We start from the raw sequence: 53805 nt of genomic DNA on the forward strand, positions 1-53805 counted from the left end.
GAACAAGGGCGTACAGGCACTGCTGGATTGCGTTGTGGATTATCTGCCTTCCCCGGTAGAGGTCCCGGCCATGGTTGGTGTTGATCCTGACACCAATGAAGAGGTTCTTTGCGAGTGTTCCGATGATCTGCCGCTCAGCGCCTTGGCGTTCAAGCTCATGGCCGATCCCTTCTTTGGGCACCTGACCTTCCTGAGAGTGTATTCCGGCGTGCTTGTTACCGGTTCGACGGTTCTGAATGCCGCCTCAGGCAAAAAGGAACGTGTTGGCCGTTTGCTGAAGATGCATGCGAACAAACGCGAAGACATCAAGGAAGCCTATGCGGGCGACATCGTTGCCGCAGTCGGCCTGAAACAGACCAGCACCGGTGAAACTCTGTGCGATCTCAAGCGGGCAATCCTGCTTGAATCAATGGATTTTCCCGAGCCTGTTATCGAAGTCGCGATCGAACCCAAGACCAAGACCGACAGGGATGCCCTTGGGCAGGCCCTGCAGAAGCTGGTCAAGGAAGATCCCTCCTTCCGTGTCAAGACGAATGAAGAAACCGGACAGACGCTTATTGCCGGAATGGGTGAATTGCACCTTGAGATCATTGTTGACCGCCTCACCCGTGAGTTCAAGGTCGACGCCAACGTTGGCAAGCCTCAGGTTGCCTATCGTGAAACCATTTCCAAGCCGGCGGAAAAAGATCTCAAATACGCCAAGCAGTCTGGCGGTCGTGGTCAGTATGCGCATATCGTCATCAAGGTCACGCCTCAGGAGCCGGGTGGCGGTTATGAATTCGTGAACGGCATCGTGGGCGGTGTAATTCCCAAGGAATACATCCCCGCTGTTGACAAGGGCATCCGCGATGCTCTGCTCAACGGTGTTCTTGCCGGTTTTCCCATGGTCGATCTCAAGGTCGAATTGGTTCACGGCTCGTATCATGAAGTTGATTCTTCCGAGCAGGCTTTCTACATTGCCGGTTCCATGGCTGTGAAAGAAGCGTGTCATAAAGCGGCCGCAGTGCTACTTGAGCCGATTATGTTTGTGGAAGTACTGACTCCGGACGACTATATGGGCGATGTCATGGGCGACCTCAATGGCCGTCGTGGTCGGATCGTCAGTCTTGAAATGCGACACGGGATGCAGATCATCCGCGCAAACGTGCCGCTTAGTAGCATGTTTGGTTATGCAACGGATCTGCGTTCAAAAACTCAAGGTCGTGCGACATACACTATGTTGTTTGATCATTATGATCGCGTCCCTGCAAGTCTTGCTGAAGAATTGACCAAGAAATGAGAATGGAGATGAAGAATGGCCAAGCAAAAATTTGAAAGAAAGAAGCCGCACGTCAATATTGGTACGATTGGTCATATCGACCATGGCAAGACCACGTTGACCGCCGCGATCACCAAGATCGCGAGCCTCAAGGGCGGTGGATCCTATGTAGCGTTCGATGAGATCGACAAGGCTCCTGAAGAAAAGGAACGCGGTATCACCATTGCCACCGCGCACGTCGAGTACGAGACCTCCAAGCGTCACTACGCTCACGTGGATTGCCCCGGTCACGCCGACTACATCAAGAACATGATCACCGGCGCGGCCCAGATGGACGGCGCGATCATCGTTGTCGCCGCCACCGACGGTCCCATGCCCCAGACTCGTGAGCACATCCTGCTCGCTCGTCAGGTCGGCGTTCCCTATGTCGTGGTTTTCCTGAACAAGGTTGACCTAGTTGACGACGAAGAGCTGATCGAACTGGTCGACATGGAAGTTCGTGAACTCCTGTCCAAGTACGAGTTCCCCGGCGATGACGTTCCTGTCATCCGCGGTTCCGCACTGAAGGCTCTTGAGAGCGACAGCGCCGACACCGATGAGGCCAAGTGCATCCTCGAGCTGCTCGACGCCTGCGACGCATACATTCCCGATCCGATCCGCGAGACCGAGAAGCCCTTCCTGATGCCCATCGAAGACGTGTTCTCCATTTCCGGTCGCGGCACAGTCGTCACCGGTCGTGTTGAGCGCGGCATCGTCCGCGTTGGCGAGGAAGTCGAGATCGTCGGCATCACCGACACCCGCAAGACGACTTGCACCGGTGTTGAAATGTTCCGCAAGCTTCTTGACGAAGGCCAGGCCGGCGACAACATCGGCGCCCTGCTTCGCGGTATCAAGCGTGACGACGTCGAGCGTGGCCAGGTTCTGGCCAAGCCGGGCAGCATCACCCCGCACACGAAGTTCTCTGCCGAAGTGTACGTTCTGAGCAAGGAAGAAGGCGGCCGTCACACACCTTTCTTCTCCGGCTATCGTCCTCAGTTCTATTTCCGTACGACAGACATCACCGGTGTGGTGACTCTGGACGAAGGCGTAGAAATGATCATGCCTGGTGACAACACGACTTTCCATGTGCATCTGATCAACCCGATCGCCATGGAAAAGGGTCTTCGCTTCGCTATCCGCGAAGGTGGACGTACCGTTGGCGCTGGTGTTGTTTCCGAAATTGTGGAGTAATGAGGCAAGGTCATCATGAACAGTGACAAAATTCGCATAAAATTGAGAGCGTACGACTACCGCATTCTGGATAAGGCTGTAGCCGAGATTGTCGATTCCGCACGTAATACCGGTGCATCTATTGCCGGTCCCATTCCGTTGCCGACCCGTATTCACAAGCAGACGGTTCAGAAGTCTGTGCATGTGGACAAGAAATCTCGGGAACAGTTTGAAATGCGTGTACACAAACGCCTTTTGGACATTCTTGAACCCACCCAACAGACGGTTGATGCTCTGGGTAAGCTGAATCTTCCCGCTGGCGTTGATGTAGAAATCAAGCTGTAGGGATAACGAGAGGCTATCATGAAAAAGACTTTGGGAATCGTTGGGCGCAAAATCGGTATGACCAGAATCTATGGTGCTGACGGAAACGTCATCCCCGTAACGGTCATTCAGGCCGGTCCTTGCCCAGTTATTGAAAAAAAGGTCAGCGAAAAAGACGGTTACACCGCTTTACAGGTTGGTTTTGAAGAAGTGGCAGCACATCGACTGACCAAACCCGAGCAGGGCCATCAGCAAAAGGCAAATTGTGGCTTTTACAAAATGCTGAAGGAAATCCGTCTTGGCAGCGTTGATGAATATGAAGTCGGTCAGAAACTGACCGTTGAAATGTTCACTCCCGGCGAAAAAATTCGCGTTACCGGTACCTCCAAGGGCCGCGGATTCGCAGGCGTCATCCGTCGTTGGAATTTCGGCGGAGCTCCTGCATCACACGGACACGAACAGGTCCACAGAAAGCCCGGCTCGATCGGCCAGTGCGCATGGCCGAGCAAGGTTTTCAAGGGAAAGAAAATGCCGGGTCAGCTTGGAAACAAGACCGCCACGATGCTCAATCTTGAGATTGTGGACGTCCGCCCGGAAGACAATGTCGTGCTTGTACGCGGCCAAGTTCCAGGACCCAAGCAGGGGATCGTCGTCCTCAGCAAGATGAAGTAAAGGGGTATAGATAATGGCAAACGCGAAAGTATACGATCAAAACAGGATGGAAGTCGGCGAGATTTCCCTGGCCGATGACATCTTCCAGGTTGAAGTAAGACCCGAAGTGCTTCACCTGGCTGTGAAATCTCATTTGGCGAAGCTTCGCTCCGGAACCGTAGGTGTCAAAACCCGCGGTCTCGTCAGGGGCGGTGGCAAGAAGCCGTGGCGCCAGAAGGGCACCGGTCGGGCTCGTGCCGGATCCAGCCGTTCCCCTCTTTGGAGAAGTGGCGCTGTGATCCACGGACCTCAGGCCCGTGACTACAGTTTCAAGATCAACAAGCAGATCCGCAAGCTTGCTCTGAAGATGGCCATCTCCTCGCGGTTTACCTCCGAGAACATGCTTGTCGTCAACAAGCTCCAGTTCGATGAGATCAAAACCAAGAACTTCGTGGCCTGCAAGGATACCCTCGGGTTGAAAAAAGCCTTGATTGTTGTTGCTGAAAAAGATACCAACCTTGCTCTTTCGGCCAGGAACGTTCCTGGTATTCTCGTGTTGGATCCGCAGTCGATCAATGTTTACGAAATCCTCAAGTATCCCCAGATGGTCCTGGACCAGGGTGCTGTTTTGGCCCTGCAGGAGAGGTTGAAATAATGGAAAGCACGCAAGTATTACTCAGGCCGTTGATTTCTGAAAAATCCACGGGCCTTAAGGAACTTGGGAATCAAGTTGCTTTTTTTGTTCATTCTGCCGCGAACAAAATCGACGTGCAGCGTGCAGTTGAGAACGTATTCAACGTTAAAGTCACCGCTGTGAACATTGTCAATTACCGTCCGCGCACGAGAAAGAAGTTCGGTCGCGTGGTAGGCAAGATCAGCGGATACAAGAAAGCGTACGTATCTCTTGCCGCCGGCGAAAAGATTGATTTCTTTGAAGGGGTGTAATCATGGCAATTCGAAAGCTTAAACCCACATCTGCCGGACGCAGGTCGCAAACTGTTCTCACGTTTGATGAGATCACTTGTACAACCCCTGAGAAGTCCCTGACCAAGGGTTTGAATAAAAAAAGCGGTCGTAACAATAACGGCCGTGTAACCATGCGCCGCCGCGGCGGTGGAAACAAGTCTTTGTATCGCCTGATTGATTTTAAGCGTAACAAGATCGATGTTCCGGCCAAGGTAGCCACTATTGAGTACGACCCGAACAGAAGTGCGCGAATCGCTCTGCTGCATTACGCTGACGGCGACAAGCGTTACATAATCTGTCCGCTTGGACTTAATGTAGGCGATCAGATCCTTGCCGGCGACAAGGCCGATATCAAGCCCGGCAATGCCTTGGCGCTGGCCCGCATTCCCCTTGGCACCCTTGTGCATAACATTGAGCTGTACCCCGGACGTGGCGGCCAGTTGGCCCGCTCTGCCGGAGCATACGCCCAGGTTATCGCCAAGGAAGACAAGTACGCTCTGCTCAGATTGCCTTCCGGCGAAGTTCGTAAGGTGTTGGCCGTCAACATCGCAACTGTCGGTCAGGTTGGCAATATCGAGCATGAGAATGTCTCCATCGGCAAAGCAGGACGTAATCGTTGGCTCGGCAAGCGCCCCAAGGTTCGTGGCGTAGCGATGAACCCCGTCGATCACCCGTTGGGTGGTGGCGAGGGCAGAAGTTCTGGCGGACGTCATCCCGTTACCCCGTGGGGTAAACCCACCAAGGGATATAAGACTCGTTCACCGAAGAAGCCTTCGTCCAAGTTAATCGTAAAACGCCGTGGAAGTAAGTAGGAGTTTCTATGCCTAGGTCTCTGAAAAAAGGCCCTTTCGTGGATGGCCATCTGCTTAACAAGGTGGAAAAATCCCACACTGATAGAAGCCGTCAGGTGATCAAGACTTGGTCTCGCCGGTCTACGATTTTACCAGAGATGGTCGGACTTACCTTTGCAGTTCATAATGGAAAGAAATTTATCCCGGTGTTTGTCTCCGAGAATATGGTCGGACACAAACTTGGTGAATTTGCACCCACCAGGACTTATTTTGGCCACGCTGCTGATAAGAAGAAGAAATAGACAGGAAGTTTCAAATGGAAACAAGATCAGTTGCCAAGTTTATACGCGTTTCCCCGCAGAAAGCCAGGTTGGTCGCACGTAACGTGACCGGTAAACACGTGGAAGATGCGTTGAATGTCCTGAAATTCACCCCCAAGAAAGCTGCCCGTCTGATTGAGAAGGTTCTGACGACTGCAATTGCCAACGCTGAACACAATTCCAAGCTCAACGTCGACAACCTCTATGTGAAGGAAGTTCGCATAGATGGCGGCCCGAGCTGGAAGCGGATTCAATCGAGGGCAATGGGCCGGGCTTACAGAATTATCAAGCGCAGCAGCCACATCACTGTGGTTGTCGATGAACTCTAGGAGGGCAGTGCTTTGGGTCATAAAGTTCATCCTTACGGATTCCGTTTGGGATACAATAAAAACTGGAAGTCCCGTTGGTTCAGCGACAAGAAATATGCTGAGTATGTTTTCGAAGACAGTAAGCTTCGGAAATATGTAAAGGAAAAGCTGTTTCACGCCGGTATTTCCAAGATTGAAATCGAGAGAGCTGCCGACAAGGTTCGTCTGATACTTTTCACTGCACGCCCCGGTATTGTTATCGGACGAAAGGGCGTTGAAATTGAAAAGTTGCGGGCTGAACTCAAAAGCAAGTTCGCTCGTGAGTTTGTGATAGAGGTCAACGAAATCCGCCGCCCGGAAACAGATGCACAGCTCGTTGCGGAATCCATTGCGCAGCAGCTTGAGCGTCGGGTAGCTTTTCGTCGTGCCATCAAGAAGACACTGGGCATGGCCCAGAAGTTCGGCGCACTCGGGATCAAGGTCCAGTGTGGCGGCCGTCTTGGTGGAGCGGAAATCGCTCGTACGGAATGGGCGAGAGAGGGTCGTGTGCCTTTGCATACCTTACGTGCCGACATCGATTACGGTGTTGCACTTGCCAAGACCACTTATGGGATCATTGGCGTAAAGGTATGGGTGTTCAAGGGTGAGATCCTGAGCGAGGTAGATAGCTGATGCTGAGTCCTAAAAAGGTCAAATTTCGGAAGCAGCAGAAGGGTCGTATTCGCGGTCTTGCAGGACGCGCGACCACGGTTGCTTTTGGTGAAATCGGTTTGAAGGCTATGGAATGCGGAAAACTCACGAGTCAGCAAATTGAAGCCGCCCGTATCGCGATGATGCGACACATTAAAAGAGGCGGTAAGGTTTTCATTCGTATTTTTCCCGACAAGACGATCACGGCCAAACCCTTGGAAGTTCGTCAAGGTAAAGGTAAGGGCTCGCCAGTCGGTTGGTGCGCACCAGTTCAGAGAGGCCGCATCCTTTATGAAATCAAGGGTGTCGACTTCGAACTGGCTAAAGAAGCATTGCAGAGAGCTGCCTACAAGCTGCCTATAAAGACTACCATAGTCGAAAAGGAGTAAGACAGGATGAATGCTCAACAATTACGGGAATTGGGTCCTGAGAAGCTCCAGGTTAAACTTGGTGAATTTCGTAAGGAATTGATGAATCTTCGTTTTCAGCATGCAACCGCGCAGCTTGAAAATAGTCAGAGAATACCGCTTGTTAAGAAATCCATAGCTCGGATTTTGACGATTTTGAAAGCGAAGGACATGGAGACAGGTGATGAGTAACAGCGGAAAGACATCAAACAAGAGAACTCTTGTTGGCTTCGTAGTGAGCGATAAGAACGACAAGACCATTGTCGTGCGTGTCGAAACACTGGTCAAACATCCTGTTCTTAAAAAATATATCCGCCGCAGAAAGAAATTCATGGCTCATGACCCCAACAATGAATGTCACATTGGGGATAAAGTTCAGATCGTCGAGTCCCGTCCTTTGAGTGCGCGGAAGAATTGGCATCTGATGAAAATCATTGAAAGAGCTTTGTAGGGGATTGTAAAATGATTCAAATGCAGACGACTTTGGATGTCGCAGACAATTCCGGAGCCAAGAAGGTTGCCTGCATCAAGGTGCTAGGCGGAAGCAAGAGGCGTTACGCTCGTGTTGGGGACATCATCATGGTGTCCGTCAAAGAAGCGATTCCTCATGGAAAAGTCAAAAAGGGCGATGTTCTCCAGGCAGTAGTTGTAAGAACAACAAAAGAGATCGGCCGACCCGATGGTACTTTTATCCGTTTCGACAATAATTCAGCAGTTATGTTGAATAAGAACCTTGAGCCGATGGGCACTCGTATTTTTGGGCCTGTTGCACGTGAATTGCGGGCAAAGAACTTTATGAAGATTGTATCTTTAGCCCCAGAGGTGTTGTAATCTATGTCTACTCATGTCTGGAAAATTCACAAAGATGACAATGTGATGATTCTTGTCGGAAAAGACAAAGGTAAGATCGGCAAGGTTGTCAAAATTCTTCGCAGCAAAAAGCAGGTTATTGTCGAGAAGGCTAATATGGTGAAAAAACACACCAAGCCCAATCCTTATAACAACCAGCCTGGCGGAATCGTTGAGAAGGAAATGCCTGTTGACGTTTCTAACGTTCAGTTGGTGTGCAACGCTTGCTCAAAGCCGACAAGAGTTGGTTATAAGTTTACTGACGATAACAAGAAAGTTCGTTATTGCAAAAAATGCAATGAAACGATCAGTTAAGGTGCAGCAATGAGTAGTCTCATAAAGATCTACAAAGATAAAGTCGCTCCTGAACTCTCGAAGGAATTCAACTACACGTCGGTGATGCAGATTCCTTCGATTAAATGTGTCTCATTGAATATGGGACTGGGTGAAGGTAGCCAGAATAACAAAATCATACAGGATTCTGTACGCGATTTGTCTCTGATTGCTGGTCAGCGGGCCGTTGTAACACGGGCAAAGAAATCCATCGCTGCGTTCAAGCTGCGTGAGGGAATGCCTGTAGGCTGCCGGGTATCGCTTCGAGGAGACAGAATGTGGGCTTTTCTGGAGAAGCTTTTGACCATTGCGCTTCCCAGAGTCCGCGACTTCCGGGGAGTACCGGACAGAGGTTTTGATGGCCGCGGAAATTATACCCTTGGCATTAAGGAACATACTATCTTTCCCGAAATCGAGATTGATAGGATCGAAAAAGCAGTGGGTATGAATATTTCTGTTATAACTACTGCCCAGACTGACAAAGAAGGCAAGATGCTTTTGAAGCTTCTTGGAATGCCCTTCAAGAAGTAAGGAGGAGTGTAACTTGACTCGTACATCTTTGATGGTCAAGGCTCAGCGGAAGCCCAAATTTTCCACACGCCAGTATAACAGATGTCCCATTTGCGGTCGGCCCAGAGCCTTCATGCGCAAGTTCGGCATTTGCAGAATCTGCTTCAGGAATATGGCCCTTGCCGGTGAACTGCCTGGCGTAAGAAAATCTAGCTGGTAAATGAGGTACGCTCATGTCTGTCATAGATCCTATTGCAGATTTATTGACTCGAATTCGTAATGCATACAAAGCTATGCATTCAACTGTTTCTATTACTCCCAGCCGCACCCGCGAGGCGCTGCTCAAAATATTGAACGAAGAGGGCTATATCAATGGATATGCCCTTGAGAATGATGCCTTACTGGTTAATTTGAAATACCATGAAAATAAGGCTGTCGTTGCCGGCTTGAAGAGAATCAGCAAGCCGGGTCGTCGTATTTATGTGGGTGCAAAGAGCATTCCTTCTGTGCAAAATGGTCTTGGAATTTGCATTTTGTCCACCTCCAAGGGTGTGCTCGAGGGAAAACAGGCTGCCGAAATCGGCGTTGGCGGCGAACTTCTTTGTGAGATTTGGTAGGAGATCGCTATGTCTCGAGTAGGAAAAATGCCGATCAGCATCCCTGGTGGTGTTGATCTTAAAATCGCGGAAAGCGGGATTGAAGTGAAAGGACCCAAGGGGGTTCTTACTCTTGCCAATCATCCTGCCATCGCAGTCAGTGTCGACAATAATACGGTTTCCGTTAATCCTGTTGACGACAGCCGGATCGCCCGCCAGCAGCATGGCTTGCGGAGAACACTGCTTGCCAATGCCGTGACCGGCGTCACCAGCGGATTCGAGAAGACTCTCGAAGTCATTGGCGTTGGTTACAAGGTCAACGTTCAGGGCAATACCGTAGTGCTGAATGTCGGCTTTTCTCATCCGGTCAACTTTGCGTTGCCCGCCGGAATTCAGGCCAAGGCCGAAGGCAGCAAGCTTACCATCTCCGGATGTGACAAGCAGGCTGTCGGCGAAGTCGCGGCTCAGATTCGCCGGGTTCGTCCGCCTGAGCCATATAAGGGCAAGGGTATCAAATATACCGATGAGACTATCCGTCGCAAGGCCGGCAAATCCGGCGGCAAGAAATAGGATAAGCTATGAAATTATCAAGAGATGAAGCCCGTAAAAAACGCAAGATGCGGATTCGTAAAAAGATCAACGGTACGCCTGAAAGGCCTAGACTTGTTGTTTTTCGCTCCAGCAAGCATATTTACGCGCAGATAATTGACGACTTGGCCGGCGCAACATTGGCATCCGCTTCAACACTGAGCCTCGAAGGCGACAATATTCGTCTGACTGTCGAGAATGCCAAGCTGGTAGGAAAGAAGGTTGCCGAAGAAGCGATCAAGAAGAGCATCACTTCCGTGGTCTTTGATCGCAACGGCTTCGTATACCATGGCCGGATCAAAGCCGTTGCCGATGGAGCCCGAGAAGGCGGCTTAAATTTTTAATCGAGGACATCCATGCAACAAAACGAATTTGAACTCATTGAGAAAATTGTCTATCTCAATCGCGTCGCCAAAGTTGTCAAGGGTGGCCGTCGATTCAGCTTCAGCGCATTAGTCGTTGTCGGTGACGGAAAGGGAACGGTTGGGTTCGGCCTTGGTAAGGCCAACCAGGTTCCCGATGCCATCAAGAAGGCCACCGACAGGGCTCGCAAGGATATGCAGAAGGTTGAACTTCTCGATGGTACCATCCCTTACGAAGTACTGGGGAATTTTGGCGCAGGTCACGTAATGCTCAAACCTGCCTCGGCAGGTACCGGAATCATTGCCGGCGGGCCCGTCCGTGCCGTCATGGAAGCCGCTGGCGTTCATGACATCCTGACCAAGGCCATTGGAACGAACAATCCGCACAATGTGCTTCGCGCTACATTCGCCGGACTTCGTTCCCTGCGCAGCGCCGAACTCGTCGGACGGATGAGAGGCAAAACTCTCACCATCAAGAGAAAATAGGTGAAGTTATGATTAAGATCAAACTGACTAAGAGCCTCATCACCCAGAGCCCCGTGCAGAAAAGAACTGTAAAGGCTCTTGGTTTTACCAAGCTCAACCAGGTCCGCACTCTTCCCGACAATGAATGTGTTCGAGGGATGATCAATAAAGTCAAGCATCTTGTAGAGGTTATTCAATAATGAACCTGCATGAATTGTATCCATATCCCGAGGAACGCGCCAAGGTGAAAAGATTGGGCCGCGGCACTGCTTCGGGCCAGGGCGGAACTTCAGGCAAAGGTCACAAGGGTCAGAATGCCCGCACTGGTGGCGGTGTACGCGCAGGGTTTGAAGGCGGCCAGATGCCCCTTTATCGCAGACTGCCGAAGCGTGGCTTCAAGAACCCTTTTCGCGTCACCTACCAGACCCTCAATCTCTCGACCGTTTATTCCGCCTTTGCAGATAAGGCCGAAGTGCTGATCGAAGATTTGTATCTGTCCGGTCTTGTTGATCGCGATCAGCCGATCAAGATTCTTGGCGACGGTGAAGCTGTCAAGGCGCTCAAGATCACTGCTCACAAGTTCAGCAAGCAGGCTGTGGAAAAAATCACTGCAGCAGGTGGCGAAGCCATTTCGATCGAAGGATAGTAATGTGAGTATATCCAAAGGCGCAAACACGGGTATGTCAGAGCTGAAAAGCAAGTTTTTATGGACTTTTCTCCTGTTGGCTGTTTTCCGAGTAGGTGTTCATCTGCCGATACCAGGTGTTGACGGGAATGCTCTAGCAGATTTTTTTGCCAACGCACAAAACACCCTTTTCGGGCTGTTCGATATGTTTTCGGGCGGCGGCTTGATGAATCTGTCCATATTTGCACTTGGGATTATGCCTTACATCTCCGCTTCGATCATCCTGCAGCTTTTGACAGTGGTCAGTCCTGAACTCAAAAGGCTGAGCAAGGAAGAAGGCGCTGCGGGGAAGAAGAAAATTACCCAGTATACGCGATATGGAACGGTGTTGATATCCGTGATCCAGGGTCTTGGAATCTCCATTGGTGTTGAAACGATGACAAGCCCCACTGGGGCTTCCATTGTTTACATGCCGGGCTGGGGATTTCGGCTCATCACCGTTCTGACTCTTACCGCAGGCACTGTGTTCATCATGTGGCTGGGGGAAAAAATCACGGAGAAGGGGATCGGCAACGGTATCAGCCTGATCATCTGCGCTGGTATCATCTCCGGTCTGCCCAGCGGTATTGGGAAGTCCTACCGGCTTTTCACGGCCGGTGACGTTTCCCTTTTTACGGTACTGCTGGTTGTCGTCGTCATGGCTGGGGTTCTGGTAGGCATCACTTTCATGGAGCGTGCCCAGCGCAGGATTCCCATCCATTACGCCAAACGAATGGTCGGACGGAAAATGTATGGAGGGCAGACGAGTCATCTGCCGTTGCGGATAAATACGGCAGGAGTCATCCCGCCCATTTTCGCATCTTCGATCCTGATGTTTCCCGCGACGATAGCCAACTTTTCAAATGTTGAAATATTGAACAAGATGTCTGATTATTTCAGGCCAGATTCAATTATTTACAATATTTGTTTCGTTGCATTCATCGTATTTTTCTGCTTTTTTTATACGGCGATTGTTTTTGATCCCAAGGAAATTTCCGAAAATCTAAAGAAACAAGGGGCTTTTGTCCCTGGTATTCGCCCTGGGTTCAAGACGAACGAGTATATCGACAAGGTTTTGACCCGTTTGACTTTATGGGGAGCTTTGTATATCTCGCTCGTCTGTGTTTTGCCCATGGTCCTTATGAAGCAGTTCAATGTCCCCTTTTATTACGGTGGAACATCCCTGCTGATTGTTGTCGGTGTGGCCATGGACACCATGTCTCAGGTACAGTCGCATCTCATTTCGGGACGATATGACGGCCTGCTTGCCAAGGCAAAAATCAAGGGCAGGCAAGGTTGAAAAAACATAGGGGCATTTTCCTGAAAAATACGCAGGAAATTGCCGTCATGCGAGAAGCCAACCGGATAGCGGCCAACATTCTCAATGAAGTTGGCTGCTTGGTTGCCCCCGGAGTAACGACCTGGGAATTGGAAGAAAAAGCTATAGAGCTGTGCGCTGCTTTTGATGTTATTCCAGCATTCAAGGGCTATCTGGGATTCCCATATGCCCTTTGCTGCTCCGTCAACGAAGAGATCGTGCATGGATTTCCGTCCAAGCGAGAACTTCTTGAGGGTGACATAGTATCCATTGATTTTGGCGTTAAGTTTCAGGGTTTTTACGGAGATACCGCAAGGACCTTTCCTGTAGGAAGCATCAGTGAGGGCGCGGCCCATTTACTGGAAGTCACCTTGGATTCCCTCAAATTGGGAATCGAGCAGGCCGTTCCGGGAAATGACCTTTACGATGTTTCACGGGCTGTACAGGAACGGGTTGAGGCTCAAGGGTTTTCCGTTATAAAGCGATTTGTTGGTCATGGAATCGGCAGGATGCTTCATGAGAAGCCAGAAGTCCCCAATTTCGTGCCCAAGAATAGCTCAAGATTGCCTTTGAAGCCGGGAATGGTGATTGCCATTGAGCCAATGGTTGCAATTGGTACCGACCAAGTCGAAATCCTCTCCGACGGTTGGACCGCAGTAACCAAAGATCGAAGCCTATCTGCTCATTTTGAACATTCGGTGGCCATCACCAAGGACGGACCATTTATTCTCAGCCAAATGTAAATTGGCTTGAGTTTCAATTGAAAATCTTCGGGGGATTCAATGAAAGTTAGACCTTCAGTTCGCAAAATTTGTCCCAAATGCAAAGTTATCAAGCGCAAAGGCGTGCTTAGAGTGATTTGTGACAATACGCGGCATAAACAAAGACAGGGTTAAGGATAGGGGGATATTGTGGCAAGATTAGTTGGTGTAGATTTGCCGAGAAACAAAAGGCTAGATATTGCATTGACATATATTTATGGCATCGGCCGAGCTACAGCTCTTAAAATCCTTGATGCTACAGGTATTGATTGGACTAAAAACAGTGACGATCTCACTAGTGATGATATCAACACGCTTCGTAAAGAATTGGAAGCCAGTCATAAGGTCGAAGGCGATTTGCGCCGTGAGATCGTGGCCAATATCAAGCGTCTTATGGATATCGGTTGCTACAGAGGTTTGAGACATAGGCGCGGCTTGCCATGTCGTGGTCAGCGCACGCATACCAATGCGCGCACTCGTAAGGGCCCACGCAGAGCCATTGTTGGTAAGAAGAAAAAGTAACTGGGTGGAGACAGACAAATGGCAAGACCGCAGAGAGTAATAAAGAAAAAGGAAAAGAGAAATATCCCTACGGGTATTGCTCATGTGAACAGCACCTTCAATAATACGATTATTACCTTCACTGATCCGACGGGTAACGTAATCAGCTGGGCGAGTTCCGGCGCTTCCGGTTTCAAGGGTTCCCGTAAGAACACCCCTTTCGCTGCCCAGAAGGCCGCTGAAACTGCCGCCCGCAAGGCCATGGAGTGCGGAATGCGCTCTGTTGGCATTCTTGTGAAGGGACCTGGCTCTGGACGCGAGTCCGCAATGCGTGCAATCAATGCTGTAGGTTTGCGTGTCGCTTTCATCCGCGACGTGACTCCCATTCCGCATAACGGCTGCCGTCCGCCCAAACGTCGTAGAGTATAGGGGGAATTTACCTTGGCTAGATATACAGGCCCTAAGTGCAGAATATGCCGTAGAGAAGGCGGAAAGCTCTTTCTCAAAGGCGATAGATGTTATACTGATAAGTGTGCTTTCGAACGTCGCGCCTACGCGCCCGGCGATCATGGAAAGGCTCGCAAAAAACCCAGCGATTACGCCTTGCAGCTTCGCGAGAAGCAGAAAGTAAGGAAGATGTACGGTATTCTTGAAGGTCAGTTCCGCAGATATTTCGAGGAAGCTGAGCGCCGCAAGGGAATCACCGGTACCAATTTGCTGATGTTGCTTGAAACGCGTATTGACAACGTTGCGTACAAGCTCGGCTTCGCCAATTCGCGCAGCCAGGCTCGTCAGATGGTTCGCCATGGTCTGTTCACGCTCAATGGACGTCGCGTCAATGTGCCTTCGATTCAGATGAAGTCCGGTGATGTTCTCGAGGTGCGTGACCGTACCAAGAAGAACCTTGTCATCACCGAAGCTTTGGAAGTTGTCGCGCGTCGCGGCGTACCTGCATGGCTTGAGATTGATGCTCCTGCCTACAAGGGATCCGTAAAGGCTCTTCCCACCAGGGAAGATATCACGTTCCCCATGACAGAGCAGTTGATTGTCGAACTCTACTCCAAATAAAGGGCGGTAAACATGAGTTCTACGTATAGCGGAGACAAAAAAGTTTACGTCCGAAATTGGGCAGAGCTTGTCAGGCCGGAACAACTTGAAAAAGATCCGAAGTGCAATGATATGTACGGTCGATTCGTGTGTGAGCCTCTGGAAAGAGGTTTTGGCACTACGATCGGAAACGCATTGCGCCGGGTTCTTCTTTCTTCTCTTCAGGGCGCGGCTCCGGTGTCGGTCAATATTCAGGGCATCCAGCATGAATTCACGACCATTCCCGGCGTCAATGAAGACGTCACCGACATAGTTCTGAACTTGAAACAATTGCGTGTGGCTATGAACACTCCCGAGCCACAGCGGGTTCAGCTCATCGCCAATGCCAAAGGCGAAGTCACGGCGTCTGCAATTGTTGAAAATCAGCATATTAAGATACTCAATCCTGAGTTGCATATCGCGACTCTGTCCGAAGATATCGATCTGGTCATGAACCTCGAGTTTCGCATGGGCAAGGGATATGTCCCCGCCGAGATGCACGAGGACTTGGACAGCGAGATCGGTGTTATCACCCTTGACTCGAGCTTTTCCCCCATCCGTAAGGTTGCTTACGCAGTGGAGCAGGCTCGTGTCGGGCAGATGACCAATTATGACAAATTGATCATCGAGGTTTGGACCGACGGTTCCATCACTCCGGATGATGCCTTGGCTTTCAGCGCCAAGATTCTGAAAGAGCAGTTGACTGTTTTCATCAATTTCGATGAAGGCTCGGCTGATATCGAGAAGGCCAAATCCAAGCCCCAGGACAAGATCAACGAAAATCTCTTCAAGAACATCGAAGATCTTGAACTTCCCGTAAGAGCTAGCAACTGCCTCAAAAGCGCCGGCATCCATATTGTTGGCGAACTGGTTCAAAAGACCGAGGCTGATCTGCTGAAGACCAAGAATTTCGGTCGCAAGTCTCTTGAAGACATTCGCCGGGTTCTTGAGAGCATGGGACTGGATTTCGGAATCAGAGTCGATAATTTTGACGAATTGTACCAGGATTGGTTAAAGAGGAACGAAGAAGATGAGGCATAGAAAAGCTGGTCGAAAACTGGGTCGCACGTGGGAGCACCGCAAGGCCCTGATGAAAAATATGGCTCGCTCTTTGGTAGAACATGAGCGGATTCGTACGACTGAAGCCAAAGCCAAGGAACTGAGCATCTTTGCTGACAAGCTCATCACGATGGCACTTCAGGATACCCTGCATGCTCGCAGGCAGGCCTTTACGGTTCTGGGAAGCCATCACAGTGTAAAAAAGCTGTTCGATGAAATTGGTCCCCGCTTCAAGGAAGTTCCCGGTGGTTACACCAGAGTCGTCAAGTTCGGTATTCCTCGTGTTGGCGACAGCGCCCCCATGGCTCTTATCGAATTCACCCGTTTGAGCGACAAGTTTGCTGAAACAGCCGGTTCCGAGGCCGCAGCCCCGGAAGCTACTGAAGAAGCTTAGACAGACATAAATAAATAAGGCAGCCTGGCTGCCTTATTTTTTGCCATGATGCATTGTTTTTATCTATACTAGGAATGGGTATATATGGATATTCGCAAAATTGAGGCATTTTCAAAGGTTTACGAACACTGCAGTTTCTCCAAGGCGGGAAAGTCGCTGTACCTTTCTCAGCCGACAATCAGTGCTCATGTTGCTTCGCTGGAGCAGGAACTTGAAGTGCAGCTTTTTGACCGAATCGGCCGCAGTGTCGTTCCTACAAAAGCCGGGGAAGTGCTCTATGAGCATGCCAAAAAGATTTTTGAAGCCTCCGAATTGGCGATTTCCGAGCTTAGAAAGCTTCAGGATCGCATTACCGGCAAACTCGATCTGGGCGGAAGCACCATTCCTGCAAATTACATCATGCCGGAAATTCTTGCAAAATTTTGGCAGAAATACCCGGAAGTGATAATGGATTTGCGCATAGGCGACTCCGAGGATATCGTTACGCAAGTACGTGACAACGCACTAATGCTTGGGGTGGTCGGCGCTGTTTTTGAATCTCCCGACCTTCACTATGAAAAGATTGCGAGCGATTCCCTTGTCCTGGCCATGACTCCGGCACTCTACGCAAAACATCGCCATCTTTCGGAGGATGATCTTTTGCGAGCCCTGCCATGGGTGATGCGCGAGGAAGGCTCCGGGACGCGCGTGGCCATGGCCGAGAGCATCGCCAAGTTCGGTATCGACATTCATTCCTTGCGGACGGTCATCATGGTTCGCAACGCCGGTGCCATGTCTCGCTGTCTTTCTGCCGGCATGGGCGCTTCCATCACCTCCGCCATCACCATCCACGACGAGCTTGCGACAGGAGCCTTGGTGGCCGTTGACCTTCCCGGTTTGCAGATGGAGCGGTCCTTCCATGTCGTTTTCAACAGGAAGAGATCCCTGTTTCCTGCTGCCATCAAGCTGATAGAATTTTTAAAGAACAACGCCCAGAACATCGCTGTGAGGTCTAAACCGTGAAAAATACGCCACTGGTTCAAACGGTAAGCGCAGCAGGTTGAGCTGCCAAATTGGCTCCAGGGGACTTGGAGCAGGCATTGCTTGGACTGAATTTCGAGAGTGATGAGCGGATTCTCGCCGGAATGGGAAACAGCGAGGACGCAGCCATCGTGCGTTTTCCCGACGGCAAGGCGTTGGTTCAGACTCTGGATTTTTTTACGCCTATCGTGAACGATCCGTTCAGGTTCGGCCAAATCGCGGCGGCCAATTCGCTTTCCGACGTCTATGCCATGGGCGGTGTTCCGTATGTGGCCATGAACATCGTGTGTTTTCCCATTGCGACCATGGATGTTTCCATACTGCGCGAAATCCTGCGCGGCGGGCTGCTCAAGGTCCAGGAGGCCGGAGCCATGCTGGTTGGCGGACACAGCGTCCAGGACAAAGAGATCAAATACGGATTGTCGGTCTCAGGTTTTGTCGATCCCGACAGATATGCCACTAACGCTGGCCTGCGCCCTGGAGATGTCCTTATTTTGACCAAGCCCATCGGCACAGGCGTTTTGGCAACGGCCATCAAAGGGAATTGGGAGGGATGTGACGGATTTGAGGATGATGTGTACCGCTGGGCGTCACGTCTCAACCGTGTTCCGGGTGAAGCGGTTGCCAGATTCAGGCTCAAGGCCGCAACGGACATCACCGGTTTCGGTCTTGGGGGGCATGCTCTTGAGATGGCCACAGCCTCGGATTGTTCCATATCGATAGACGTCTCTTCCGTGCCCATCATGGATCACGCCCTTGATTTGGCCCGGGTAGGTCTTTTGCCCCTTGGCAGTCACGCCAACAAGCATTTTTGCCACAAGACGGTTGAAGCCTCGTCCGCACTTGATCCCGTGTTGCTTGATCTTATGTATGATGCGCAGACTTCAGGCGGAATGCTCCTTGGCGTGCCGCCTGAGTTGCTCGGTGACGTGCGTGCGTGGCTGCGTGATGGCGGCGAAATGGCGGCCGAGATCGGGGTCGTGGAGCCGCCGCGCGGCGATGGGAAACGGCTTTTGCTGTGTTGAAAGTTGTTATCCATCAGGCCGGAGCAATTGCGGTTGCCGCTCAGGCCAAGCCTGGGCAGTCTTTTTTGCACCTGCTTTTTGAGACCGGCATCAGCCAGGGCCGTGAGCTGTGCGCAGGTACGGGGCTTTGCGGCAAGTGCAGAATCCGCTTTCTGGACTCCCCTCCCGCGCCGTGCGCGGATGATCAGTCGAGGCTTGACGTCGAAGAACTGGAGCAAGGTTGGAGACTGGCCTGCAAGCATGTGGTGCTGGAGTCGTGCGGCATCGAGGTGCCCGACTTTGCTCCAGCGACGCTTGCCGGCTCGCGAGGTGAGTCCCTGGCCGTTGATATCGGCACGACTCGCATAAAATGGTCGCTGAGTTCCAAGGCTGGGCACAGTCCTGAGTTTGCCACGATCAATCCGCAGATGGGCGTCGGCAGCGAAGTCATGTCCCGGCTCAGATACGCGCTCTCTTCGGATTCGGCACGCGCCCATCTGCGTCAGTCGGTCATCCGGGTTCTCGGGGATTTGGTGCGTCGCAGCGGTGCCGTTTCTCTGGCCGTGTGCGGCAACAGCACCATGATCGCGACTCTTCTGGATGTTCCGCTCGGAGGGTTGGCCTACGCACCCTACAGCCTGCCCTGGCAGGGCGGCGAGACGGTCAGCATTGATGGCGACTTGCCTGCCGCCTATATCCCGCCATTGCTCAGCCCTTTTATCGGGGCCGACATCAGCGCGGGTCTGGCCCATATTTCAACTCTTGAGCCGGAATATCCGTTTCTCCTTGCCGACCTTGGCACGAACGGGGAATTCGTTCTGGCGCTTGATGTAGAGCATTTTTTTGCATGCAGCGTTCCCATGGGACCGGCCATCGAAGGCGTGGGCCTGTGCTGCGGAGCCACGGCCGGTGAACGTGTGCTCAGTCGCGTCGCCCTCGGCCCCTCGGGGCTGCAATGGGTCGGTACGCCCTTGAGCGGGATCTCCGGAACTGGCTACGCCTCGATCTTGGCTTTGCTGCGGCGTCTTGGCGTGCTCGATGAGGCCGGCCATTTTCAAGCCGCGACGATGCCTTTGGCCCGCAAGATATCAGAACGCATTCGTACGCACCGGCTCGGTCGTATCCTTGACCTTGAACCGGGGGTATTCGTGGCGGAGCGTGATATCGAAGAATTTCTCAAAGCCAAGGCGGGAGTCAACGTGGCCCTGCGCAGCCTGGTCCGGCGCGCGGGATTGCTGGAAGGTGACGTGGCGCGGATTTATCTGGCCGGGGCGCTGGGAGAACACGCAGATCCCTCTGACTTGATTACGCTTGGGTTCTTGCCGGAGGCTTGGCGCGAAAAAATCGAGGTGGCCGGGAACACGGCCCTGGCGGGAACTGTTCTGGCGCTGGAGCGGGAGGATATCCGTGCCTGGCTGGCCTGCTTGCCCGGCCGGGTGGTCGTGGAAGGTCTGGTGGAAAGGGAGGATTTCGGTTCCGCCTTCATGCAGGCCATGCGTTTTGCCTGGGTTTGAAGGGCAAGGCGGCGAAAAAGTTCAAGTCAAGCCCCCGGTGATCGGGGGCTTTCGTTTTACAATCGGGCCTGAATTGCTTCGTGAATGCGCCGCGACGCAAGCTCGTCGCCAAGATACCCGACCCGTACCGAGACTTCGGTAGTGGTGGAGCTTTGGGCAGTAAGCGATATCCAGACATCCCTGTCCCCGTCCACGACCTTGACCGAAGCCTTGCTGAGCTGCTTTTGCCTGTCTTGAACGGGCAGCCCAAGAGCTTCGCAACCGGCCAGTGTGGCCTGATACGTGGTGTCCAGATTGGCGTTGTAGGTTCGCTGCAACATCCCAGCGACATACGTATATGTTCCGACGGCTGCCGCCCCTCCGACTACCAATGCCGCACATCCTGTGCTTAACAGTACGAGAATAATCAATAAATTTTTGAGGGCTTTCATATGTTCCTCCGTGATTTTCGCTGCTGTCTACGTGTTTTTGGCGATAAAGAAAAGCGCGCTCATTCCAGAGACAGGATATCCTGCACGGCCAGTTCGATCTGTTGCAAGCCGTTGAATTTCGACAGGCGCGGTGTGTAGGCGATTTTAATCTGCCTGCCCGTGAAAGAGGCATCCTGCCAGCGTTCGCCCTGTCTCCAGGCCACGGCGCGCATGTTTGTGCCGTCACTTGAGTCGGACAGATGCAGCTCCAGATGTTTTTTCTGGCTGAAAAAACGGTGCTTGAGTATGTTCAGGGGCGGAGAAAGGAAAATAGGTCTGGGGTTGCCTTGGCCGAAGGGCTGAAGCAGTTCGAGTTCCTTGAGCAATGTGGCCGTGATCAGGGCGAAGGGCAGTTCCGCGTCCAGTTCAAGGACCGGCGGGGCCGGGTTGGATCCCAGTTGCTCTTCCACGGCCCAGGCAAAAAGGTTTTTCAGATTCGCCAGTTGGAAGGGTTCCAGCTTGAGTCCCGCTGCCTGCCGGTGTCCGCCAAATTTGTAGAGGCACTGCTTGCAGGACAAGAGGGCCTGGTACAGGTCGAAGGCGGGAGTGGAACGGCCAGAGCCTTTGAAGATTCCGTTCTCCTTGGTCAGGATCAGGCACGGGCGATGAAAGCGCTCCACGATGCGTGAGGCCACGATGCCGATGATGCCTGAGTGCCAGTGTTCGGAATGCAGCACCAGACCAGGCAGGTGAAGCTGCGACTCGGCCTGGGCGATGGCTTCTTCAAGGATGCGCTGTTCTTCGAGTTTGCGTTTGGCGTTGAGCTTGTCGAGCTTTGTGGCGAGTTGCCTTGCTTCTTCCGGATCTTTCGCCAGCAGCATGCGGACGGCAAGATCCGGATCGCCGATGCGGCCCGCGGCATTGATGCGGGGCGCAAGAGCAAAGCCTATGGAGCCCGTGCCCACATTGTCGTCCGGCGCAAGACCGCTGATTTCTTTCAGAGCCTGGATGCCGGGACGGCGTCCTTCCTTGATCAGCAGAAGGCCGTTCTTGACCAGAATTCTGTTCTGTTCATCCAGGGGGACAACGTCGGCGACTGTGCCCAGGGCGACCAGGTCAAGAAAATCGCGGATGTCCGCCGCGGCCCCGGGGAGGAGGCGGTTGACCGCGCCCATGAGCAGAAAGGCCACTCCGACTCCGGCAAGGTTCTGAGTGGGCCATCCTTCGAGCTTGGGGTTGATGATGACTTCGGCTTCGGGCAGTTCCTGGCCGGGCAGATGATGGTCGGTGACGATGACCTGCATCCCAAGCGCCCTGGCTTCGCGAATCTCCTCGTTGTTGGCGATGCCGCAATCGACGGTCAGCAGAAGTCCGATCCCTTGGGCTGCCAACTCGCGGATGCCATCCACATGCAGCCCGTAACCGAAGTCCAGTCTGTCGGGGATGTAATGACTGATTTCAACGCCCCGCCGGGCCATGAAGTCCTTGACCAGCGTTGTGGCAGTGATTCCGTCCACATCGTAGTCTCCCCAGACAGCGATCCTGCGGTTTTCCTCGACGGCCTTGCAGATCAGAGCCGCCCCGGCTTCGATGCCGGGCCATTTGTCCAGCGGATGCAGATAGCGAAGCCCGGGGCTCAGAAATTTGTCCATGTCGGATTCGTTGGCCAGACCGCGCAGGGACATCAGGTGGACCAGCAGGGGGCTCACTTCAAGGCGTTCGGCGATGTCTCGCTGTTGGGCGGGGTTTTGAGCGGCTTCGGGAGCCGGAGCTTTGAGTTTCCAGGCGGCCTGGGTATCTGACATAAGTTTCATGCTTCCGGAAAATTGGGGTGACGTGCTTTGACATCCACGGGTTACAAAGTATAATTGTTTTTTCCTCAACTGCAAGAGCTTTGATTTCTTGAGTTTTTAAATCTGATCAAAATGACCGTAATTGTTGCGTAACTTATATCGGAAGGACCCATGGAAAAATCGTTTCGCCCCATCACTCTTGACGGGCAGAAAGAATATAACCGGCGTCTGGCGCAGTGCGCCCAGAAGCCGTCGGATTACAGTTTCATCAACCTCTGGGGCTGGGGCCGGGAGTACGGCCTGGAGTGGTCTTTCAGGGATGACTACGTACTCATCAGGCAGACTTTTCCGCAGACCATGTACTGGGCTCCGGTCGGTGATTGGGAGAAGGCCGACTGGGCCGCCTTGCAGGACGATCTGCCGCAGAGCACCTGTTTCATCCGCATCCCCGAGGAATTGAAGCTCATCTGGGAGCAGCGGTTGCCTGGGGTTGAGGTGGAGGAGTGCCGGGAACACTGGGATTATCTGTATGATGTTGGTGAGTTGACCGAACTCAAGGGCCGAAAATTCCACAACAAGAAGAATCTGCTCAACCAGTTCATGCGCGACCATGACGCGAAGTTCGTGCCTCTGGATGAAAAAACCGTGGAATTCGCTCTGGCCCTGCAGACGGATTGGTTCTTGTGGCGCAACAGCGAAAACGATCAGACCCTGGACGCGGAAAACCGGGCCATCGTCAAGGTCATGCATGACTGGTCAAGGCTGGAAGGACTTATCGGCGGCGGACTTGTGGTCGATGAAAAGATGATCGCCTACACCATCGCGGAGGCTCTGGACGATACGACCGTGGTCATCCATTTTGAGAAGGGATGCCCTAATTTCAAGGGGGTGTACCAGGCCATCAACCAGATTTTTCTGGAGCGGTGCTGCCAGGGTTTTCAGATCGTGAATCGTGAGCAGGACCTTGGCGACGAAGGGCTGCGCAAGGCCAAGCTCAGCTACAACCCGGTGGAGTTTCTGAAGAAATACAGGGTCTGCATGCGCGGCGGCCTAAGCTAGTCCTCTTTTTCCCAGTATCCGCAATCCTTGACCGGGCAGGCCAGGTGCACTCCTCTGGCCTTGGTCTCCTTGCGCACCAGAATCTTGGATTCGCACAGGGGACAGGGCTTGGCTACAGGAAAGTCCCAGACCGCGTAATCGCATTTGGGATATTTGCTGCAGGAATAGAAGGGCTTTCCGCGGCGGCTGTTTTTTTCGACCAGCTCGCCGTCACATCCGTCCTTGGGGCAGGCCACGTGGGTGCTTACGGACTTGGTGTGGCGGCAGGCGGGATAGTTGGAACAGGCCACAAATCTGCCGCCGGTCTTGGTTTTTTTGACCACCAGCCGTCCGTCTTCGCACTTGGGGCAGGGACCAAGTTCTTCGGGAGCCTCTTCCTTGACCAGTTCGATTTCTCCGGCGCTGTTGCGGATGTAGTTGCTGGTGAAGGAACAGGCGGGATAATTGGCGCAGCCCAGAAAGGTTCCGTTCTTGCCGAATTTGACCACCAGTCGTCCGTCCTCGCATTGCGGGCAGGACAGGCCGGTGTCCATGCCGGCCTTGACCTGGGTCATGTTCTCGCGGGCCTTGTCCAGGGTCGGGTTGAAGTCCAGGGTGAAATCCCGGAGCAGGGCGACCCAGTCCGATTCGCCCTCGGCGACATGGTCGAGGCTTTCTTCCATGCGCGCCGTGAATCCGGCGTCCATGAGGTGGGCGAAATGCTCCACCAGAAGATCGCAGACAATGACGCCAAGATCCGTGGGCTGGAAATGTTTTTCCTCGATGTGGACGTAGTCGCGCTCGGTCAGGGTCGAGATGATCGCCGCATAGGTCGAGGGACGGCCGATGCCCAGTTCTTCGAGCTTGTGCACCAGGGACGCTTCGGAGAAACGTGCCGGGGGCTGGGTAAATTTCTGTTCCTTGTGCAGTTTCTCAAGGCTCAGTTCCTGCCCGGCCACAAGTTTCGGCAGCAGGGCGCTCTGGCTGTCCGAGGATTGGGGCCAGATCCTCAGAAATCCGGGGAAGACGAGCCGTTCGCCCTTGGCGCGCCACAGGACCGGGCCGCTCTCAATGGTGGCTACCGTGTCCCAGAAGCGTGCGGAAGCCATCTGCGAGGCCATGAAGCGCTCCCAGATGAGCTTGTAGAGCTTGTACTGTTCGGGCGGCAGGTTGTTTTTGATGGAATCGGGAGTCAGGCTCGGATCGACGGGACGTATGGCTTCGTGCGCGTCCTGTGCGCTGCCCTTGCTTTTGTAGACTCGGGCCTCGGCGGGATAGAATTCCGGCCCAAGGGTGCTGATGATCCACTCGCGGGCGCCGTCCCGGGCTTCATCGGAAATGCGCACCGAGTCGGTACGCATGTAGGTGATGAGCGCCGTGGTTCCGCGTTCGCCAAGCTCCACGCCCTCATAGAGGCGCTGGGCCACGGACATGGTCCGTTTGGCGTTGAAGCCGAGCTTGTTGCTGGCGTCCTGCTGCAGGGTGGAAGTGATGAACGGCGGGCGCGGGTGGCGCTGGCGTTCCTTCTCGACGATGTTCTGGACCACGTAGGGCAGTCCGCTGACGCGGCTCTCCAGTGCCAGAGCCGTCTTTTCGTCGCCGATGACGGGCTTTTCCCCGTCCACTTTCCACAGGTCGGCATCGAAGGGCGGGGGCGTTTCGCCCTGGACCGTGATCTTGAAGAGCCAGTATTCTTCGGAGATGAAGGCCTGGCGCTCACGTTCGCGGTCCACGATGAGACGCAGGGCCACGGACTGGACACGCCCGGCGGACAGACCGCGTTTGACTTTTTTCCAGAGCAGCGGAGAAATCTTGTAGCCTACCAGGCGGTCCAGGATGCGCCTGGCCTGCTGGGAGTCAAAAAGGGGCTTGCGCAGTTCCGTGGGGTTGGCCAGGGCCTCTTTGACGGCCTTGGCCGTGATCTCGTTGAACTGAATGCGCTTCACGTTGGGGTTGGCCGTCCGGATGATCTCGGCCACGTGCCAGGCGATGGCTTCCCCCTCGCGGTCGGGGTCCGGGGCCAGATAGACCGTGTCCGCGGCCTTGGCGGCGGATTTGAGCTTGCTGACGACCTTGGCCTTGCCAGGGATTATCTGATAGTCCGGGGCGAAGTCGTTGTCTTCGTCAACGCCCAGGGTTTTGGTCGGCAGGTCACGCACGTGTCCCACGGATGCTTCCACTTCATACCCGCCGCCCAAAAACTTTTTGATGGTTTTGATTTTGGCGGGTGATTCTACGATGATTAAGTCCTTGCCCATAATGTTTGGGGGCTATATCCAGATTCCGAAGCGCAGGGCAAGGGATAATTCCCGCAAATCCCGAATGCTTCCCCGAGGCTGAATTTCAACCCGTCGGTATCCTTTTACAAAGATCATATGGAACCCATGTCCCCTACCTATCGAGCAGGATTCATCGCCCTAGTCGGGCCTCCCAATGCGGGAAAATCCACTTTTTTGAACAAGGTCCTTGGCGAAAAGATCGCCATTGTCTCTCCCAAGCCCCAGACCACCCGCACCAGCATCACCGGGATTCACACTACCGCCGAAGAGCAGATCATTTTTCTGGACACCCCCGGCGTCCATACCGCGCGCGGCAAGCTGAACCGTTTTCTGGTCGATGCCGCCTGGGGCGCTTTGCAGGAGGCCAACGGAGTCATCCTGTTCCTCGACGGCTCCCGCTATGCTGGCAACGAAAAAGCCCTGGAGCGTGACCTGCGTCCCCTGGCCGCCCGGATCGGTTCTCTTGGCGTTCCCATGGCCGTGGCCTTGAACAAGGTCGACCAGATCAAGCCCAAGGAGCGCCTGCTCGGACTTTTGGCCGACTGCGCCGAGCGTTGGCCCGGAGTGGAACTGGTGCCCATCTCGGCCCGCACCGGGGTTGGCGTTGACGCCCTTCTGGCCGTGATCCGCAACTTCCTGCCGCTCAGTCCGGCGCTCTTTCCCGAAGATCAGCTGAGCACGGCGTCGGTCCGGTTCATGGCCTCGGAGATCATCCGTGAAAAGCTTTTCCTGGCTCTGGACCAGGAGCTGCCCTACAACGTGGCCGTCGAAATCGAAACCTGGGAAGAATTGCCGGAACAGAACATGACCATGATCGGGGCCATGATCTATACGTCAAAAAACAGTCACAAGGGCATGATCGTGGGCAAGCAGGGGCAGAATCTGAAAGTTGTCGGCCAGCAGGCCCGGCAGGAACTCAAGACCTTGCTCGGCACGAAGGTGCATCTGGAACTCTGGGTCAAGGTGCGCGAAGGCTGGACCGAGGACGGTCAGTTCATGACTTCCCTGGGCCTTGGGTCCTAGGGCAGGGGGAGCATCCATGGATCAGCCAGGCATCACCGACCGGTGGCAAAAAGTTCTGGAGCAGATGGCCGCGGCCGCCCGCAGGGCCGGAAGGGACCCGGCCGACGCGCGTCTGCTGGCCGTCTCCAAGCTGCATTCCGCCCACGACATCCGGACTCTTTTCGAGGCCGGACAGCCCATGTTCGGCGAAAATTACGTGCAGGAGGCCCTCGGCAAGATGGCCATCCTGCCGCGTGAGATTTCCTGGCATCTCATCGGGCATCTGCAGACCAACAAGGTCAAGAGCGTGGTCGGCCGGTTCGACCTCATTCACGGGGTGGATTCCCTGAAACTGGCCCGCTCGTTGCATGGTCAGGCCGAAGCGATGGATGTGGTCCAGGACGTGCTGGTGCAGGTCAATCTGGCCGAGGAAAAGCAGAAAAGCGGCATTCTGGAGTCGGAGTTGCCGCCTTTGGCGGAATTTCTGGCGCGCGGCACGAATCTGCGCTGGCGGGGACTCATGCTCATGCCTCCTTTTTTTGATGATCCCGATCGGGCGCGTCCCTATTTCGCCCGTTTGAGGGAACTTGCCGAAACCTTGCGCACAGGCTTCGGCCTTGCCCTGCCTGAATTGTCCATGGGCATGACCGGGGATTTCGAGGCGGCTATCGAGGAAGGAGCGACCTTGGTGCGCATTGGCACCAGAATATTTGGAGAACGCGGCTCAAACTAACGGCCCTGGGGACGGATGTTTTATGGATCTGGCCACAATCATCGGAATTTTGGTCGCCTTCGGGCTGGTCATCGCCGCTCTGGGTGGTGACGGCTTTCTTTTTCTGGATTTTTCCTCACTGCTCATCGTGGTCGGTGGCACCATCGGCGCGGTGCTGGTGACCCATCCCCTGGAGAGCGTTCTTGGCGTGGCCCGCATCATCAGGAAGACGTTCATGTCCAAGGCCGACGACCCGGCGGCGCTCATCGCCCAGTTTGTCGACTACGCAACCCGGGTCCGGCGCGAGGGAATCCTGTCCCTGGAAGCGCACCTGAAGAACATTCCCGACGATTTTTTGCGCAAGGGCCTGCAATTGACCGTGGACGGCCTTGATCCGCAGCTCATCCAGGAAATCATGGAGACCGAAATCTCGTGTCTTGAGGAGCGCCACCTGAAAGGCGCCGAGATACTGCTGACTTTTGGGACCCTGGCACCCGGGATGGGCATGATCGGCACCATCATAGGCCTTGTGCTCATGCTCAAGCGCATGAACGACCCGAGCACCATCGGTCCGGCCATGGCCGTGGCCCTTTTGACCACCTTCTACGGCGCCATCCTCGCCAATCTCGTTTTCAACCCCATGGCTGGCAAGCTGCGGGCGCGCAGCCGCGAGGAAGTCCTGATCCGGACCATGATCCTGGAAGGGATCATGTCCATTTCCAGGGGGGAGAACCCGCGCATTCTCGAAGAGAAGCTGAACAGCTACCTGCCTCCCAAGGAGCGCAAGGTCAGGTCCTGAGTCTGGACGGGGGAAGAGCATGATCAGTAAGAGGGCGAAAACCGAGCAAGCGAAACCGGGGCTTCCGTCCTGGATGATCACCTTTTCGGATCTGGTCACCCTGCTGATGACGTTTTTTATTGTGCTCGTGTCCATGGCCTCCCTCACGGACATCTACAAACGCAAAGTCGCCATCGGTTCCGTTTCCGGTACCTTCGGCACTGGCGCGCCGAGCATGAGCGATCTGACCACGGTGGATACCAGGACCCAGGTCGACCCCGGGCCCATCAACGTTTTCAAGGATCTCTCGCCGGTCAAGGAGCATCTTTGGGAAGACCCGGACAAGGATCTGCGCTTCGAATCCAACCGCTTCATGCAGCGGCTGTCCATCGGGGCCGATGCCCTTTTTGCCCCAGGTTCCTCGGAACTCACGGAGAAAGGGCGGTCGCTTCTGGACCGTCTGCGTCCCGTGGTCATGGAAAGCGCCCATCCTCTTGGATTGTCTGGGCACGCCTCGGGCGGCATGGACGAATTTGGCCCTGACTATCTGGCCAAGCCGTGGATCAAGGTCGATTTCTCCTGGGAGCTCTCCCTGGCGCGGGTCATGGCCGTGTACAAGTATTTCGTCGAGACGGGCGTCGAGCCCGAGAAGCTGCGCCTGGAGGCTTTTGGCCGTTTTCGGCCACGCGTGACCACCGAGGACCCTGGCGAGAGGCTGACCAATCGGCGGGTTGAAATCACCCTGGATCGGCGTATCGGCAGCTGGAGCCATGAGATGGCGGCCCAGGCCGTGCGCGAAGACTCCGCTCAAAAGCCTACGGACAGCTACCGGATCAAGGATTTTCTGTTCCGCTTCGACCTGCCGGGAAAACCCTGATGGCACGCAGGAAAAAACGCGCCGAACTCGATTCGCCGGGATCGTCTTGGCTGGTCACCTTTGCGGATCTCATGACCCTGCTGCTGAGTTTCTTTGTGTTGCTTTTGTCCATGTCGTCCATGGACAAGTCCATACTGCGCGACGTGGTCTCCCACTTCGTGGGCGACATGGGGCTGGCTCCGAAAAAAGGGGCGGGCAAGCTGACGACCCGGTTCGAGTTCATGAATGTGATCATCGAGAACCCGGCCGAAGCCCTGCACGATCCGCAACGCATCAAGGATTTGCTTTTTCCGGACGAGGTCATGCCCGAAGGCATGGCCAGGAGCACCCTTGACGAGAATCTGCGAATTCTGGTGAGGCCCGAGGGAATCGCTCTCGTTCTCTCCGACGGTCTCCTTTTTGACGTTGGAGAAAGTGCCTTGACCCAGGACAGCCGCAAGCTTCTGTCGGAGTTCTCCCGCTTTCTGGCCACCGTGACCATGCCGATCAATGTGGCTGGATACACGGACAACGTCCCGGCGGGTCAAAAAGACAACTACATGCTGTCCTCGGAGCGGGCCATGTCCGTGCTGAGTTTCTTTTTGCAGCAGGGTTTCGATCCCGGGCGTTTTTCCGTTTCCGCCTACGGCGAGGCTTTTCCCCTGGGTGACAATACCACTCCGGAAGGCCGGGCCAAGAACAGGAGAGTGGAGATTTTACTCAAAACCACGGGAAGAACGTATCTTTAGGCCCGTTTTTCGCATGGATCAAAAAGGAGGAATATATGGCCGAAAAAAAAGCGGCGACACCGGAAAAGGTTGAAAAGAAAAAGGGCGGCAAGCTCAAGCTCATTATCATAGCGCTCGTTGTCCTTGGCGTTCTGGGTGGGGGTGGTTTTGCGGCGTGGAAGTTCTTTCTGCAGCCGAAGACGGCAGGGGAAACCGCCGAGAACGCAACCGCCGAAGGTGCCGAGGAACACAAGGCCGAGGCCGAGCAGGGCGGACAATTGGTGACTCTTGACTCTTTTGTGGTCAACCTGTCCGATCCCATGGGGCGTAGATACCTGAAAACCACGCTGGATGTTGAAGTGGCCAACGCGGCGGTGGCGGCGGAATTGACCGCGGCCATGCCCAAGGTCAAGGATACCCTGCTGCTCCTGCTTTCCAGCAAGTCCTTTGCCGATATCAGCAGCATGGACAAGAAGATCGAGCTGAAAAACGACATCGTCAGCCGACTGAACCAGATTATCGGCAAGAACAAGGTGCGCAATGTCTATTTTACGGAATTCGTGGTCCAGTAAGCGACTGGTAGGCAGCATATGAGCAAGATCCTCAATCAGGACGAGGTCGATGCCCTGCTCCGGGGAATCTCGGGCGGGGAGATCGAGACCGAAGAAGAGGTGGCCGTTGACACGAAGGGCTTCGTGGCCTTTGATCTGGCCAATCAGGACCGGATCATCCGCGGTCGCATGCCTGTGCTTGAGATCATAAACGACCGCTTCTCAAGACTCTGCACCAGCGCCTTGGCCAACACCATGCGCAAGCGGGTGGATGTGAACCCGATCTCCATCGACATGTCCAAGTTCGGGGATTTCATGCGCTCGCTGCCCGTGCCGACGAGCATCAACATCTTCAAGATCGACCCCCTGCGCGGCAACGCGCTGCTGGTGGTCGACACCAGGCTGGTGTTTTCCCTGGTGGAGAATTTTTTTGGCGGCGCAGGCAGCCAGCCCAAGATCGAGGGGCGCGATTTCACGCCCATCGAGCAGTCCATCATCGTCAAGGTGGTCAAGATCATCCTGGCCAACCTGGAAGACGCCTGGCGCCCGGTGCACGAGGTCAGCATCGAACTGCTGCGCTCCGAGATCAACCCGCAGTTCGCCACCATCGTCCCGCCCAGTGACGTGGTGGTGGTCATCTCTTTCGAGGTGGAACTGGAAAACGCCCTGGGGTCCATGGTTCTGGCACTGCCGTATGCCACCATAGAGCCCATCAGGTCGAAGCTGTATGCCGCCTTCCAGACCGAGCGTCTGGAAATCGACCATGCCTGGATTTCCCGTTTCCGGGACCGGCTCATGGAGACGCCCGTCGATCTGAACGTCACGTTCGGCACGACGCAGATCACCGGACGTCAGCTTCTCGACATGAAGGTCGGCGACATACTCATGCTGGACCAGGACGAGGACGACATGCTTTCGGGCCGGATCCACGGGATACTCAAATTTTTCGGACTTCCGGGTTTTGTCAAGGGAAACAAGGCGTTCAAGATCGTCAAAGAACAGGAACTCAATTACTAGGGGAACGGTATGGTCGAAGATCAGGACAAGCTGGCGGCGGAATGGGCCGCGGCCCTGGAACAGCAGGGTGAGGCGGAGGCTGGAGGCGGCGGGGCCGAGAAAGACCTGGCCGATGCCTGGAGTTCGGCGTTGCAGGAACAGGACTCCGGCGGCTCCGATCAGGCCCTGGCCGACGAATGGGCCAAGGCTCTGGCCGACGAGGAGGAGACCAAGATTCAGCATGAGAAGAAGCAGAAGCAGCTCGCCGCCCAGAGCAAGGATTTCGATTACAAAGATTTGACGGCGGAAGCCAAGGCGCCAAGGCCCGAAGGGCTGCGCAAGGACCTTGACTTCATCCTCGACATTCCGCTTGAGGTTTCGGCCCAACTCGGAAGCACCAAGCTGCTCATCAATGAACTGCTGCAGCTCGGGCAGGGCTCGGTCATAGAATTGAACAAGCTGGCCGGCGAACCTCTTGAGATACTGGTCAACGGCAAGCTCGTGGCGCGCGGAGAGGCCGTGGTCATCAACGAAAAGTTCGGGGTGCGTCTGACCGACATCATCAGCCCCATCGAGAGGGTCAAGCAACTTGGATAACGCGACTTTGACAGGCGCCGGTGCGGGACTAGGACTTGCATCGGTCAAAATGGCGGCGGCGTTGCTGCTTATTTTGGGGCTCATATTCCTTGCGCTCGCGCTCCTGAAGCGCTTCGGGCTGGCGGCACGGCTGCAGGGCAGGGGTTCCGGCGCCCTGAGGGTGGAGGAAAGAGTTGCCCTGGGTCCGCGCAAGCAGCTGGTGGTGGTCCGCTTCTTGAATAAGCTTCTGGTGTTGGGCGTCACCGACAACGGAATCAACTTGATAGCGGAGCACCAGGCAGACAATGAACCGATCCCGGATTTTCAGACCACACTGGACCAGGAAACTGGGGAGGATACTCCTTCCTAGCCTGATTTTCTGTTTTTTTCCTATTTTGCTCTTGGCCGCCGACGGGCCCAATCTTCCATCTCTTTCCTTGCAGCTTTCCAGCGGACAGGCCGAGCCCCAGAAAGTGGCCGTGGCTCTGGAGATCATGGCCCTGCTCACGATGCTGTCCATGGCTCCGGCCTTCATGCTGACGGTCACGTCCTTCACCCGCATCATCATCGTCTTCCATTTTCTTCGTCAGGCCATGGGAACCCAGCAGATGCCGCCCAATCAGGTGCTGGCCTCCCTGGCCATTTTCATGACCGTGGTCATCATGATGCCTACGGGACGCACCATCAACGATACGGCCCTGCAACCCTATCTCAAGGAAGAGATTGGCTACGGGGAAGCCTTGCAGCGGGCTGAAACACCGCTGCGGACTTTTCTTTTCAAGCATACCCGGGAAAAGGATCTTTCTGTATTTTTCTCGATAACTGGTCTTGAGAGGCCGAAAAACAAAGATGACGTGCCGACCATGGTTCTTGTGCCTGCCTACGTGATCAGCGAGCTCAAGACAGGATTTCAAATTGGATTTCTGATTTACATACCATTTCTCATCTTGGATATGGTTGTGGCCAGTATCCTTCTTTCCATGGGTATGATGATGCTTCCGCCCGTCATGGTTTCCCTGCCGTTCAAGATTCTTCTTTTCGTCATGGTGGATGGCTGGAATCTGATAATAGGCTCTCTTGTAAACAGTTTTATCTAGCCCCTGATCAGGAGTGGAGCATGACCCCCGAATTTGTCATCGGTTTCGCACGGCAATCCATTGAACTGACTCTGGTCATCGCCTTGCCCATGCTCGGCGTGGGACTGGGAGTGGGTGTTTTCGTGAGCATACTTCAGGCCGCGACACAGATTCAGGAAATGACCCTGACGTTCGTGCCCAAGATCATCGCCGTTTTTTTGGCGCTGCTCATATCCTTCCCCTGGATCATGGACAAGATGATCACATACACCCAGGAGATTTTCCTGAATTTTCCGCAATACATCAAATAGCCCGCCCCCCTACAGCCTCTGCCGCAACATTTCCGTCATGATCATGGCGCCGGCCTGGGCCACGTTCAGCGAATCGAATCCGCCCTGCATGGGAATGGACAGCTTTTCTGTGCAGCGCTTGCCCACATTGGGGCGCATGCCCTTGTCCTCATTGCCGAGTACCAGCACCGCCGGGAAATGCAGACGGGCCTGAAAGAGGTCCCGGCTTTCGGGTCCGGTGCCCGATCCATAGATTGCAAGTCCGGCCTCGGCGCACGCATCGAGTGCCCGGGCCAGATTGACCACCTGACACAGAGGGAGGCTGTCGAGCGCCCCTGCAGCGGCTTTGGCGGCCGCCGGGCCGATGAAGGCCGTGCGATCCTTGGGAAAGAGCAGACCGGCCCCGCCAAGGGCCAGTAGGGTGCGCGCCAGCGTGCCCACGTTTCCCGGGTCCTGAACCTGATCCAGGGCCAGGATGAGCGGAAACGTGCTCCGGCAGGCCCGGGCGATCAGTTCCTCCAATTCGACGAGCTGTCGGCCGCGCAGGCGGGCTACCACTCCCTGGTGATTTCCGGGATACATGCGGTCCAGGTCCGGGCGCCGCACTTTGCGGAAGCGCACCCCGAGTTCGCGGCATTTGCCGATCACGTCGCCAAGGCCCGCGGCATCTTCGGACAGGAACACCGTGTCCAGGGCTTCTGGCCGTGAGGCGAGGAGCTCAAGGACCGGTTTGCGGCCGGGAGTCAGGTGGGCATTGGTGTCGGATTTTTCGTGTGGTTGTTGATCCATGATGAGTCCCTGGTTCGGATTTGCAATTTGATTTTTTTTTCTGTAGCAGGTCAAAATGCTCGATCTCGCTCGCCCGTTTTGCTCGGGCCAGTGGCCAACTTGTGACCAGGAGATTGTTTTGACATTTCATATACGTGGAGTTCTGCTCCTTATCATGCTGGTCTTGGCGGGTTGCATGCCCGTCAAGAAAGCTCAGGGACCGTTCCCGGACGGTTCCGGCATGGCGAGTCAGAACGCCGAAAATATGCCGCCGCAGGATGCTGCGGTCAAGGAAGGCGCTCCGGAGGCCTGTGGTCCGGTCGACAATGTCGACCCGCTCGATGTCCTGCCGGATGGAGAAGAACTTCCCGACGCCGAATCCCTGTCCGCCGAGGAGCAGAAAATCCTCGATACGCAGATATCCTTTCATATCGGTCTGGATACCGAGGAAAACGAGGATGTCCAGCGCTATTTTCACTACTACACCCACGTTCAGCGGGGCACGATGACGGGTTGGCTCAAGCGGGCCCAGCTCTATCTGCCGCACATCCGGGAGCGCTTTCTGGCCGAGGGCTTGCCCGAGGACCTCATTTATCTGCCTTTTGCCGAGAGCGGCTTCAATCCTTTTGCCCAATCCCACGCTGGAGCGTGCGGCGTGTGGCAATTCATGCCCCGGACCGCCATCAACTACGGGTTGACCGTGGACAAATGGGTGGACGAGCGCCGTGATCCCCACAAATCCACCGAGGCCGCCATTGCCTACCTGAAGAAGCTGTACGGGGATTTCGGAGATTGGTCCCTGGCCTTGGCCGCCTACAATGCAGGCGAAGGCGCCATCGGCCGCGCCCTGAAAAAGACGGGCACCGAGGATTTTTTCAGCCTGTGCGAAGCCTCCGAGGATCTGAAGAAGGAAACCAAGCTGTACGTTCCCAAGTTCCTGGCCCTGGTCAAGGTTGCCAGGAATCTGGAAAAATTGGGTTTTGAACCTCTGGACATGGAGAAACGTTCCGCTGCTCCGGTCATGCTCAAAGTCAAGCCGGAAACGGATCTTTTGGCGCTGTCCCAAAGCGTGGGCATGGACTGGAAGTCTTTTCGGGAGCTCAACCCCTCTTTTCGCAAGCAGGAAGCGCCCCCCGGAAGGTCCGTCAAGGTCGCGGTCCCCGGCCATCTCGTGGCCAAGGCCCAGGATTTCCTGAAACGCCCCGTGACTGCAAGGCAGGTCCGCTACGCATCCCACAGGGTCAAGCCCGGGGACACCTGGTGGGGAATTTCCCGAAAGTACAATGTATCGGTGGCGGTCTTGCAGCAAGTCAACGATGTCAGCAGGACCAAGGCTCTCAAGGTGGGACAGGCGTTGCGCATACCCGGTCAGGGTCCGGCGTCCGATTCCGATTCAGTGGCTGATGCCAGAAAGTGGGCCTCCAAAAGAGCCAATTATCTGGTCCGCGAGGGAGACACGCTCTGGTCCATCGCCAAACAGTTCAAGACCGATCCGGCTTCACTGAGCAAGGCCAACGGCATCCAGCGTTCCGCGGTGCTGCGCGTCGGCCAGAAGCTCTATGTGCCCGATGCCGGCAGCGCCGAAGTCAAGATCGCCAAGGCCAGTGCTGATGCGGTGCGCACGAGGCTGGTCAACTACAAGGTTCGACCGGGGGATAGTCTGTGGGGTATTGCCAAGCGTTTCGGGGTGACCCCCTCCGACTTGCTGGCCTGGAACAACCTGGCGAAGAATGGTCATATCCGTCCGGGAGACCGGCTCAAGGTCTACCGCTGATACTCGCGCCCTTTACTCATTCAAACGGCAGGCTCCCGGGCCTGCCGTTTTCATTTTGACGACATCGCGACCGGCAGGTCGATGATGAACCTGGTCCATTCTCCCTCGGCCGTCTGCACGGCCATCATGCCTGCGTGCTCCTCGGTGATGATGAAGTAGGAAACGGAGAGTCCAAGCCCCGTGCCCTTGCCCACGGACTTCGTGGTGAAGAATGGTTCGAACACCCGTTTGCGCACGGATTCCGAAAGCCCTGGTCCGTTGTCTTCCAGTTCAATGCGCACCCACGGTGCATTTCTTCTCACTCGCAGCGTGAATTGCGGCCACTGTTCCGCCGGGTAGATCTTGTCGCCCATGGCCTCGGCTCCGTTGCGCAGCAGGTTCAGGAAGACCTGCTGCAGCTTGCTCGCCGAGCCCTGGATTTTGGGGAGATTGTCTTCGTATTCGCGGACGATGCGGATTTTTTTGAAATCGTAATTTTTCTTCAGGTCGTAATCGGTGCGGGCAAGTTCCAGTGTCTTGCCGAGAAGTTCCACGATGTTTTCCGGGGCCAGCACCGGTTCGCTCTTGCGGCTGAAACTGAGCATGTTGCTTACGATCTGCGCGGCTTGTGCCCCCGAACTGCGCACGGAGTTCAGCATTTTCGGAATTCCCCGTTTCTCAAGATAGCTTTGCAGTGCTTCAAGGGTGATGCCCGCTTCCTGCGCCGCCAATTCATTTTGCGGCAACGGCAGGAGGAGTCTGGTTTCCAGGACCTGGGCGTTGCCCATGATCGAAGCCAGAGGATTGTTGATTTCGTGGGCCATTCCGGCAGCCAGTCCGCCGACAGAGAGCATCTTCTCCGACTGTATCAGAATTTCCTCGATGCGGACCTTTTCGGTCACGTCGTCGATGCGGATGACCGCGCCTTCCACGCCGTTGGTGATCAGGGGGTAGATGGTCACGTCTTCGTACATGGTCTCGCCATGCTCCACCCTGCTCAATTTGCCTTCGAACAAGGGCTTCTTGCTGGCGATGGACTGGCGGATCTTTTTCATTCCGGACCCAAGCCATGGCACCACCTGGCCCAGAGGCCGACCTTGGGCCTGGGCTTCGCTCACGCCGGTCACCAGCGCTGCCTGCTGGTTCCATTGGGCGATGCGGCCGTCGGCATCCACTCCGATCAGCATGGACGGCATGGAGTTGATGATGTTGGCGAGCAGGGTGCGCAGGCGCTGGGTTTCCTTTGCGGCGCGGTTGCGTTCGGTTATGTCCACGAAGGATCCGATGATGCCTTGCGCGTTCTTGAGTTCATCAAAAAAAATCTGTTTGGCGAAGATGACTTCGCGCAGGTCGCCATTTCTGTCGCGGACTTTGGATTCGTACGTGCTTTTGCGGGTGTCCTGACGCAGGCTTTGGTCGTTGTTGTCGTAGGCATCGGCGAGGTCCGGCCATAACTCCCGGGCTGTCCTGCCGCGCAATTCCTCGGAGGTAATGCCCATGATGTCGGTGAAGGTCTGGTTGCAGCCCAGATAGCGCCGTTCCGAGTCCTTGTAGAAGATCGGGATGGGAATGGCGTCCAGCAGCACCTCGGTGAAGCGCAGGTTGCGCGTCAGGTCGGCGTGGGCGCTTTGCAGCTGCTCCTCTGTTATGCGCCGGCGCTGGCCGGCCAGGATGAGGGCGACCTGATCGGCGATGCGGCTGGCGAAAGTGACTTCGTCCGGCTGCCAGTCGCGCGGCTCCCCGACATGCTCGAAGCATATGACGGCGGTCAGTTCTCCATCGATGAGCACCGGCACGTCGAGCATGGACGCGATTCCGTTGGCTTCGAGATATTTCGGGGAAAAATCGCGGGTGCGCGGGTCCTGCAGGGCGTCGGTCACGATGACGGGGCCTTTTTTGATGGCCTCGAAATAGGTGTCGAACCTGCCGCACTCCAGGCAGGTCCCGGAAGTGTGCGCCCCTCCTGGCGCGTCGAACTTGTCCATGCAGCAAAGCCTGTCGGCCTGCATCATCCACAGACTGGCCCGGGCCACGTCCATGGCGTGGGTCATCCGGGCCGTGATCATGGGGGCGGCTTCCTGCAGAAGGCCATGAAAAACGGTTGGATGCGTCGAAATTTCAGCGATGACGGCCTGCTGCCGTTCGATGCGCTTCAGGGTTTCGCGCAGCGTCTCTTCAGCTCGGTGCCGATCGGCGATTTCGCCCTGCAGCTCCCGGATCTTTTGCTGCAGCATGGGGTAGTAGCTTTTGCGTCCTGAAGACTCGCTAAGACCCACGATCTTGTCGCGCAGCGATGCGGCACCGGTCACGCCCTCCTCAGGTTGCTTCTTCATAGATGACTTGAATGTCGCGCTTGTTGGCGGTCTTGGGGTTGGTGACAAGGCAGGGGTCAAGGATCGCCTTGTCCGAAAGCACCGGGATGTCGCTGGCGCGTATGCCCTTGGAGGCCAGTCTGTCCCTGATGCCGAGGGCGCTGCGCAGGCCTGTCATGGATTCGATGAGCCACGCGCGCACTTCCGAGGCGCCCATGCCCCGGGAATCGAGCCCCATGTTTTCGGCGATGACCCGGAATCGTTCGGGCGCCGCCGAAAAGTTGTAGTCCACCACATGCGGCAGGAGCAGGGCGTTGCATTCGCCGTGGGGCAGGTCCTTGTAGCCGCCCAGGCTGTGGGCCAGGGCATGCACCGCGCCAAGGCTTGCGTTGGAGAACGCCAGCCCTGCCTGCATGCTGCCGAGCATGGTCTTGGCCTTGAGTTCCATGTCCTCGGGATGCAGAAAGGATTCCAGCAGATTGCCGTGAACCAGGCGGATGGCTTCCAGGGCGTGCACGTCGGTCATGGGCGAATGCGCGCTGGAGACAAAGGCCTCGATGGCGTGGGCCAGCGCGTCCATGCCCGTGCAGGCGATGAGGTACGGGCTCTTGGTCATCAGGGTCTGAGGGTCGATGAGGGCCACATCGGGGATGATGGTCTTGCTGATGATGGCGATCTTGGTCTTACGGTCCGTGTCGTTGATGATGGCGAACTGGGACACGTCGGCCGAAGTGCCCGCCGTGGTCGGGATGCAGATGAGCGGGGGCATGGGCACGATGATCTTGTCCACGCCTTCGTAGTCGAGGATGTGCCCGCCGTTGGAGACGACGATCCCGATGCCCTTGGCGCAGTCCATGGGGCTGCCTCCGCCCACGGCCACGATGCCGTCGCATTCGCCGGCTTCATAGGCCGCGACACCGGCCATGACCTCCGCGGTCTTGGGATTGGGGGTGATGTCCGAAAAAATGACGCCCTCGATGTCGAAGGCGGCGAGGCTCTCCAGGACTCTTGTGGCCCATCCGGCAGCAATCACGCCTGCGTCGGTGACGACAAGGGGTCTGGTGATGCCGAATTTGCCTGCGTACTGCCCGGCCAGATCCACCGCGCCCACCCCGAAAATCGTTTCCGGAGCGACGAATTTGCGCAGATCGGTGAAGTTCATGCTGTTCCCCCAAGAGCGTTTTGGATGAATTGCCCAATACTTATTTTTAGCACGGTACGGCTTGATGTGCCAGAATAAGTTGGCTTGCGCGTTTTTGCTCCGGGAGCAAAAGACGACGGGTGGCGGGGGGGACTGCAAGTCCTGGCGCTTAGGCCTGCCTGGTCACTTCCTCTCTGCGGAAGCAGTCCCGGCTGTGATCGTTGAACAGTCCGACGGCCTGCATGTAGGCATGACAGGTGGTCCCGCCCAGAAAGGAAAAGCCGCGTCGCTTGAAGTCCAGCGCCAGCGCGTCGGCCTCGGACGAGGTGGTCTGGTAGTCGGCCAGGGCCCGGATGTCGTGGGCAATGGGACGGCCGTCGACGAAGTCCCACAGATAGGACGCAAAAGTGCCGAAGCGGGATTGCACTTCCAGAAATGCGCGGGCGTTGGCGATGGTCGCCTCGATTTTGCGGCGATGGCGGATGATGCCGGGATCCAGCAGCAGCCGATCCACGTCCTGGGCGGTGAACCGCGCCACCTTTTGAGGATCGAATCCGGCAAAGGCGGCCCGGTATCCCTGCCGCTTGCGCAGCACCGTGTACCAAGACAGCCCGGCCTGTGCAGATTCAAGGATGAGGAACTCGAAAAGAACGCGGTCGTCGTGGACCGGCACCCCCCACTCCTCGTCGTGGTAGCGGACGTAGTCGGGCTTTGAGAGATCAAGCCAGGGACAGCGGATCATGCCTTGCCCCGGGCGGCCAGGGTCTCTTCCAGCAGGGAGACGGCGCGCGGGATGGGGAAGCGCTGACCGGTCCAGCGTTCGAATTGGGCCAGTCCCTGGTGCACGAACATGGGCAGGCCGGGGATGGTCGCCGCGCCTTCTCGGGCGGCCTGGGCCAGAAGCTGGGTTTCCCTGGGGTTGTAGACCAGGTCGTAGACCAGGGAGATGCCAGTCAGGGACGATTTCCAGGGTGAAAGGGCCTGGAAGGGACCGGACATGCCAAGCGGGGTGGTGTTGACCAGCAGGCTCGGGCGCACGTCGTGCCGGTCGGCCCAGGGCACATGCTCGGCCTGAAACGATTGGGCCAGGCGGTCGGCCCGGCCTCCCGTGCGCGCGGACAGAAGCACCTTCCATCCCGCCTGGCGCAGGCCGCAGACCGCAGCGCGGGCGGCCCCTCCCGCGCCCAGGACCAGGGCCGTGCCGGGGGGAGTACCCCGTTCGAGGAGCGGCGCCATGAACCCGGTCACGTCGGTGTTGTCGCCCCAGACCATTTTGTCCTGCCAGTAGAGGGTGTTCACGGCGCCGATGTCGCGGGCGTTGTCCGTCAGCCTGTCGACAAGGGGCATGACCGTCTCCTTGTGCGGGATGGTCACGCTGGCCCCGTGAATGGGCAGGGTGCGCAGGGCGGCCATGAAGGCGGCGAGTTTTTCGGGGGGCGTATCCCAGACGTGGTAGGAGGCCTTTATGCCCAGCTCCCGGAATCCCCAGTTGTGCAGGACGGGGCTCAGGGTGTGCGCGAGGGGGTGGCCGATGATGCCGAGAAGAAGCATGGTCGCACCTCGGACGGTTCAGGTGGAGGATGGGTGCGGAAAAAAATGGGGCCCGCGAGGGCCCCGGGGATCGTTAAGCGTATTGACCGTTGGCGATGACGTAATCCGCGCCGGCCTGAATGGCCGCCGCGTTCTTGGGAATCATGTGGCTGTAGTGCGAGGAGATGACCGAATCGAGACTGTCCTGCACCTGCTTGACCGGCATGATGCCCGTGGCCTGCACGTAGGCGCCGATGGCGACCATGTTGGCCATGCGCGTATTGCCCAGGCCGTCGGCGATCTCGTTGACCGGAACGGCGTAGACCTTGACCCGGTTCTTGTCGGTCTGGGCCGGGTCGATGAGCGAGGAGTTCAGAATCAGGACTCCGCCGTCCTGCAGCTGCGGCTGGAACTTGTCCAGGGACGGGCCGTTCATGATGATCAGGCTCACAGGCGAGCGGATGATGGGCGATCCGATGACGTCATCGGAGACCACGACGGTGCAGTTGGCAGTGCCGCCGCGCATTTCCGGTCCGTATACGGGAATGTAGGTCACGTTGAGCCCTGCGTTCATGCCCGCGTAGGCCAGGAGATTGCCGATGAGCATGACGCCCTGGCCGCCGAATCCGGCGATGATTGCATCCTGGTAAATGCTCATTTCTCCTCCTTTGCCAGCACGTCTTTGAAGTTGCCCAGAGGGAAGTAGGGGATCATTTCCGTTTCAATGCGCTTGTTGGCCTGAAGCGGGGTCATGCGCCAGTTGGTGGGGCAGGTGGCCAGAATTTCCACAAAGGAGAAGCCGGCTTCCTTGGTCTGATACTCGAAGGCTCTGGTCACGGCCTTCCGGGCTTTCTTGATGTTCTTGATGTTGTTGACCGCGACCCGTTCCGCAAAGGCCACGCCGCCCAGGGAGGCGATGATCTCGGTCATGCGGATGGGCATGCCCTCGTTCTCGCTGCAGCGTCCGCCGGGGCAGGTGGTGGTCTTCTGGCCGACCAGGGTGGTGGGGGCCATCTGTCCGCCGGTCATGCCGTACACGGTGTTGTTGACGAAGATCGTGGTGATGTTCTCGCCCCGGTTGGCGCAGTGCATGATCTCGGCCATGCCGATGGAGGCCAGGTCGCCGTCGCCCTGATAGGTGAAGACGATCTTGTCCGGCCGGGCGCGCTTGACGCCTGTGGCCACCGCCGGAGCGCGGCCGTGGGGCGATTCGATGGCGTCCAGGGTGAGGTAGTTGTAAATGAAGACCGAGCAGCCGATGGAACCGACGAGGATGGTCTTGTCGACCAGGCCCAGGTCCGTGATGGCCTCGGCCACCAGACGGTGGGCCGTGCCGTGATGGCAGCCCGGACAGTAATGCGAGGCCCGGTCGGTCAGGACCTCGGGATAGTTGGTGACGCGAATTTCCTGGGTCATGCTTATCCCTCCAGCGCCTTCAGAATGGGTTCTTCGAAATCATCCGGCGTGGGCAGATTGCCGGGCAGCTGGCCATGGAACGCCGAATCGGCCACGGTCCGGATGGAGAGGCGCACGTCTTCCACCATCTGGCCCATGTTGTGCTCGATGGTCAGGAAGCGCTTGCCTTCCTTGGCCAGGTTCAGGAGCACTTCCGAGGGGAAGGGGAAGAGCGTGATGGGCCGCACCAGCCCGACCTTGTGCCCCTGGGCGCGCAGCTTGCGGATCGTGCTCTTGACGATGCGGCCGATGGATCCGAAGGCCACGACGACAAGCTCGGCGTCTTCGGTCAGGAAAAGCTCCTGATCCACTTCGGCCTGCATGGCCTGGTACTTGGCCTGAAGCTTCTGGTTCTGTCCCGCCAGCGCGCCGTCGTCGAGGAAGAGGGATTTCAGAAGGCGCGGATCGCGGTCCTTGGCGCCCTGCAGGCCCCAGTCCTGACCTTCGTTTGGGTCCAGGTTCTCGGGCACCCACGGCACCACAGGCTCCTTCATCTGGCCGATGATGGCGTCGGCCAGCACCAGGACCGGATTTCTGTACTTGAAGGCCAGGTCAAAGGCCTTGATGGTCAGGTCGTAGGCTTCCTGCACCGTGCCCGGCGCCAGGACCAGCAGCTTGTAGTCGCCGTGTCCGCCGCCCTTGACGGACTGGAAGTAGTCGCCCTGGGAGGGGCCGATGTCCCCGAGGCCGGGGCCACCGCGGCTGACGTTGACCAGCACGCCGGGGAGCTCGCTGCCGGCCATGTAGGAAATGGCCTCCTGCTTGAGGGACATGCCGGGGCTCGACGACGAGGTCATGGCCCGGATGCCGCACCCTGCCGCTCCGAGCAGCATGTTGGCCGCGGCCACTTCGCTCTCGGCCTGCACGAACTGTCCGCCGGCCTCGAACATGGCCGTGGACATGAATTCGGGGATGTCGTTCTGGGGGGTGATGGGGTAGCCAAAAAAGCACTTCACCCCGGCGGCCAGGGCACCGCGCGAGATGGCTTCGTTGCCCTTGACGAAGATGCGTTTGGGAGTGCTCATTTTCCTCCTCCTTTGGCCGACTTCGTCGTGTACACGTTGATGGCATAATCCGGACACATCATGGCGCAAAAGGCGCAGCCCTTGCATTCGCTCATCATGTCGGGGGCGATTTCGGTCACCTTGTATCCCTTCTGATTGAATCGACTCGATTGCTGGATGATGCCGGTCGGGCAGACTTCGGTGCAGAGCAGGCAGCCCTTGCAGCGGTCTTCCCGGAACTCGACTCTGCTTGACATGGAATACCTCCACGGGGGGATAGTGTTGATGATCAAGAATTTCCTGTCGGGCGGATCAGCGGATGAGCATGGCGTCGCCGTACGAAAAAAAGCGAAAACCCTGCCGCACCGCGTGGTTGTAGGCATCGATAATCTGTTGCCTGCCCGCGAGTGTGCAGACCATAATGATTAGGGAAGAGCGGGGCAAGTGGAAGTTGGTGATGAGCTGGTCCACGACTTTAAAGCCATAGCCGGGGCGGATGAAGATGTCCGTCCAGCCCTTGTAGGGACCAATTTCCCCCAGGGCCGTGGCCATGCTCTCCAGCGTCCGGGAGGTGGTCGTGCCCACGGCGACGACGGGGCGTCCTTCGCTTTTGGCCGTGGCGATGGCGCGGGCCGTTTCCTCGGACACTTCGGCGTATTCGGCGTGCATGACGTGCTCGCGGATATCGTGCGCGCGCACCGGGCTGAAGGTTCCGTAGCCGACGTAGAGGGTGACTTCGGCCATCCGGATGTCCCGCGCGGCCAGGGCGTCCATGATCGACGGGGTGAAGTGCAGGCCGGCGGTGGGCGCGGCCACGGAGCCGAGCTTGTCTTCCCGGGAGTAGACGGTCTGGTAGCGGGTGCGATCCTCGCTCTTGTCCTTGCGGTGGATGTACGGGGGCAGGGGGATGTGACCCTGCTTCAGGAAATGTTCGGCCAGGTCGCCGGCCCAGCGCATCGAAACCTTCGCCCTGCCGAACTCGCCCTTTTCGAGCACGCGCAGTTCGATGCCCGGGAAAAGGAGCCGGTCCCCCTGGCGCGGTCCCTTTGACGCCTTGAGCAGCCCTTCGACCTCGGCGGTCCTGGTGCCGTCCGCGTTTGCGCCTGGTTCTATGAGCGCCAGGGGCGTGAGCAGCAGGAACTCGACCTTGCCCCCGGACTCCTTGCGTCCGATGAGCCTGGCGGGCAGGACCTTGGTGTTGTTGACCACCAGCAGCGCGCCCGGCGGGAGAAGGTCCGGGATGTCGGCGAACATGGCGTCGCGCACTTCGCCGCTGTCCCGGTCCAGCACCAGCAGCCGGGAGGCCCCGCGCTTTTCGGTCGGGTCCTGGGCTATCTGGGCCTCGGGCAGGTCGAAATCATATGATTGAAGATTGAATTCCGGTGGAATAGCAGTCATGTTTGTCCTCGTGTCCACGTGCTGCTAGCCCAAGCCACGGCGAAGCGCAATTCCTCCGAACAGTGCAAAACCTCACCGGCGAACCCATGACCAACCACATCCTTGATTTTGACCGCGAGCACATCTGGCATCCCTACACCTCGACGACTCATCCCCTGCCCGTGCACGAGGTCGTCTCCGCGCGCGGCGTGCGCCTTCGGCTCGCGGACGGCCGGGAGCTCGTCGACGGCATGGCCTCGTGGTGGGCGGCCATCCATGGTTACAACCATCCCGTTCTGAACGCCGCCGTCACCGACCAGCTCTCCCGCATGGCCCATGTCATGTTCGGCGGCCTGACCCATGCGCCGGCCGTCGAGCTTTGCCGGACCCTGGTCGAGCTGACGCCCGCGCCCCTGACCAAGGTTTTCCTGGCCGATTCCGGCTCGGTGGCCGTCGAGGTCGCCATCAAGATGGCCTACCAGTACTGGATCTGCCGAGGCCGGGAAGGGAAGAACCGCCTTTTGACCATCCGGGGCGGCTACCACGGCGACACGTTTGCGGCCATGAGCGTGTGCGACCCCGTGAACGGAATGCACGAGAGCTTCTCGGGCGTTCTTTCCAGGCACCATTTCGTGCAGCGTCCCCGCTGCCGCTTCGGCGACGAGTGGGACGAAAGCGACATCATCCCTATGCGCGAAACCCTTGAGCGCCATCATGACGAGATCGCGGCCGTGATTCTTGAACCCGTGGTGCAGGGGGCGGGGGGGATGTACTTCTACCATCCCATGTACCTCAAGCGCGTGCGAGAACTCTGTGACGCCTTCGACGTGCTGCTCATCGCCGACGAGATCGCCACGGGTTTCGGGCGCACGGGAAAGCTTTTCGCCTGCGAGCACGCCGGGATCAGCCCGGACATCATGTGCCTGGGCAAGGCCCTGACCGGGGGCTACATGACCCTGGCCGCGACTCTGGCCACGGATCGCGTGGCCGAGGGGGTCTGCTCGGGAGAGCCAGGAGTGTTCATGCACGGCCCGACCTTCATGGGCAACCCTCTGGCCTGCGCCGTGGCAAGGGCGTCCCTGGGCCTGCTTCTTGATAACGATTGGGCCTCGCAAGTGGCGCGGATCGGGCGTTTGCTGACAATCGGCCTTGCCCCGTGTCGAAATTTGTCCTACATTTCGGACGTGCGCATCCTTGGCGCCATCGGAGTGGTGGAGCTCAAGGATCCGGTGCGCATGGCCGAAATTCAGACCGCTTTTGTCGAGGAGGGCGTCTGGGTTCGTCCCTTTGGCCGTTTGGTGTACGTGATGCCGCCATACATCACGGATGACCAGGACCTGGCCTTTTTGACCAAATCCTTGATCAAGGTTGTGGCGGAGCATTTTTGTTGATGCCCCTTAGTCTTGATCACAAACGACCGGCTGCCGCGTTGGCGGCAACACAAGAAGGAGAACATCGGATGCGGAAAAGTTCTGTGTGGTTTTTTTGCCTGGCAGTCATGGGCCTGGGAGTGCTTGGCGTCTTGCCTGAAGTCTGGGCTGCCGGGGGACTGCATCATGCGGCGGACGAAATCGGCAAGCAGATGGGCGTGCTCTGGGTCGTGCCCTTCGCGGGCCTGCTCTTGTCCATCGCCATCATGCCGCTGGCGATCCCTCATTTCTGGCATCACAACTACGGCAAGGTCGCCGCTTTCTGGGGCGCGGCCTTCATCGTGCCATACGCCCTGGTGTACGGTTTCGATCTGGCCGTCTACAATGTGCTGCATGTCCTGTTTCTGGAATACATCTCCTTCATCATCCTGCTCTTTTCCCTTTTCACCATCGCCGGCGGCGTGTGCCTGCGCGGCTCCCTGGTGGGCAAGCCACAGGTCAACGTGATTATCCTGCTGATCGGCACTCTGCTGGCCAGTTGGATGGGCACCACCGGCGCGGCCATGCTGCTCATCCGTCCGCTCATGCGCGCCATCTCGCACCGCAAGTACAAGGTGCACACCATCGTGTTCTTCATCTTCCTGGTCGCCAACATCGGCGGCAGCCTCACGCCCCTGGGCGATCCGCCGCTGTTCCTGGGCTTCCTGAAGGGCGTGTCCTTCTTCTGGACCACGGTGCACATGTTCATCCCGTTTGCTGTGTTGTCGGCCATTCTGCTGGCGCTTTATTTCGTCATCGACACGGTGCTCTTCAACAAGGAAGGTCGCCCCGAGTCTCCCGACGCAGGCCAGGATGGCAAGCTGCGCCTTGAAGGGACCGCCAACCTGCTGCTTCTGGGCGGCGTGGTCGCCGGCGTGCTCATGAGCGGCATGTGGAAGCCCGGCGTTGAAATCACCGTCTATGAAGTCCACGTTGAACTGCAGAACATCCTGCGCGACGTGCTGCTGCTGGCCCTTGCCTTCGTGAGCCTCAAGATCACGGCCCCGGAGATCCGCCGTCGCAACGAGTTTGACTGGGAGCCCATCCGGGAAGTGGCCAAGCTCTTCTCCGGCATCTTCATCTCCATGATCCCGGCCATCTCCATCCTGCGCGCGGGCATGGACGGCGCCCTGAACGGCATCATCTCCATGGTCAAGACCGCCGAGGGCCTCGACAACCACACCATGTACTTCTGGTTGACCGGTTCCCTGTCCGCCTTCCTGGACAACGCCCCGACCTATGTCGTGTTCTTCAATACGGCCGGCGGCGATGCGCAGCGCCTCATGACCGAAGTGGGAACCCTGCTGGCCATTTCAGCAGGCGCGGTTTTCTTCGGGGCGTGCACGTACATCGGCAACGCCCCCAACTTCATGGTCCGGTCCATCGCTGAAACGGGCGGCATCAAGATGCCCAGCTTCTTTGGCTACATGGCCTGGTCCGCAGGCATTCTGGTGCCGTGTTTCGTTCTTATGAACATTCTCTTCTTCCATTAATCAAGACCCTTGAGGCGGGAATATCCGCCGTGGAGATATGACTATGATCAAAGTTGAACGTGTACTCATTCCGGTCGATGGATCGGATTCTTCCAGAAACGCGGCCAAGTATGGCGCGCATCTGGTCAATTCCAAGTACCCCAAGATCTATCTGCTCAATGTATGGGAGCCCATCAACATGACCATCGGCGGCGAAATGGCCGAAAAGCTGCGCGCCAACGCCGAGGCCAAATCCATGGCCGTGCTCGAGGAATACAAGAAACTGCTTGAGCCCTGCGGCATGGACGTGGAACTGATTTCGCGTAGCGGTCGGCCAGACTACGCCATTCTGAACGTTCAGGACGAGCTTGATTGCGACCTCATTGTCATTGGTTCGCGAGGCCTGTCCGTGCTCGAGAACGTGATCATGGGCAGCGTGGTCACCCGCGTGCTCGAAGGCGCGACCTGCCCCGTGCTGGTCACACGTAACCTGCGCCTGAAGTATCTGCAGGACGCTTGCGGGCTGTAATACGACCGGCAACCTCCTCTTCAACATCGAATCAGGACCGGCCCTCATCAAGGGGGCCGGTTTTTTTGTGCGCTCCTGGCGATTCAATCCGAATCTTTTTTGTACGAATTGGTCAATGAAAACAGGACCTCCTTCGCAGGGCGCGCGAGGAAGACGCGGACTGCCCGCTTACATAGACAGGCAGGGGGTTTTGCAGGGGTCTTGCCGCGTGCGGCGATATGGCATATTGACCCGCCGTGCGAAAAATCAGGTCTTTGGCGGTCGCGGCGTGCCGACCGACCGCCTCCGTTTCCGGGCAATCATGTTCCGGACAGGGCCGCAGAGTTCATTATTTCATCTTTTTCGGTGTCCGGAGATGACACGCGTCGGAGACGGGTCTGCTTTTTCGCTTGCAAGGGATAAAGGGGAGAGGCTGGGCGTCTTCGTGGCGCCTTTCATGTCAGCGAACTGGTCGCCACCTCCCGGTGGTGGTCAATAAGGAGAACATCGGATGCGAAAAAGTTCTGTCTGGTTTTTTTGCCTGGCGGTCATCGGGCTGGGGGTTCTTGGCGTCTTGCCGGATGTTTGGGCCTCCGGGGGGGATCTGCACCATGAGGCTGCGGAGATCGGCAAGCATTTGGGCGTGCTTTGGGTGGTTCCCTTTGCGTGCATGCTTCTTTCCATCGCCGTCATGCCTCTGGCCGTGCCGCACTTCTGGCACCATCATTACGGCAAGGTGGCAGCTTTTTGGAGCGTGGCGTTCCTGGTTCCCTTCGCCATCGGCCACGGTTACGAGCTGGCGCTGTATTCCGTGGTGCACACCATCGCCCTGGAGTACGTTTCGTTTCTGATCCTGCTTTTTTCCCTGTTCACCATCGCTGGCGGCGTTTGCCTGCGCGGCTCCCTGGTGGGCAAGCCGGTGGTCAACACGGTCATTCTACTAATCGGCACCCTGCTGGCCAGCTGGATGGGCACCACCGGCGCGGCCATGCTGCTCATCCGTCCGCTCATGCGCGCCATCTCGCACCGCAAGTATAAGGTTCACACCATCGTATTTTTCATCTTTCTGGTCGCCAACATCGGCGGCAGCCTCACGCCCCTGGGCGATCCGCCGCTGTTTCTGGGATTTTTGAAGGGCGTGTCCTTTTTCTGGACCACAAAGCATCTGTTTGTGCCTTTCGTGGTCATGTCGATCATTCTGCTGACGCTTTATTTCGTCATCGACACGGTGCTCTTCAGCAAGGAAGGACGCCCCGAGTCGCCTGATGCGGGCCAGGACGGCAAGCTGCGCCTGGAAGGCACCTTCAACCTGCTCCTGCTGGCCGGCGTGGTCGGCGGCGTGCTCATGAGCGGCATGTGGAAGCCCGAGGGCGGCGTGGTGATCTATCACGTGCATGTCGAGCTGCAGAACATCGCCCGTGACGTGCTGCTGCTGGTTCTGGCCGGGGTGAGTCTCAAGACCACGGCCGCTGAAATCCGCCGCCGCAACGAATTCAACTGGGAGCCCATCGTCGAGGTGGCCAAGCTCTTCGCCGGTATCTTCATCACCATGATTCCGGCCATCGCCATCCTGCGCGCGGGCATGGACGGCGCCTTGTCGGGCCTCATCGCCATGGTCTCCGTGGACGGCGTGGCCAACAACGCCATGTACTTCTGGCTGACCGGCGCACTGTCGAGCTTCCTGGACAACGCTCCGACCTATCTGGTCTTCTTCAACACCGCCGGTGGCGATGCGCAATTCCTGATGGAGCACGTGCACACACTCATGGCGATTTCGGCGGGTGCGGTGTTCATGGGTGCCAATACCTACATCGGCAACGCCCCCAACTTCATGGTCCGGTCCATCGCCGAATCAAGCGGAATCAAGATGCCCAGTTTCTTTGGCTACATGGCCTGGTCCGTGGGTATTCTGGTCCCCTGTTTCGTGCTCATGACCTTCCTTTTCTTCCGTTAATCGCAAGCAAAGAGGCGGCCCTGCCGCCACGGAGATACTGCCATGATAAAGGTTGAACGTGTTTTGATTCCGGTGGATGGTTCCGATTCATCCAGAAACGCGGCCAAATACGGCACGCAGTTGGTCAATTCCAGACACCCCAAGATATATCTGCTCAACGTCTGGGAGCCCGTCACCATGACCATCGGCGGAGACATGGCCGAGAAGTTGCGTGCCAACGCCGAGGCCAGGTCCATGGCGATCCTGGAAGAGTACAAGAAGATGCTGGAGCCCTGCGGCATGGAAGTGGAGCTGATTTCGCGCAGCGGACGTCCCGACTATGTCATCCTGAATGTCCAGGACGAGCTGGACTGCGATCTCATCGTCATCGGTTCGCGCGGATTGTCGGTGCTTGAGAACGTGATCATGGGCAGTGTGGTCACGCGCGTGCTCGAAGGTGCGTCCTGTCCCGTGCTGGTCACGCGCAACTTGCGCGTGAAGTATCTGCGGGATGCCTGCGGCATCTGATCTCTGCATTCATGAGAAGTGAAAAGGCCGGCTCCCCGCGAAGGGGGCCGGCCTTTTTCATCTGGTGGTCAGTCCGTATTTCTTGAGACGGTATTGCAGCGTGCGCCGACTGATTCCGAGCGCCTGGGCCGTGCGCTCGCGGTGTCCGGCGTATTTGCGCAGGGTCTCTTCAAGGGCCTGGCGCTCGGCGGTTTCCAGCGGGCTTTCTCCGGGCTGGACGAACTGCGCCGGGCGGGCGGCCGGGGCGGGAGCCAGCAGGTGATCCGGGAGGTCCCGCAGGTCCAGGATGTCCCCGCGGCAGAGGATGAGCGCGCGTTCCAGGACGTTTTCAAGCTCGCGCACGTTGCCCCGCCATTCATGACGGCCCAGCGCGTCCAGGAATTCCCGGCTGACGGTGCGGATCGGGCGGTTGTTTTTGCGGCCGAGCTTGTCCAGCAGATAGTCGACGAGCAGGGGGATGTCCTCGATGCGTTCGCGCAGGGGCGGAATGCGTATTTCGAGCACATTCAGTCGGTAATAGAGGTCTTCGCGAAATTTGCCTTCGGCGATCATGGCCGGGAGGTCGCGGTTGGTGGCCGCGATGAAGCGCACGTCGATGCTGACCGGGGTCACGCCGCCGAGGGGTTCGACGATGCGTTCCTGCAGGGCACGCAGGATCTTGGCCTGCAAGGTCAGGGGCAGTTCGCCGATTTCATCGAGAAAGAGAGTGCCGCCCCCGGCCAGCTGGAAGCGTCCGGGTTTGTCCTGGGCCGCGCCGGTGAAGGCGCCGCGCACATAGCCGAAAAGTTCGCTTTCGAGCAGGTTCTCGGGCAGGGCCGCGCAGTTGACCTTGACCAGTGGACCCCTGGCGCGCGTGCTCTGCTCGTGCAGCTGCTGGGCGACGAGTTCCTTGCCCGTGCCCGATTCCCCGAGGATGAGCACGTTGGCTTCGCTTGGGCCCACCTGTTCGATGAGCTCGACGACCTTGCGGATTTCCAGGCTGTTGCCGATGATTCTGGTCTCCTGCAACCGGCCGATCTGTTTTTTGAGGTCGCGGTTTTCGCGGGTCAGGCGCACGTGTTCCGCCGCCTTTTTGACCACGGCCAGCAATTCGTCATTGTCCGTGGGCTTGGTCAGATAATCCCAGGCCCCGATCTTCATGGATTCGACGGCGCTGCTGACGTTGCCGAACGCTGTCAGCATGATCACCGGGGTCGTCATCCCTTCCTCGTGCATCTTCTGCAGCACATCAAGGCCGCTCATGCCCGGCATGCGCATGTCCAGAAGGACGACGTCCACGGGCCTGGCGCGCAATGTGGCCAGGCCGGACGAGCCGTTGTCCGCCTCCAGCACCTTGAAGCCCGCGTCGCCGAGGACGACGCGGACCATGAGCCTGTGCGCCGGTTCGTCGTCAATCACGAGGACTGTGGACTGTGAGGTCATGTGCTGCTCCCGGTTTGGTTGGCGGGGAAGAAAAGGGAGACGGTGGTGCCTCCGGTCGCCGGCGTTTCGATCTGGATGCTGCCGCCATGCTCCTGCATGATGGTGTGGACGATGGCCAGGCCAAGGCCGGTGCCCTTGTCCCGGGTGGTGAAGAACGGCTCCAGGGCGTGCTCGCGCTCTTCAGGGCTCATGCCTGTTCCGTTGTCCCGGACGCGAATCCACGTCCCGCTCGCGGCGGGCTCGGACCAGAGTTCGATCAGGCCGCCTTCCTCGGGCAGGGCCTCGACGCTGTTCATGAGCAGGTTGATGATCGCCTGCTTCAGGGCGTCCCGGTCGGCCTGCACGGTTTGGGCATCCGTCCATTGTTCCAGGCGACCGTTTCTGGCGCCTGCATCCATGGACAAGAGAGTATGCACTTCCCGGAAAATCTCTGCAAGGGGCACCTGGGCGAAGCTCAGCTGCCTTGGCCTGGCCAGGAAGAGCAGATCGGTGATGACGCGGTTCAGGCGGTCCGCTTCCTGGACCATGGTCCGTGCATACAGCTCTTCGGGGTCGCGTCCGGCAAGCTTCTTGGCGAAGAACTGGGCGAATCCGCGCAGGGCCGAGAGCGGATTTCGAATCTCGTGGGCCACACCCGCCGCCATGCGGCCGATGGCGGCCAGTTTTTCATTGCGGTGCAGCTCGCGCTCAAGACCGGCCAGTTCCGTACGGTCGCGAATCAGCACGAGGCGCTGCTCCGATCCATCCTTCAACGGGAGTTGCAAAATTTCCAGATGCCGGTCGGCCGTCTTGAGAGTGCTCCAGTCCTGTCCGGGTTGCCTGTCCGGCGTCAGACCCAGATTCGAGAAAATGCCGGAGAGCGGCTGCCCCACGAGGCCGAGTCCGCCCATGAGGCTTGTGGCCGCCGGATTGGCCGCCACGACCGTGCCGTCGGCGGAAAGGGTCAGCAGACCGTCGGGCATGTTGTCCAGCAGACGGGCGTTGAAGGATTCCAGGCGTTGCAGGCGTCTGTGCTGTTCGTTGCGTTGCAGAAATCCCAGGAGCAGAATCCAGAAGACGATGGTCACCGCCAGGATGTACCCGGTCTGCAGGATGGCCGTGCGCTTGTATTTGCCGAAGGCCGCCAGATGGTGGGTCATGTCGACGCCGATGAGCAGGAGCGGCGGCTGCTTGTCCGGCGGACACTGGCCGTCGGGACAGGCGGGAGCGGTGGTCAGGTGCGAGATGCGGCCCAGGACCATGATGGGCTGGCCTTCGAAGTTCATTTCGCCGCTCCATTCCCCGGCGTTGCCGATGCTCGCCCAGGCGATGGTCGGCAGCTGGCCCTGGATCGCCTTTGGATCATTGTGCGAGGAGAGCAGGATGTGCCCGAGGGGGTTGTAGAGGCCGATGAAGCGTGCGTCGGTGCGCTTGATGTAGTCCTGGAGCAGTTCCTTGGCCAGGGTGCGATGGAGGTGCAGAAGCGTGTTGGTGTGTTCGGGGGTCGCGGGCAACTGCAGTTCCCGGCGCAGATTGATTTCGATCCCGGTGGCGATGGCGCGCGCCGTGACCAGGGCGTGCTCGTGAAAGGATTCCTGCTGCTGACGCAGATTGCGCCATGTGGAGAAGCTCAGCGCCAGACCAAGGACAAACACGGCCATGGTGGCCATCATGATGGTGCGATCGCTGCGAGACGGGAGAACGAGTTCCATGGCCTGCCTTTCTCAAGGAAAAGGCAAAGGCCGCAGGGGGTACGGCCTTTGCCCTTTTCAAGGGAGGGAGAGAGAAGGTTTTACATGGTTTGTGCGGCTGGGCATCCGGGAGCGGAGCCGACGCCTGGGGTGGCGCCGCTGGAGTGTGCTCCGCATCCGGACATGCGTCCGCAGCCTCTGCCTGATTCGATGGGAACGGGCTTTCCGGCGATTTCAGTCAACTCCACGCGGTAGTCCGCATTGAGTTTCTCTTTTTTCGCCTGCAGTTCGCTCACTTCGGCCACGGCCTTGTCGATGGCGGCTTTGTCGGTCGGGGTTGCCGCAAACAGGGCTTCCATGGCTTCGTGCTTGGCAAGGAGCTCCTTGTGGAGGGCAAAGAGTTCCTTGTGGTGCTCGTCGGTCACTGCCTGGACTTTCTGTTGCTGTTCGGGGGTCAGGCCGGACATGAAGTCCTGGTAGTGTCCCTGTC

General features: G+C 57.1%; 68 protein-coding genes (2 of these 68 running past the window's edge). 52 read left to right on the forward strand and 16 right to left on the reverse strand.

Going from position 1 to position 53805, the window contains the following annotated elements; genetic code table 11:
* The 34 genes from fusA to BMZ24_RS07055 form a co-directional block, all read left to right on the forward strand.
* Window positions 1-1279, forward strand: partial view of an elongation factor G gene (fusA, locus tag BMZ24_RS06890; RefSeq protein WP_092190621.1) — the 3' portion only. It extends 791 nt beyond the left edge of the window; only the last 1279 of its 2070 coding nucleotides appear in the window; its start codon lies off the left edge, out of view; it ends in the stop codon at window positions 1277-1279.
* 15 nt (window positions 1280-1294) lie between these two features.
* Entirely contained in the window at window positions 1295-2488 is a 1194-nt protein-coding gene (gene tuf / locus BMZ24_RS06895) for an elongation factor Tu (RefSeq protein WP_092190599.1), read from the forward strand.
* Between the two features lie 15 nt (window positions 2489-2503).
* Window positions 2504-2812 (forward strand): 30S ribosomal protein S10, encoded by a 309-nt coding sequence (gene rpsJ / locus BMZ24_RS06900; RefSeq protein WP_015774940.1) that lies wholly within the window; start codon window positions 2504-2506, stop codon window positions 2810-2812.
* 18 nt (window positions 2813-2830) lie between these two features.
* Window positions 2831-3463, forward strand: a complete 633-nt coding sequence (gene rplC, locus BMZ24_RS06905; protein ID WP_092190623.1) for a 50S ribosomal protein L3 — start codon at window positions 2831-2833, stop codon at window positions 3461-3463.
* Window positions 3464-3476: 13 nt separating this feature from the next.
* Window positions 3477-4097, forward strand: a complete 621-nt coding sequence (rplD, locus tag BMZ24_RS06910; RefSeq protein WP_092190626.1) for a 50S ribosomal protein L4 — start codon at window positions 3477-3479, stop codon at window positions 4095-4097.
* The gene (gene rplW / locus BMZ24_RS06915) at window positions 4097-4387 is read left to right on the forward strand and encodes a 50S ribosomal protein L23 (RefSeq protein ID WP_015774937.1); all 291 of its coding nucleotides are present in this window, start codon (window positions 4097-4099) and stop codon (window positions 4385-4387) included. Before rplD ends, rplW begins: the two co-directional genes overlap by 1 nt.
* A 2-nt stretch (window positions 4388-4389) precedes the next feature.
* Window positions 4390-5220, forward strand: coding sequence for a 50S ribosomal protein L2 (gene rplB, locus BMZ24_RS06920; protein WP_092190628.1), 831 nt, complete (start codon window positions 4390-4392; stop codon window positions 5218-5220).
* Between the two features lie 8 nt (window positions 5221-5228).
* Entirely contained in the window at window positions 5229-5501 is a 273-nt protein-coding gene (gene rpsS / locus BMZ24_RS06925; RefSeq protein ID WP_092190630.1) for a 30S ribosomal protein S19, read from the forward strand.
* A gap of 14 nt (window positions 5502-5515) precedes the next feature.
* Entirely contained in the window at window positions 5516-5848 is a 333-nt protein-coding gene (gene rplV, locus BMZ24_RS06930) for a 50S ribosomal protein L22 (protein WP_015774934.1), read from the forward strand.
* A gap of 12 nt (window positions 5849-5860) precedes the next feature.
* Entirely contained in the window at window positions 5861-6499 is a 639-nt protein-coding gene (gene rpsC, locus BMZ24_RS06935; RefSeq protein WP_092190633.1) for a 30S ribosomal protein S3, read from the forward strand.
* Window positions 6499-6906, forward strand: coding sequence for a 50S ribosomal protein L16 (rplP, locus tag BMZ24_RS06940; RefSeq protein ID WP_015774932.1), 408 nt, complete (start codon window positions 6499-6501; stop codon window positions 6904-6906). Before rpsC ends, rplP begins: the two co-directional genes overlap by 1 nt.
* 6 nt (window positions 6907-6912) lie before the next feature.
* Window positions 6913-7116, forward strand: coding sequence for a 50S ribosomal protein L29 (rpmC, locus tag BMZ24_RS06945; protein WP_015774931.1), 204 nt, complete (start codon window positions 6913-6915; stop codon window positions 7114-7116).
* Window positions 7109-7375 (forward strand): 30S ribosomal protein S17, encoded by a 267-nt coding sequence (gene rpsQ / locus BMZ24_RS06950; RefSeq protein WP_015774930.1) that lies wholly within the window; start codon window positions 7109-7111, stop codon window positions 7373-7375. The genes rpmC and rpsQ overlap by 8 nt, the downstream gene beginning before the upstream one ends.
* Window positions 7376-7386: 11 nt before the next feature.
* Window positions 7387-7755 (forward strand): 50S ribosomal protein L14, encoded by a 369-nt coding sequence (gene rplN / locus BMZ24_RS06955; protein ID WP_015774929.1) that lies wholly within the window; start codon window positions 7387-7389, stop codon window positions 7753-7755.
* A gap of 3 nt (window positions 7756-7758) precedes the next feature.
* The gene (gene rplX, locus BMZ24_RS06960) at window positions 7759-8088 is read left to right on the forward strand and encodes a 50S ribosomal protein L24 (RefSeq protein WP_092190635.1); all 330 of its coding nucleotides are present in this window, start codon (window positions 7759-7761) and stop codon (window positions 8086-8088) included.
* A gap of 9 nt (window positions 8089-8097) precedes the next feature.
* Complete coding sequence (gene rplE, locus BMZ24_RS06965; RefSeq protein WP_092190637.1) at window positions 8098-8637, forward strand: 50S ribosomal protein L5; 540 nt, start codon at window positions 8098-8100, stop codon at window positions 8635-8637.
* 13 nt (window positions 8638-8650) lie between these two features.
* Window positions 8651-8836, forward strand: coding sequence for a type Z 30S ribosomal protein S14 (locus BMZ24_RS06970; RefSeq protein WP_015774926.1), 186 nt, complete (start codon window positions 8651-8653; stop codon window positions 8834-8836).
* A gap of 13 nt (window positions 8837-8849) precedes the next feature.
* Entirely contained in the window at window positions 8850-9233 is a 384-nt protein-coding gene (gene rpsH, locus BMZ24_RS06975; RefSeq protein ID WP_015774925.1) for a 30S ribosomal protein S8, read from the forward strand.
* 9 nt (window positions 9234-9242) lie between these two features.
* A complete protein-coding gene (gene rplF, locus BMZ24_RS06980) occupies window positions 9243-9782 on the forward strand; it encodes a 50S ribosomal protein L6 (RefSeq protein ID WP_092190639.1) in 540 nt (179 codons plus the stop codon).
* 8 nt (window positions 9783-9790) lie between these two features.
* On the forward strand, window positions 9791-10144 hold the full coding sequence (rplR, locus tag BMZ24_RS06985) for a 50S ribosomal protein L18 (protein WP_015774923.1): 354 nt from the start codon (window positions 9791-9793) through the stop codon (window positions 10142-10144).
* 12 nt (window positions 10145-10156) lie between these two features.
* Window positions 10157-10648 carry a 30S ribosomal protein S5 gene (gene rpsE, locus BMZ24_RS06990; RefSeq protein WP_015774922.1) on the forward strand — a complete coding sequence of 164 codons (492 nt, stop codon included), beginning with the start codon at window positions 10157-10159 and terminating at the stop codon, window positions 10646-10648.
* 8 nt (window positions 10649-10656) lie between these two features.
* Entirely contained in the window at window positions 10657-10827 is a 171-nt protein-coding gene (gene rpmD, locus BMZ24_RS06995) for a 50S ribosomal protein L30 (RefSeq protein WP_092190641.1), read from the forward strand.
* Window positions 10827-11273 carry a 50S ribosomal protein L15 gene (gene rplO / locus BMZ24_RS07000; protein WP_092190643.1) on the forward strand — a complete coding sequence of 149 codons (447 nt, stop codon included), beginning with the start codon at window positions 10827-10829 and terminating at the stop codon, window positions 11271-11273. The genes rpmD and rplO overlap by 1 nt, the downstream gene beginning before the upstream one ends.
* A gap of 34 nt (window positions 11274-11307) precedes the next feature.
* The gene (gene secY / locus BMZ24_RS07005; RefSeq protein ID WP_244150301.1) at window positions 11308-12591 is read left to right on the forward strand and encodes a preprotein translocase subunit SecY; all 1284 of its coding nucleotides are present in this window, start codon (window positions 11308-11310) and stop codon (window positions 12589-12591) included.
* The gene (gene map / locus BMZ24_RS07010) at window positions 12588-13352 is read left to right on the forward strand and encodes a type I methionyl aminopeptidase (RefSeq protein WP_092190647.1); all 765 of its coding nucleotides are present in this window, start codon (window positions 12588-12590) and stop codon (window positions 13350-13352) included. Before secY ends, map begins: the two co-directional genes overlap by 4 nt.
* 39 nt (window positions 13353-13391) lie before the next feature.
* Window positions 13392-13505: a 50S ribosomal protein L36 gene (gene rpmJ / locus BMZ24_RS07015; RefSeq protein ID WP_081434451.1), complete on the forward strand. Its 114-nt coding sequence runs from the start codon at window positions 13392-13394 to the stop codon at window positions 13503-13505.
* Between the two features lie 15 nt (window positions 13506-13520).
* Complete coding sequence (gene rpsM, locus BMZ24_RS07020; protein ID WP_015774917.1) at window positions 13521-13892, forward strand: 30S ribosomal protein S13; 372 nt, start codon at window positions 13521-13523, stop codon at window positions 13890-13892.
* 18 nt (window positions 13893-13910) lie between these two features.
* The gene (rpsK, locus tag BMZ24_RS07025) at window positions 13911-14300 is read left to right on the forward strand and encodes a 30S ribosomal protein S11 (protein WP_015774916.1); all 390 of its coding nucleotides are present in this window, start codon (window positions 13911-13913) and stop codon (window positions 14298-14300) included.
* A 12-nt stretch (window positions 14301-14312) separates the two neighbouring features.
* The gene (gene rpsD, locus BMZ24_RS07030; RefSeq protein ID WP_092190649.1) at window positions 14313-14939 is read left to right on the forward strand and encodes a 30S ribosomal protein S4; all 627 of its coding nucleotides are present in this window, start codon (window positions 14313-14315) and stop codon (window positions 14937-14939) included.
* Window positions 14940-14951: 12 nt separating this feature from the next.
* Window positions 14952-15998, forward strand: a complete 1047-nt coding sequence (locus BMZ24_RS07035) for a DNA-directed RNA polymerase subunit alpha (protein WP_092190651.1) — start codon at window positions 14952-14954, stop codon at window positions 15996-15998.
* Window positions 15988-16410 carry a 50S ribosomal protein L17 gene (gene rplQ, locus BMZ24_RS07040; RefSeq protein WP_092190653.1) on the forward strand — a complete coding sequence of 141 codons (423 nt, stop codon included), beginning with the start codon at window positions 15988-15990 and terminating at the stop codon, window positions 16408-16410. Before BMZ24_RS07035 ends, rplQ begins: the two co-directional genes overlap by 11 nt.
* A gap of 84 nt (window positions 16411-16494) precedes the next feature.
* Complete coding sequence (locus BMZ24_RS07045) at window positions 16495-17412, forward strand: selenium metabolism-associated LysR family transcriptional regulator (protein WP_092190655.1); 918 nt, start codon at window positions 16495-16497, stop codon at window positions 17410-17412.
* On the forward strand, window positions 17409-18455 hold the full coding sequence (selD, locus tag BMZ24_RS07050) for a selenide, water dikinase SelD (RefSeq protein WP_092190657.1): 1047 nt from the start codon (window positions 17409-17411) through the stop codon (window positions 18453-18455). Before BMZ24_RS07045 ends, selD begins: the two co-directional genes overlap by 4 nt.
* Window positions 18449-19948, forward strand: coding sequence for an ASKHA domain-containing protein (locus tag BMZ24_RS07055; RefSeq protein WP_092190659.1), 1500 nt, complete (start codon window positions 18449-18451; stop codon window positions 19946-19948). Before selD ends, BMZ24_RS07055 begins: the two co-directional genes overlap by 7 nt.
* 56 nt (window positions 19949-20004) lie before the next feature.
* Here BMZ24_RS07055 and BMZ24_RS07060 read toward each other — a convergent pair whose 3' ends face one another.
* Both BMZ24_RS07060 and recJ read right to left on the reverse strand, forming a co-directional pair.
* Window positions 20005-20379 (reverse strand): DUF3568 family protein, encoded by a 375-nt coding sequence (locus tag BMZ24_RS07060; RefSeq protein ID WP_092190661.1) that lies wholly within the window; start codon window positions 20377-20379, stop codon window positions 20005-20007.
* A 59-nt stretch (window positions 20380-20438) separates the two neighbouring features.
* Window positions 20439-22172 (reverse strand): single-stranded-DNA-specific exonuclease RecJ, encoded by a 1734-nt coding sequence (gene recJ / locus BMZ24_RS07065; RefSeq protein ID WP_318779627.1) that lies wholly within the window; start codon window positions 22170-22172, stop codon window positions 20439-20441.
* A gap of 150 nt (window positions 22173-22322) precedes the next feature.
* On the opposite strand from recJ, the gene BMZ24_RS07070 reads away from it, so the two are divergent.
* Entirely contained in the window at window positions 22323-23210 is an 888-nt protein-coding gene (locus tag BMZ24_RS07070) for a DUF2156 domain-containing protein (protein ID WP_092190665.1), read from the forward strand.
* On the opposite strand, the gene topA is transcribed toward BMZ24_RS07070, so the two are convergent.
* Window positions 23207-25447, reverse strand: a complete 2241-nt coding sequence (topA, locus tag BMZ24_RS07075; RefSeq protein WP_092190667.1) for a type I DNA topoisomerase — start codon at window positions 25445-25447, stop codon at window positions 23207-23209. The genes BMZ24_RS07070 and topA overlap by 4 nt on opposite strands.
* A gap of 126 nt (window positions 25448-25573) precedes the next feature.
* On the opposite strand from topA, the gene era reads away from it, so the two are divergent.
* From era to fliQ, 11 genes are read left to right on the forward strand one after another with little or no spacing between them, the layout of a single operon-like run.
* Window positions 25574-26491, forward strand: a complete 918-nt coding sequence (era, locus tag BMZ24_RS07080) for a GTPase Era (RefSeq protein ID WP_092190669.1) — start codon at window positions 25574-25576, stop codon at window positions 26489-26491.
* A 16-nt stretch (window positions 26492-26507) separates the two neighbouring features.
* On the forward strand, window positions 26508-27203 hold the full coding sequence (locus tag BMZ24_RS07085; protein ID WP_092190671.1) for a YggS family pyridoxal phosphate-dependent enzyme: 696 nt from the start codon (window positions 26508-26510) through the stop codon (window positions 27201-27203).
* Window positions 27204-27225: 22 nt separating this feature from the next.
* Window positions 27226-27981, forward strand: coding sequence for a motility protein A (locus BMZ24_RS07090; RefSeq protein WP_092190673.1), 756 nt, complete (start codon window positions 27226-27228; stop codon window positions 27979-27981).
* A 19-nt stretch (window positions 27982-28000) separates the two neighbouring features.
* Window positions 28001-28837, forward strand: coding sequence for an OmpA/MotB family protein (locus tag BMZ24_RS07095; protein WP_092190675.1), 837 nt, complete (start codon window positions 28001-28003; stop codon window positions 28835-28837).
* Window positions 28837-29565, forward strand: coding sequence for an OmpA/MotB family protein (locus BMZ24_RS07100; RefSeq protein ID WP_092190677.1), 729 nt, complete (start codon window positions 28837-28839; stop codon window positions 29563-29565). Before BMZ24_RS07095 ends, BMZ24_RS07100 begins: the two co-directional genes overlap by 1 nt.
* A 35-nt stretch (window positions 29566-29600) precedes the next feature.
* On the forward strand, window positions 29601-30116 hold the full coding sequence (locus BMZ24_RS07105; RefSeq protein WP_092190679.1) for a flagellar basal body-associated FliL family protein: 516 nt from the start codon (window positions 29601-29603) through the stop codon (window positions 30114-30116).
* An 18-nt stretch (window positions 30117-30134) separates the two neighbouring features.
* Window positions 30135-31112 carry a flagellar motor switch protein FliM gene (gene fliM, locus BMZ24_RS07110; RefSeq protein ID WP_092190681.1) on the forward strand — a complete coding sequence of 326 codons (978 nt, stop codon included), beginning with the start codon at window positions 30135-30137 and terminating at the stop codon, window positions 31110-31112.
* A gap of 9 nt (window positions 31113-31121) precedes the next feature.
* Window positions 31122-31688 (forward strand): flagellar motor switch protein FliN, encoded by a 567-nt coding sequence (fliN, locus tag BMZ24_RS07115; RefSeq protein ID WP_092190683.1) that lies wholly within the window; start codon window positions 31122-31124, stop codon window positions 31686-31688.
* Window positions 31681-32037, forward strand: coding sequence for a flagellar biosynthetic protein FliO (gene fliO / locus BMZ24_RS07120; RefSeq protein ID WP_143077848.1), 357 nt, complete (start codon window positions 31681-31683; stop codon window positions 32035-32037). Before fliN ends, fliO begins: the two co-directional genes overlap by 8 nt.
* Window positions 31973-32764 (forward strand): flagellar type III secretion system pore protein FliP, encoded by a 792-nt coding sequence (gene fliP, locus BMZ24_RS07125; RefSeq protein WP_092190687.1) that lies wholly within the window; start codon window positions 31973-31975, stop codon window positions 32762-32764. Before fliO ends, fliP begins: the two co-directional genes overlap by 65 nt.
* A 20-nt stretch (window positions 32765-32784) precedes the next feature.
* Window positions 32785-33054, forward strand: coding sequence for a flagellar biosynthesis protein FliQ (fliQ, locus tag BMZ24_RS07130; RefSeq protein ID WP_092190689.1), 270 nt, complete (start codon window positions 32785-32787; stop codon window positions 33052-33054).
* 9 nt (window positions 33055-33063) lie between these two features.
* On the opposite strand, the gene BMZ24_RS07135 is transcribed toward fliQ, so the two are convergent.
* Window positions 33064-33822, reverse strand: a complete 759-nt coding sequence (locus BMZ24_RS07135; RefSeq protein WP_092190902.1) for a TrmH family RNA methyltransferase — start codon at window positions 33820-33822, stop codon at window positions 33064-33066.
* 175 nt (window positions 33823-33997) lie between these two features.
* On the opposite strand from BMZ24_RS07135, the gene BMZ24_RS07140 reads away from it, so the two are divergent.
* Complete coding sequence (locus BMZ24_RS07140; protein WP_161949069.1) at window positions 33998-35575, forward strand: LysM peptidoglycan-binding domain-containing protein; 1578 nt, start codon at window positions 33998-34000, stop codon at window positions 35573-35575.
* Window positions 35576-35625: 50 nt separating this feature from the next.
* Here the strand turns inward: BMZ24_RS07140 and BMZ24_RS07145 are convergent, their stop codons facing one another.
* The 9 genes from BMZ24_RS07145 to queA form a co-directional block, all read right to left on the reverse strand.
* Window positions 35626-37887, reverse strand: coding sequence for a PAS domain S-box protein (locus BMZ24_RS07145; protein WP_092190693.1), 2262 nt, complete (start codon window positions 37885-37887; stop codon window positions 35626-35628).
* Complete coding sequence (gene ercA / locus BMZ24_RS07150; RefSeq protein ID WP_092190695.1) at window positions 37871-39028, reverse strand: alcohol dehydrogenase-like regulatory protein ErcA; 1158 nt, start codon at window positions 39026-39028, stop codon at window positions 37871-37873. The genes BMZ24_RS07145 and ercA overlap by 17 nt, the downstream gene beginning before the upstream one ends.
* Window positions 39029-39176: 148 nt before the next feature.
* Window positions 39177-39749 (reverse strand): DNA-3-methyladenine glycosylase I, encoded by a 573-nt coding sequence (locus BMZ24_RS07155; protein WP_092190698.1) that lies wholly within the window; start codon window positions 39747-39749, stop codon window positions 39177-39179.
* Window positions 39746-40558 carry a shikimate dehydrogenase gene (gene aroE, locus BMZ24_RS07160; RefSeq protein ID WP_092190700.1) on the reverse strand — a complete coding sequence of 271 codons (813 nt, stop codon included), beginning with the start codon at window positions 40556-40558 and terminating at the stop codon, window positions 39746-39748. The genes BMZ24_RS07155 and aroE overlap by 4 nt, the downstream gene beginning before the upstream one ends.
* Window positions 40559-40631: 73 nt before the next feature.
* Window positions 40632-41195, reverse strand: a complete 564-nt coding sequence (locus BMZ24_RS07165) for a 2-oxoacid:acceptor oxidoreductase family protein (protein WP_092190702.1) — start codon at window positions 41193-41195, stop codon at window positions 40632-40634.
* Window positions 41192-41953 carry a thiamine pyrophosphate-dependent enzyme gene (locus BMZ24_RS07170; protein WP_092190704.1) on the reverse strand — a complete coding sequence of 254 codons (762 nt, stop codon included), beginning with the start codon at window positions 41951-41953 and terminating at the stop codon, window positions 41192-41194. Before BMZ24_RS07170 ends, BMZ24_RS07165 begins: the two co-directional genes overlap by 4 nt.
* Window positions 41954-41955: 2 nt before the next feature.
* The gene (locus BMZ24_RS07175; RefSeq protein ID WP_092190706.1) at window positions 41956-43017 is read right to left on the reverse strand and encodes a 3-methyl-2-oxobutanoate dehydrogenase subunit VorB; all 1062 of its coding nucleotides are present in this window, start codon (window positions 43015-43017) and stop codon (window positions 41956-41958) included.
* Window positions 43014-43253 (reverse strand): 4Fe-4S dicluster domain-containing protein, encoded by a 240-nt coding sequence (locus BMZ24_RS07180; RefSeq protein WP_092190708.1) that lies wholly within the window; start codon window positions 43251-43253, stop codon window positions 43014-43016. The genes BMZ24_RS07175 and BMZ24_RS07180 overlap by 4 nt, the downstream gene beginning before the upstream one ends.
* Before the next feature lie 55 nt (window positions 43254-43308).
* Window positions 43309-44394, reverse strand: coding sequence for a tRNA preQ1(34) S-adenosylmethionine ribosyltransferase-isomerase QueA (gene queA, locus BMZ24_RS07185; protein WP_092190709.1), 1086 nt, complete (start codon window positions 44392-44394; stop codon window positions 43309-43311).
* Window positions 44395-44480: 86 nt separating this feature from the next.
* On the opposite strand from queA, the gene bioA reads away from it, so the two are divergent.
* The 5 genes from bioA to BMZ24_RS07210 all read left to right on the forward strand — a co-directional run bounded on the left by bioA (window position 44481) and on the right by BMZ24_RS07210 (window position 50223).
* Complete coding sequence (gene bioA, locus BMZ24_RS07190) at window positions 44481-45764, forward strand: adenosylmethionine--8-amino-7-oxononanoate transaminase (protein WP_092190710.1); 1284 nt, start codon at window positions 44481-44483, stop codon at window positions 45762-45764.
* Between the two features lie 68 nt (window positions 45765-45832).
* On the forward strand, window positions 45833-47275 hold the full coding sequence (locus BMZ24_RS07195) for a sodium:proton antiporter (protein ID WP_092190712.1): 1443 nt from the start codon (window positions 45833-45835) through the stop codon (window positions 47273-47275).
* A 43-nt stretch (window positions 47276-47318) separates the two neighbouring features.
* On the forward strand, window positions 47319-47783 hold the full coding sequence (locus BMZ24_RS07200; protein WP_092190714.1) for a universal stress protein: 465 nt from the start codon (window positions 47319-47321) through the stop codon (window positions 47781-47783).
* 490 nt (window positions 47784-48273) lie between these two features.
* On the forward strand, window positions 48274-49716 hold the full coding sequence (locus BMZ24_RS07205; protein WP_092190716.1) for a sodium:proton antiporter: 1443 nt from the start codon (window positions 48274-48276) through the stop codon (window positions 49714-49716).
* Between the two features lie 42 nt (window positions 49717-49758).
* On the forward strand, window positions 49759-50223 hold the full coding sequence (locus tag BMZ24_RS07210; protein ID WP_092190718.1) for a universal stress protein: 465 nt from the start codon (window positions 49759-49761) through the stop codon (window positions 50221-50223).
* A 57-nt stretch (window positions 50224-50280) separates the two neighbouring features.
* Here BMZ24_RS07210 and BMZ24_RS07215 read toward each other — a convergent pair whose 3' ends face one another.
* The 3 genes from BMZ24_RS07215 to BMZ24_RS07225 form a co-directional block, all read right to left on the reverse strand.
* Window positions 50281-51645, reverse strand: coding sequence for a sigma-54-dependent transcriptional regulator (locus tag BMZ24_RS07215; RefSeq protein ID WP_092190720.1), 1365 nt, complete (start codon window positions 51643-51645; stop codon window positions 50281-50283).
* Window positions 51642-53336 (reverse strand): two-component system sensor histidine kinase NtrB, encoded by a 1695-nt coding sequence (locus tag BMZ24_RS07220; protein ID WP_092190722.1) that lies wholly within the window; start codon window positions 53334-53336, stop codon window positions 51642-51644. The genes BMZ24_RS07215 and BMZ24_RS07220 overlap by 4 nt, the downstream gene beginning before the upstream one ends.
* A gap of 80 nt (window positions 53337-53416) precedes the next feature.
* Window positions 53417-53805, reverse strand: partial view of a periplasmic heavy metal sensor gene (locus BMZ24_RS07225; protein WP_092190724.1) — the 3' portion only. 85 nt of this gene lie beyond the right edge of the window; 389 of the gene's 474 nt are visible here — the last part of the coding sequence; its start codon lies beyond the right edge, outside the window; it ends in the stop codon at window positions 53417-53419.

This window comes from Desulfomicrobium norvegicum, from assembly GCF_900114595.1.
Taxonomy (GTDB): Bacteria; Desulfobacterota; Desulfovibrionia; order Desulfovibrionales; family Desulfomicrobiaceae; genus Desulfomicrobium; species Desulfomicrobium macestii.

Bases quoted from the DNA above. Each gene is read 5' to 3' on its own strand.
- tuf (WP_092190599.1), top strand. From the start codon at position 1,295: ATGGCCAAGCAAAAATTTGAAAGAAAGAAGCCGCACGTCAATATTGGT.
- rpsJ (WP_015774940.1), top strand. From the start codon at position 2,504: ATGAACAGTGACAAAATTCGCATAAAATTGAGAGCGTACGACTACCGC.
- rplC (WP_092190623.1), top strand. From the start codon at position 2,831: ATGAAAAAGACTTTGGGAATCGTTGGGCGCAAAATCGGTATGACCAGA.
- rplD (WP_092190626.1), top strand. From the start codon at position 3,477: ATGGCAAACGCGAAAGTATACGATCAAAACAGGATGGAAGTCGGCGAG.
- rplW (WP_015774937.1), top strand. From the start codon at position 4,097: ATGGAAAGCACGCAAGTATTACTCAGGCCGTTGATTTCTGAAAAATCC.
- rplB (WP_092190628.1), top strand. From the start codon at position 4,390: ATGGCAATTCGAAAGCTTAAACCCACATCTGCCGGACGCAGGTCGCAA.
- rpsS (WP_092190630.1), top strand. From the start codon at position 5,229: ATGCCTAGGTCTCTGAAAAAAGGCCCTTTCGTGGATGGCCATCTGCTT.
- rplV (WP_015774934.1), top strand. From the start codon at position 5,516: ATGGAAACAAGATCAGTTGCCAAGTTTATACGCGTTTCCCCGCAGAAA.
- rplP (WP_015774932.1), top strand. From the start codon at position 6,499: ATGCTGAGTCCTAAAAAGGTCAAATTTCGGAAGCAGCAGAAGGGTCGT.
- rpmC (WP_015774931.1), top strand. From the start codon at position 6,913: ATGAATGCTCAACAATTACGGGAATTGGGTCCTGAGAAGCTCCAGGTT.
- rpsQ (WP_015774930.1), top strand. From the start codon at position 7,109: ATGAGTAACAGCGGAAAGACATCAAACAAGAGAACTCTTGTTGGCTTC.
- rplN (WP_015774929.1), top strand. From the start codon at position 7,387: ATGATTCAAATGCAGACGACTTTGGATGTCGCAGACAATTCCGGAGCC.
- rplX (WP_092190635.1), top strand. From the start codon at position 7,759: ATGTCTACTCATGTCTGGAAAATTCACAAAGATGACAATGTGATGATT.
- rplE (WP_092190637.1), top strand. From the start codon at position 8,098: ATGAGTAGTCTCATAAAGATCTACAAAGATAAAGTCGCTCCTGAACTC.
- rpsH (WP_015774925.1), top strand. From the start codon at position 8,850: ATGTCTGTCATAGATCCTATTGCAGATTTATTGACTCGAATTCGTAAT.
- rplF (WP_092190639.1), top strand. From the start codon at position 9,243: ATGTCTCGAGTAGGAAAAATGCCGATCAGCATCCCTGGTGGTGTTGAT.
- rplR (WP_015774923.1), top strand. From the start codon at position 9,791: ATGAAATTATCAAGAGATGAAGCCCGTAAAAAACGCAAGATGCGGATT.
- rpsE (WP_015774922.1), top strand. From the start codon at position 10,157: ATGCAACAAAACGAATTTGAACTCATTGAGAAAATTGTCTATCTCAAT.
- rpmD (WP_092190641.1), top strand. From the start codon at position 10,657: ATGATTAAGATCAAACTGACTAAGAGCCTCATCACCCAGAGCCCCGTG.
- rplO (WP_092190643.1), top strand. From the start codon at position 10,827: ATGAACCTGCATGAATTGTATCCATATCCCGAGGAACGCGCCAAGGTG.
- secY (WP_244150301.1), top strand. From the start codon at position 11,308: ATGTCAGAGCTGAAAAGCAAGTTTTTATGGACTTTTCTCCTGTTGGCT.
- rpmJ (WP_081434451.1), top strand. From the start codon at position 13,392: ATGAAAGTTAGACCTTCAGTTCGCAAAATTTGTCCCAAATGCAAAGTT.
- rpsK (WP_015774916.1), top strand. From the start codon at position 13,911: ATGGCAAGACCGCAGAGAGTAATAAAGAAAAAGGAAAAGAGAAATATC.
- BMZ24_RS07035 (WP_092190651.1), top strand. From the start codon at position 14,952: ATGAGTTCTACGTATAGCGGAGACAAAAAAGTTTACGTCCGAAATTGG.
- rplQ (WP_092190653.1), top strand. From the start codon at position 15,988: ATGAGGCATAGAAAAGCTGGTCGAAAACTGGGTCGCACGTGGGAGCAC.
- BMZ24_RS07045 (WP_092190655.1), top strand. From the start codon at position 16,495: ATGGATATTCGCAAAATTGAGGCATTTTCAAAGGTTTACGAACACTGC.
- BMZ24_RS07060 (WP_092190661.1), bottom strand. From the start codon at position 20,379: ATGAAAGCCCTCAAAAATTTATTGATTATTCTCGTACTGTTAAGCACA.
- recJ (WP_318779627.1), bottom strand. From the start codon at position 22,172: ATGAAACTTATGTCAGATACCCAGGCCGCCTGGAAACTCAAAGCTCCG.
- BMZ24_RS07070 (WP_092190665.1), top strand. From the start codon at position 22,323: ATGGAAAAATCGTTTCGCCCCATCACTCTTGACGGGCAGAAAGAATAT.
- topA (WP_092190667.1), bottom strand. From the start codon at position 25,447: ATGGGCAAGGACTTAATCATCGTAGAATCACCCGCCAAAATCAAAACC.
- era (WP_092190669.1), top strand. From the start codon at position 25,574: ATGTCCCCTACCTATCGAGCAGGATTCATCGCCCTAGTCGGGCCTCCC.
- BMZ24_RS07085 (WP_092190671.1), top strand. From the start codon at position 26,508: ATGGATCAGCCAGGCATCACCGACCGGTGGCAAAAAGTTCTGGAGCAG.
- BMZ24_RS07090 (WP_092190673.1), top strand. From the start codon at position 27,226: ATGGATCTGGCCACAATCATCGGAATTTTGGTCGCCTTCGGGCTGGTC.
- BMZ24_RS07095 (WP_092190675.1), top strand. From the start codon at position 28,001: ATGATCAGTAAGAGGGCGAAAACCGAGCAAGCGAAACCGGGGCTTCCG.
- BMZ24_RS07100 (WP_092190677.1), top strand. From the start codon at position 28,837: ATGGCACGCAGGAAAAAACGCGCCGAACTCGATTCGCCGGGATCGTCT.
- BMZ24_RS07105 (WP_092190679.1), top strand. From the start codon at position 29,601: ATGGCCGAAAAAAAAGCGGCGACACCGGAAAAGGTTGAAAAGAAAAAG.
- fliM (WP_092190681.1), top strand. From the start codon at position 30,135: ATGAGCAAGATCCTCAATCAGGACGAGGTCGATGCCCTGCTCCGGGGA.
- fliN (WP_092190683.1), top strand. From the start codon at position 31,122: ATGGTCGAAGATCAGGACAAGCTGGCGGCGGAATGGGCCGCGGCCCTG.
- fliP (WP_092190687.1), top strand. From the start codon at position 31,973: ATGAACCGATCCCGGATTTTCAGACCACACTGGACCAGGAAACTGGGG.
- fliQ (WP_092190689.1), top strand. From the start codon at position 32,785: ATGACCCCCGAATTTGTCATCGGTTTCGCACGGCAATCCATTGAACTG.
- BMZ24_RS07135 (WP_092190902.1), bottom strand. From the start codon at position 33,822: ATGGATCAACAACCACACGAAAAATCCGACACCAATGCCCACCTGACT.
- BMZ24_RS07140 (WP_161949069.1), top strand. From the start codon at position 33,998: ATGCCCGTCAAGAAAGCTCAGGGACCGTTCCCGGACGGTTCCGGCATG.
- BMZ24_RS07145 (WP_092190693.1), bottom strand. From the start codon at position 37,887: ATGAAGAAGCAACCTGAGGAGGGCGTGACCGGTGCCGCATCGCTGCGC.
- ercA (WP_092190695.1), bottom strand. From the start codon at position 39,028: ATGAACTTCACCGATCTGCGCAAATTCGTCGCTCCGGAAACGATTTTC.
- BMZ24_RS07155 (WP_092190698.1), bottom strand. From the start codon at position 39,749: ATGATCCGCTGTCCCTGGCTTGATCTCTCAAAGCCCGACTACGTCCGC.
- aroE (WP_092190700.1), bottom strand. From the start codon at position 40,558: ATGCTTCTTCTCGGCATCATCGGCCACCCCCTCGCGCACACCCTGAGC.
- BMZ24_RS07165 (WP_092190702.1), bottom strand. From the start codon at position 41,195: ATGAGCATTTACCAGGATGCAATCATCGCCGGATTCGGCGGCCAGGGC.
- BMZ24_RS07170 (WP_092190704.1), bottom strand. From the start codon at position 41,953: ATGACCCAGGAAATTCGCGTCACCAACTATCCCGAGGTCCTGACCGAC.
- BMZ24_RS07175 (WP_092190706.1), bottom strand. From the start codon at position 43,017: ATGAGCACTCCCAAACGCATCTTCGTCAAGGGCAACGAAGCCATCTCG.
- BMZ24_RS07180 (WP_092190708.1), bottom strand. From the start codon at position 43,253: ATGTCAAGCAGAGTCGAGTTCCGGGAAGACCGCTGCAAGGGCTGCCTG.
- queA (WP_092190709.1), bottom strand. From the start codon at position 44,394: ATGACTGCTATTCCACCGGAATTCAATCTTCAATCATATGATTTCGAC.
- bioA (WP_092190710.1), top strand. From the start codon at position 44,481: ATGACCAACCACATCCTTGATTTTGACCGCGAGCACATCTGGCATCCC.
- BMZ24_RS07195 (WP_092190712.1), top strand. From the start codon at position 45,833: ATGCGGAAAAGTTCTGTGTGGTTTTTTTGCCTGGCAGTCATGGGCCTG.
- BMZ24_RS07200 (WP_092190714.1), top strand. From the start codon at position 47,319: ATGATCAAAGTTGAACGTGTACTCATTCCGGTCGATGGATCGGATTCT.
- BMZ24_RS07205 (WP_092190716.1), top strand. From the start codon at position 48,274: ATGCGAAAAAGTTCTGTCTGGTTTTTTTGCCTGGCGGTCATCGGGCTG.
- BMZ24_RS07210 (WP_092190718.1), top strand. From the start codon at position 49,759: ATGATAAAGGTTGAACGTGTTTTGATTCCGGTGGATGGTTCCGATTCA.
- BMZ24_RS07215 (WP_092190720.1), bottom strand. From the start codon at position 51,645: ATGACCTCACAGTCCACAGTCCTCGTGATTGACGACGAACCGGCGCAC.
- BMZ24_RS07220 (WP_092190722.1), bottom strand. From the start codon at position 53,336: ATGGAACTCGTTCTCCCGTCTCGCAGCGATCGCACCATCATGATGGCC.